Below are 57,671 nucleotides of genomic sequence, written 5' to 3'. Positions count from 1 at the left end.
AGCCGGGCACCGTCTTCTTCCTGACGCCGGAACTTGCCTGGACAGCGCAGACGGAACGGATCGAGGGGCTTCGCGAGGGGCTTGGAAAAGGCTTCCGCATCCGGACCGTTCCCTGCGGCGACGAGAGTTTCGTGGCGACCCAGGAGAGTTTGGCAAAGGCCCTGGAGCGGCACCCGAAGCCCGTCGCCATTGTTGGCGGCAATGACCAGATGGCGCTGGCCGCGGTGTCGCTTCTCCAGGCGCGCGGCATCGCGGTGCCGGAAGCCATGCCTGTCGCCGGCTTCAATGGCTTCGAGATGTTCCGTTATGTCCAGCCGGCGCTGACCACGATCGTCAGCCCGGCCTATGAAATCGGCGTGCGGGCAGGGGAGGAGATCGTCGCGCGGCTGGAGCAGGACAGTTTCCGCGAGGCGGAGATCGCGCTGCCTGTGCAGTTGCGGGAGGGAGGATCTTGTTGACAGACAGCGTCCTGTTGGGATGAGACTATAACGTTAAACAAGAACAGGCGGGGTGGTCATGGCTGAACGAATCCTGGAACACATGCAGGAGCGGCTTTTCACCGCGCTGCTGTCCGATGTGCTGGACAGCCTGGGCCATATGAATCAGGCCCTGCCATCCCGCATCCGCCCGCTGGATGAGGGCATCACCATGGCCGGCCGCGCCCGCACCGCGCTTTATCTGGACGTCTACGAGGCCACGCCAGGCGAGAATCCCTACGACCTGGAAATTGACCTGGTGGATTCCCTCGCGCCGGGGGAGATACCTGTGTTCGCCTGCGGCCAGAGCGGCCGTATCGCACCCTGGGGCGAGCTCTTGAGCACCGCCGCGCAGGTCCGGCGCAGCGCCGGCGCCCTGATGGATGGCATGGTGCGCGACGTGCGCGCCATCCGCGCCATGGGTTACCCGGTCTTCCACGGCGGCATCGGGCCGCTGGACAGCAAGGGGCGCGGCAAGATCGTCGCGGTGGACGTGCCGGTGGAATGCGGTGGCGTGCGCGTCCATCCTGGCGACTTCGTCTTCGGGGATGCCGATGGCGTGGTGGTGGTGCCGCAGGCCGTCGAGGCCGCCGTGGCGGAAGGGGCCGAGATCAAGCTGCGCGGGGAAAAGGAAACGCTGCGGGAACTACGCGCCGGAGTGCCGCTGCGGACCGTCTTCGAGAAATACGGGATCCTGTAGGCCATGATCGTCGACTGTCATGTGAATGTCTACGAAGACCGCCACCTGACACCGGTTCATGGCGAGCAGGTTGCCACGCGCAGCGGTGGCTTCGACCCGAAGGCGGACCCGGACACGGTCTTCCAGGCGATGTCGGGTGTAGACAAGGCCATCATCTTCACGCTGCGCTATGGGGACAGTGCCGGCGTCAGCGGCGATGACGAGGTCACGGCCCGCGCCGTGGCGAAGTATCCGCAGAAGTTCGTCGGCTTCGCCGCCGTCGACCCGCGCCGCCCGGATGCCATGGAACTGCTGCGCCATGCGGTGGAGGATCTCGGCCTGCGTGGCGTGAAGTTCGGGCCGATCTACAACGGCGTGCATCTGGCCGACCCACGCATGGTTCCCATCTACGAATACTGCGTGAAGCACGACCTGCCACTGACCATGCACATGGGCACGACCTATGCCCGCAATGCGCCCCTGGAAATGGGACGGCCGATCCATGTGGACGAGGTCGCGCGGCGCTACCCCGACCTCAAGATGATCATGGCGCATATGGGCCACCCCTGGGGGGAGGAATGCATCGTCGTCGCCCGCAAGCACCCCAATGTTTTCTGCGAGGTTTCGGCGCTCTTCTACCGGCCCTGGCAGTTCTACAACACGCTGGTGGCGGCGCAGGAATACAACATCGCGGGCCGCGACAAGATCTTCTGGGGCACCGACTTTCCCTATGCGGGCGTCGAGGAATCGCTGGAAGGCCTGCGGAACATCAACCATCTGGTGGAAGGCAGCCGGCTGCCGCGCGTGGCGCAGGCCACCATCGACGGCATCATCCATTCCAATCCCTTCGCGCATTGGTGGCACGGGAAAGCGCCGGCATGAGCCAGCCACCGCGCCGACTGCGCAGCCGGGACTGGTTCGGCCGGCACGACAGCCACGGCTTCGTGCATCGCGGCTGGATGAAGGGGCAGGGGCATCCGGCCCATATGTTCGATGGCCGCCCCGTCATCGGCATCTGCAACACCTGGTCCGAGCTGACGCCCTGCAATGGCCACCTCCGCCAACTGGCCGAATTCGTGAAGCGCGGCGTTTACGAAGCCGGCGGCTTTCCGCTGGAATTCCCGGTCTTCTCCCCGGGCGAGAGCATGATGCGGCCCACCGCCATGCTGTTCCGCAACCTCGCCAGCATGGATGTGGAATGCGCCTTGCGCGGCAATCCACTCGATGCCGTGGTGCTGATGGCCGGCTGCGACAAGACCACGCCCGCGCTGCTGATGGGCGCGGCCAGCGTGGACCTGCCGGCCATCGTGCTCTCCGGCGGGCCGATGCTGAATGCCTGGAGAGGGCGGGAGCGGATGGGCTCCGGCACCCATGTCTTCAAGGCCGTGGAGGCCGTGAAGGCCGGCACCATGACGCCCGCGCAGTTCGAGGCCGCCGAGGCGGAGCTGAACCGCAGCGCCGGCCATTGCATGACCATGGGCACCGCTTCCACCATGGCCAGCCTGGTGGAAGGCACGGGCCTGGCGCTGCCGGGCAATGCCGCCCTGCCGGCCGTGGACGCGCGCCGGCAGGTGCTGGCGCATCTGACCGGCATGCGCGCCGTGGCGCTGGCGCGGGAGGACCTTCGCCTTTCCCGCCTGCTGACCAAACAGCATTTCGAGAATGCCATCCTGCTGAATGGCGCGCTGGGCGGCTCCACCAATGCGGTGGTGCATCTGCTGGCGCTGGCTGGCCGTGCCGGCGTCGAACTGACGCTGGAGGATTGGGACCGCCTGGGCCGGGACATGCCCTGCCTGGTGGATCTCATGCCCTCCGGCCAGTACCTCATGGAGGATTTCTGCTACGCGGGCGGCATCCCCACCGTGCTGCGCGCGCTGGGCAGCCGGCTGCACCGGGATGCTCCCACCATCGGCGGCCAGACGCTGGGCGAGATCGCCGATGCGGCCGAGCCGCCGGATGGCGAGGTCATCCGCACGCTGGAGGCTCCCTTCAAGCCGCTCGGCGGCATCACCGTGCTGCGCGGCAATCTGGCGCCGCTGGGCGCGGTGCTGAAGCCTTCCGCCGCTTCGCCGCATCTGATGCGCCACACCGGCCCGGCGGTGGTCTTCGACAGCATCGAGGACTTCCAGGCCCGCATCGACGACCCCGCGTTGCCGGTGGAGGCCGACAGCGTGCTGGTGCTGCGCAACTGCGGGCCGCGCGGTTATCCCGGCATGGCGGAGGTCGGCAATATGCGGCTGCCGGCCAGGCTGATTCGTCAGGGCATCACCGACATGGTGCGCATCTCCGATGCCCGCATGAGCGGCACCGCCTATGGCACCGTGGTGCTGCATGTGGCGCCGGAGGCCAGTGGCGGCGGCCCGCTGGCGCTGGTGCGCGACGGAGATCGCATCGCACTGGATGTCGCCGCCCGCAGCCTGGAGCTGCTGGTGGAGGAAGCGGAGCTGGAAGGGCGGCGGCAGGCCCTGCGGCCTTTCGTCTCGCCCTACCAGCGTGGCTACGAACGCCTGTACGTGGAACACGTGATGGGGGCGGAGACAGGCGCGGATTTCGATTTCCTGGTCGGCGGCAGCGGCGCCCCACCGCTGCGCGACTCCCACTAGGAGGATGAGTGCATGCAGCGTCGCAGCTTCATCGCCGGGGCCGCGCTGGCCACGGCGGCTCTCTCCGCGCCGCGTCTGGCATCGGCCCAGAAGGCTTCCGTGCTGCGCTTCATGCCGCAGGCGGACCTGGCGCTGCTGGACCCGGTGCAGACCACCGGCCTTGTCACCCGCAACCACGGGATGATGGTCTTCGACACGCTCTATGGCGTGGACGAGCATGCGGCGCCGCATCCGCAGATGGCGGAAGGCCATGTGGTGGAGCAGGACGGACGCCTCTGGACCATCCGGCTGCGGGAAGGGCTGCGCTTTCACGACGGCACACCGGTGCTGGCGCGGGATTGCGTCGCCAGCATTCGCCGCTGGGGCTCGCGCGATGCCTTCGGCATGGCGCTGCTGGCCGCCACCGACGAACTCTGGGCGCCCGATGACCGTATCATCCGCTTCCGCCTGAAGCGGCCGTTTCCGCTGCTGCCGGATGCGCTGGGCAAGGCGGGCTCCAATATCTGCCCCATCATGCCGGAGCGCCTGGCCGCCACCCCCGGCACGCAGCCGGTGACCGAGATGGTGGGCAGCGGCCCCTATCGCTTCATGGCGGGGGAGCGTGTGCCGGGCGCCCTGGCTGTCTACCAACGCTTCGACGGCTATGTGCCGCGGCCGGACGGCACGGCGAGCATGTTGGCCGGCCCGCGCGTTGCGCATTTCGAGCGGGTGGAATGGCATACCATGCCGGATGCCGCCACCGCCGCTGCCGCGCTGCAATCCGGCCAGATGGACTGGTGGGAACAGCCGGTGATGGACCTGGTGCCGCTGCTCCGCCGCCACCGGGAGTTGCGAACCGAGGTGCTGGACACGGCTGGCGCCTATACCATGATCCGCCCCAACCATCTCCAGCCGCCCTTCGACAATCCCGCCATCCGCCGCGCGCTGATGCGCGCCATGCGGCAGCAGGACTATATGCAGGTCGTGGCCGGGGATGACCGGGGCCTCTGGAAGGACCGCACCGGCTTCTTCCTGCCCGGCGCGCCCATGGCCAGCGGGGCCGGGCTGGAGGCGCTGCCCACCGCCTACGACCCCGCGAAGGTCCGCGCCGATCTGGCCGCGGCTGGCTATGCCAATGAACGCGTGGTGCTGCTGGTGCCGTCCGACTTCCCGGTGCTGAATGCCATGAGCGAAGTGGCCGGCGACATGCTGCGCAAGGTCGGCATCAACCTGGACTACCAGTCGCTGGACTGGGGCACCGTGCTGCAGCGCCTCGCCTCGCAGGAGCCGCTGGAGAAGGGCGGCTGGAGCATGTTCTGCAACTTCAGCCTCGGTGTCGGCGTGATGAACCCGGCGGCGCATAACTACCTGCGCGGCAATGGCCGCAGGGCGACCTTCGGCTGGTATGACAGCCCGCGCATGGAAGCGCTGCGCGATGCCTGGTTCGCCGCCGCCGATGCCGCGAGCCAGCAGCGCATATGCCGCGACATGCAGCTTCTGGCCTTCGAGGAAGTGCCCTTCTACCCCACCGGCGTCTTCTACCAGCCAACCGCCTATCGCGCCGACCTGACGGGCATGCTGAAGGGCGCGCCGCTCTTCACCAATCTCCGCCGCGCCAGCTAGGGCAGGGCGCATCCGCCTCTATCGCGTAGGACGATCACGGTTTTAAGCTGACCTCCCGTCGTCCGCCGTTCCGGACAACGGCGGCTGGCCCGCGTGCCGGGCCAAGAACAGGAGCCTCCGGCGCCCATGTACCCGACCCTGCCGCGCGCGACCCTCCGGCGCTTCGCCGCGCTCCTGATCGCCACCGCGCTGGGCGCGCCGCCCGCCCTGGCGCAGTCTGCGGTCGAGATCCCGGGGCTGGAAAGCGATGCCTCCGGCTATGCCGGCGAATTGGCGCGGCGCTTCCCGGCGGGCGCCACCGCGCAGCTGCGCCAGCAGGCCGAGGCGCGGGCGGTGGAGGCCATCCAGCGCAGCGACTGGTCCGCCGCCGCCGAGGCGCTGGAGCAGCGCATCGGCATGCAGGGCGCCACGCCTGAGCATTGGCTGGCCCTGGCGCAGGCGCAGCTCTCGCGCACGCCGCCCAATCCGCAGCGCGCCCTGCAGGCCGCCTGGCAGAACTTCGGCGCCGTGCCGGCCGGGGAGGCCGAGATCCCCTCGCTGCGCCTGATGGCACGGGCCCTGCAGATGATGGACCGCTGGCCGCCCGCCATCGCGGCGCTGGAAGCCGTGGCGGAACGCGCGCCCAATGACCCGGCGGCACGGGAAGCCCTGGCAACCGCCCGCCGCGCCGCCGGCCTGCTGGTGAGCCGTACCCGCACCGCGCCGGAAGCCGACCCGCCGCGCGCCTGCATCGCCTTCACCGGAACGCTGAGCCGCGCGTCCGATCTCCAGCCCGGGGATTGGGTGCGGGCCGAGCCGCCCATCCCGGACATGGCCGTGAGCCGCGAGGACGGCCAGCTTTGCGTCGCCGGCCTGCCCTGGGGCCGCACCACGCGGCTGGTGCTGCGCGCCGGCCTGCCGGGGGAGGACGGCGCGCGGCTGCGGGCCGAGACGCCGGTGGCCATCACCATGCCGGACCGTGAGGCCCGCATCGCCTTCGATGCCACCCGCTTCCTGCTGCCGCGCGGGCAGGCGGCCAGGGTCGGCATCGCCACCGTCAATATCCCCCGCCTGAAGCTACGGCTGGTGCGGGTGACGGAACGCAACCTGCTGCCCTTCGGCCGGCAGAACCCGCTGGGCGAGGCCATCGCCGCCTATTCCACCGGTGAGGTGACGGAAAGCTGGGGCCGCACCGTCTGGCAGGGCAGCGCCGATGTGCCGGGCTTCCAGGCGAACCAGCTGGCGCGCGTCGTTCTGCCGCTGCCGGCGGAAATCGGTTCCGCCGGCCCTGGGCTGTACGTGCTGCTGGCCGAGGCCGATGAAGGGGCGACCAGCGCCGACCATGTCTCCAACACCGCCGTAGGCCTGCAGATCCTTTCCACCGACCTGGGCCTGACCGCTTGGCGCGGCACGGATGGCGTGGCGGCGCAATTGCGCAGCCTGGGGGATGCCGCGCCGCGCGCCGGGGTGAAGGTGGCGCTGATCGTCCGCAACAACGACGTGCTGGCGGAGGCCATGACCGGCGCCGACGGGTTGGTGCGCTTCGGCGCCGCGCTGCTGCGCGGGCAGGGGCCGCTGGCGCCCGTGGCGCTGCACGCCTCGGCCGGCGACGACCTGGTGGCCCTGAACCTGGAAGCCGCGTCGTTCGACCTTTCCGACCGTGGCGCCGAGGGGCTGCCGCATCCGGGACCGCTGGATGCCTTCCTCTGGCTGGACCGCGGCATCTACCGCCCCGGCGAGACGGTGAACCTGACGGCGCTGCTGCGCGACGCCGCCGGCCAGCCGCGCGACGTGCCGCTGCGCCTGCGTCTGGTGCGCCCCAATGGCCAGGTGGCCGCCGAAGCCGTGCCACCGCGCGGGCCGGATGGCGCCATCGCCTGGCCGGTGCCGCTTTCCAACGGCGCCGCCGCCGGCCAGTGGCGGCTGGAAGCACGGGTGGAGCCCGACCAGCCGCCCATCGCCACCGCCACCTTCCAGGTGGAGGCCTTCGTGCCGGAGCGTCTGGCGGTGACGCTGGGCCCGGCCCCTGGGCCGCTGGTGCCCGGCCAGCCGCTGCCGGTTCCGGTGAGCGCCCGCTTCCTCTACGGCGCCCCCGCCGCCAATCTGGAGGGCGAGGTGGAAGGGCAGCTTTCGCTCGACCCTGACCCCTTCGCCACCGATGCCGCCGATGGCACCCGGCGCCGCAGCCCCTGGGACGGCTGGCGCTTCGGCCTGGCGGAGGAGCCGCTGAACGGCGGCGCCATCCCCGGCGGCCATGTCGCCACCGATGCGCAGGGCCAGGGCACCTTCACCGCCTCGCTGGCCGAGGTGCCCGATGTCAGCCGGCCGCTGCGCGCCAGCTACACACTGTCCCTGGCCGACCCGAATGGCCGCGCCAGCCGCGGCACGCTGGAACTGCCGGTACGCGGCACCAACCCGTACCTGGCCGTCCGCCCCGCCTTTTCCGGCGGCAGCGTGGACGTGAATACCGAGGCGGCCTTCGACGTCGCCCTGGTTTCGCCGATGGGCGAGGCCCTCTCCGGCAGCCTGAATGCCCGGCTGGTGCGGGAGGTGCCGGACTGGCGCATGGTCAGCCGCGGCGGTGTCGCCCGCTACCAGACCGTGTGGCGGGAGGAGCCGGTGGATACCGCCACCCTGACCACGGCCCCCGGCCAGCCCGCCCGCTTCGCCCGCGCGCTGCCCTTCGGTCGCTACCGGCTGGAGGTGACGCAGCCCGGCTCCCTGGCCATCGCCGCCACCCGCTTCCGTTCCGGCTGGGTGGGCTCGGATAGCGCGGAAGTGCCGGACAAGGTCGATGTCTCGGCGGACCGGCAGGCCTATGCCCCCGGCGCCACCGCCCGCATCCGCATCAACCCGCCCTTCGCCGGCCGTGCCAGCCTGGCGGTGCTGACCAACCGCCTCGTCTCGCTGCGCGAGGTCGAGGTGCCGGCGGGCGGCACCGAGGTGGAGGTGCCGGTGGAGGCCGCCTGGGGCCCCGGCGCCTATGTCACCGTGACGGTCTTCCGCCCCGGGCGGGCGGCGGAAGGGCAGCCCCGGCGTGCCCTAGGCCTCGCCTGGGTGGCGCTGGACCCGGCGCCGCGCCGGCTGGCCGTGACGCTGGAGGCCCCGGACCTGCTGCGCCCGCGCCAGCGCGTGGAACTGCCGGTACGCGTGGCCAATGCCGCCGGGCCGGTGCGGCTGACCCTGGCGGCGGTGGACGAGGGCATCCTGCAGCTCACCCGCTTCAGCAGCCCGGACCCGGTGCGCCATTTCCTGGGCCGCCGCCGGCTCGGCGCCGATATCCGCGACGATTACGGCCGCCTGATCCCGCCGCCGGAAGGCGAGTTGGCCGCGCTGCGACAGGGCGGCGATGCCGATGCCGAAAGCGCGGTGCAGCCGCCGCAGCGCGTCGTCTCGCTCTTCTCCGGCATCGTGGAGGCCGGGCCGGACGGCGTGGCGCGCGTGCCGCTGGACCTGCCGGACTTCGCCGGGGAACTGCGGCTGATGGCCGTGGCCTGGTCCGGCGACCGGGTCGGCAGCGCCTCCCGCGCCGTGACGGTGCGGGAGCCGGTGGTGGCGGAAGCGCTACTGCCGCGCTTCCTGGCCCCTGGCGACACCGCGCTGCTGCCCCTGCTGCTGCACAACCTGGAACTGCCGCAGGGCGAGGTGGCGGCCGAGATCCGCCTGGAAGGACCGCTGGCGCTGGAAGGCCCGGCGCGGCTGGCCGCGATCCTGGCCACCGGTGCCCGTGCCCAGCCCACCACCGGCCTGCGCGCCACCGGGGCCGGGGAGGGCGTGCTGCGCCTCGCCGTCACCGGCCCCGGCGGCTACCGCACGGAGCGGGAGAGCCGCATCACCATCCGCTCCTCCCGGCCGCTGCTGACGGAGGTGGCCATCTCCGAACTGGCGCCGGGGGCAGAGGCACGGATCGCGCCAGACCTGGCCCGTTTCGTCCCCGGCACCGCCACGGTCCGCGCCAGCTGGGGCCAGCCGGTGCGCTATGACCCCGATGCGCTGATGCGCGCCGCCCTGGCCTTTCCGCTCTATTGCGCCGAGCAATCGGCCACCAAGGTGCTGGCGCTGTCCGTCGCCTCGGGGCTGGAGGGGCGGGACGCGCAACTGGCGGCCGCCATCGGCTCGCTGCTGGACAAGCAGCGCTGGGACGGCGCCTTCTCGCTCTGGAGCAGCCGGGGTGAGGCCGGCCCCTGGGTTTCCGCCTATGCGGTGGAGGCCCTGGCCCGCGCGGGACAGGCGGGCGCCACCATCCCGGAAGCCGCGCTGGACGCGGCGCTGCAAAATCTGGCCCGCGATGCGGAGGATGTTTCCCCCTCCTCGCCGGAGGAGCGGGCGGACCAGGCCTACCGGCTGCATGCGCTGGCCCTGGCCGGGCGCCCCCTGCCGGGAGCGACGCGCCGGCTGGCCGAGCAGCTCGACCAGTTGCCGACGCCGCTCAGCAAGGCGCAGCTCGGCGCCGCCCTGGCCCGCATCGGCGATGCACCACGCGCCGAAGCCGCCTTCACCGCCGCCCTGGCCAATGGCCCGCGCCGGGACTGGTTCCATGACTACGGCAGCCAGACACGCGACGCGCTGGCCGTGACGCTGCTGCTGCGGGAAAGCGGATTGCTGCCCCAGGCGCTGACGGCCCGGCTGGCCCGCCTTCCTGGCGGGCGGGAGGTCTCGCCCGACACCACCTCGACCCAGGAACAGGCCTGGGCGGTGACCCTGGCCGCCGCGCTGGGCCGTGACGGGCGCCCGGCCTCGGTCCGCCTCGATGGCAGGGCCCTGCCGCCGGCACCGGCCGTGGCGGCCCTGCTGCCAGCCGGTGGCGCCACGGCGCGCAACACCGGGGACCGGGCGGTGATCCAGTCGGCCACCGTCACCGGCCTGCCGGCCCAGCCGCTGCCCGCGGCCCGTGCCGGCATGCGGGTGGTGCGGCGCTTCCTGGCCATGGATGGCAACGACCTGAACCTCGACATGCTGCGGCAGAACACCTCCTTCATCCTGTTGCTGGAAGCGCGGGCGGAGGATGGGGAGGAGCATCGCGCCCTGGTGCAGCAGGGTCTGCCGGCGGGGTGGGAGGTGTCCACCCGCCTGCCGGCCGGCGCTGTCCCGGGCATGCCCTTCCTGGGCGAATTGACGGAGCCTGCCACGGTGGCCGCGCTGGACGACCGCTTCGCCGTGGCTGCCGATCTTTCGGCGCAGCAGCAGGCGGCGCGCTTCGCCGTGGTGCTGCGCGCGGTGACGCCGGGCAGCTTCGAGCTGCCGGGGGCGCAGGCGCAGGACATGTACCGCCCGGCCATCTTCGCGCGGCAGAACAGCGGCCGGATCGCGGTGCTGCCGCCGTCGTGAGGAACTGGCGGCTCCCCGTGGCCGGGTTGGGGCTGCTGGCCGGGCTGGTGGGGGCGGGGCTGGCGCTGGACCGGGCCTTCCCGCCCGATCTTTCCCGGCTGGAGCACACCGCCCGGTTGGTGACCGACCGCGCCGGGCGCCCGCTCTCGGCCCTGCCGGCGCCGGGCGGCATCTGGCGGCTGCCCACCACCAGCGCTGATGTGCCGCCGCATCTGGTGGCGCTGCTGGTGGCGGCGGAGGATGCCCGCTTCGCCTGGCACCCGGGTGTCGATCCCCTGGCAGTGGGGCGGGCGGCCTTTCAGTGGCTCCGGGCCGGGCATGTGATTTCAGGGGGCTCGACCCTGGCGATGCAGGTGGCGCGGTTGCTGGAGCCACGCCCGCGCAACCTGCGCTCCAAGGCCATCGAGGCCTTCCGCGCCCTGCAACTGCAGGCACGGCTGGGCCGGCAGGGCGTGCTGGATGCCTGGCTGACCCTGGCGCCGATGGGCGGCAATCTGGAAGGCATCCGTGCCGGTGCCCTGGCCTGGTTCGGGCGTGACGCGCGCAACCTGGACCCGGCGGAATCCGCCCTGCTGGTCGCCATTCCCCGGCGCCCGGAGGCGCTGCGGCCGGACCGGCACCCCGCCGCCGCCCGCGCGGCCCGCGATGCCCTGCTGCTGGTGCGCGCGGCGAGGGCGCCGGACATCACCGCCGCCGACCGGACCCTGCTGGCCGGCGACGTGCCCCGGGCCCGCCAGCCGATGCCGGCACTGGCGCCGCATCTCTCGCGTGAGGCCGACCGCGCCGGGGAAGGCCGCACCACGCTCGACGCGCCGCTGCAACGAGCGCTGGAAGCACTGCTGTCCGAGGCGCGGGCAGGGCTGCCACCCCGCGTTTCCACCGCCGCCGTGGTGGCGGACCTGCGCAGGCGGGAGATCCGCGCGCTGGTCGGCGGCGCCTGGGGAGACGAAACCCGTGCCGGCGCCATGGACCTGACGCGCGCCGTGCGCTCCCCGGGCTCCACGCTGAAGCCGCTGCTGTATGCACTGAGCTTCGAGGCCGGGCTGGCCCGCCCCGATACGCTGCTGGAAGATGCGCCCGCCCGCTTTGGCGCCTATGCGCCGGAGAATTTCGATCACGGCTTCGCCGGCCGCGTGACGGTCGCGCAGGCGCTGCGCCGCTCGCTGAACCTGCCGGCCGTGGCGATGCTGGACCGGTTGGGGCCGCTGCGCTTCGCCTCCGCGCTGAAGCGCCTGGGCGCCGTTCCGCGCCTGCCGGCTGGCGCGGAACCGACCTTGCCGCTGGCCCTGGGTGGCGTCGGGCTGACACTGCGCGAGCTGCTGACGCTGATGGCGCCGCTGGGCGACGCAGGCCGGGCAGGGGCATTGCACTGGCAGGCCAACGCACCAGCCCCGCCGCCGGCACCCGCCCTGGATGCACGTGCGGCGGCCGAGGTGGCGGCGATCCTGACGCGTCCGTTTCCCGATGGCGGCCCGGCGGGGGTGGCGTGGAAGACCGGCACCTCCTGGGGCGGGCGGGACAGTTGGGCGCTTGGCTTCGATGCGGCACATCTGGTGGGCATCTGGGTCGGGCGGCCGGACGGCACGCCGATGGTGGTGCATACCGGCGGCGCCACCGGCACAGGGCTGGCTCTGCCGCTGCTGGCGCGCGCCTTCACGCTGCTGCCCGCCGCGCCCCGTCCGTCGCGGGAAAGGGACCGCACCCCGGCCCAGGTGGCCCGTGCGCCGCAGGACCGGCTGCGGCTGCTGTTCCCCGTGCCGGATACCGAAATCGCGGGCGGCGAGGTGCTGCTGCGCGCCGCCGGCGGTCGCCGCCCGCTCAGCTTCCTGGTGGATGGCGCGCCCTTGCCAGGCATCCCGGCTCGGCGCGACGCGCTCTGGGGGCCGCGCGAGCCCGGCTTCTACCGTGTCACGGTACTGGACGCGGATGGGGAGGCAGCCTCGGTTTCGGTCCGGGTCCGATAGCTGAAGGAAGGGCTTTCCGTTAGCCGGGCAGCCCGGTATGGCCCGGCGATCTGCCGCAACCGCTCTGAATTGCGGCGAATTTGCGGCTGGATGGGTTACGATATCGGGCGCGCCAGCCTAGATTACATTCGAGACAGGAGTAGCGTATGCCGATCGTTAAGCTTTTTTCGACCCCAGAGGGTATTCTCACCCTGGCGCCCGGCAACAAGGCGGAACTCCTGGACCTGCTCGCCGCCGAAGCCGCCAACCGCCTGGGCCGGAAGAAGGAAGAGATCCTCCAGCCCCTGCTGGGACGCGAGAAGCTGGGCTCCACCGCCCTGGGGCGGGGCGTGGCCCTGCCGCACACGCGGCTGGAGTGGCTGGAATCTCCCCTGGCGATCCTGGCGCGGCTGACGCATCCGATCGATTTCGACGCACGCGACGACGAGCCGGTGGATCTCGTCTTTCTCGTGCTCTGGCCGGAAGCCGCTTCCGAGGGCTTCCTGCCCGCGCTTTCCGACATCTGCCGCGCGCTGCGGGACCAGCAACTGCCGCGCCAGCTGCGGCAGGCCCGCTCCGCCGAGGAAGCGCTCGCCCGTCTGCAGGCGGCGGACCAGCCGGATATCGACGCCGGGCCCTGAGGGCATGACGCGAGACCCGGACGGCCCCGGCGGGCGCCGTCCTTTCTGTTCCATCCAGTACAGGGCGCCCGATGCCTGACGCCTTCTTTCTCCTGGCCGCGGTCGGCCTGCCTTACCTTGGCGCCCTGGTGGTCGCCCTGCTGCCGAACAACAACAACCGCAACATCGAAGCCTGGCTGGCTGGCGGCGTGGCGCTGCTGACACTGGTGATGGTCTGGCTGCTCTATTACCCAGATGCCTCCACAGGCGGCGTGCTCAGGCTGGAACTGCCCTGGGTACCGGAACTGGGCCTGAACTTCGTGCTGCGGATGGACGGCTTGGCCTCGGTCTTCGCCGTAATGGTGGCGGGCATCGGCTTCCTGGTGGTGCTCTACGCCCGCTACTACATGTCGCCGGAAGACCCGATCCCGCGCTTCTTCGCCTTTCTGCTGGCCTTTATGGGCTCGATGATGGGGCTGGTGCTCTCCGGCAACCTCGTCCAGCTCGTTTTCTTCTGGGAACTGACCAGCCTCTTCTCCTTCCTGCTGATCGGCTATTGGCAGCACGCCGCCCCGGCGCGGGACGGCGCCCGCATGGCGCTGACCGTGACCTCCGCCGGCGGCCTCGCGCTGTTCGCCGGGGTGCTGGTGCTAGGCCATATCGTCGGCAGCTACGACCTCGACCGCGTGCTGGCCTCGGGCGACGTCATCCGGACGCATCCGCTCTACCTGCCGGCCCTGGTGCTGATCCTGCTGGGCGCGCTGACCAAGAGCGCGCAGTTCCCGTTCCATTTCTGGCTGCCGCACGCCATGGCGGCGCCCACGCCCGTTTCCGCCTATCTGCATTCGGCCACACTGGTGAAGGCCGGCATCTTCCTGATGATACGGCTGTGGCCTGTCCTGTCCGGCACCGAAGCCTGGTTCTGGATCGTCAGCAGCGCGGGCGTGATTACTTTACTTCTAGGCGCTTACGTCGCGATCTTCCAGCATGACCTGAAAGGCTTGCTGGCCTATTCCACCATCAGCCACCTGGGCCTGATCACGCTGCTCCTGGGCCTCAACAGCCAGTTGGCCCTGGTAGCGGCCATCTTCCACACCATGAACCACGCGACCTTCAAGGCCTCGCTCTTCATGGCCGCCGGCATCATCGACCATGAGACCGGCACGCGCGACATCCGGCGCCTGTCCGGCCTCAACCGCTCCATGCCCTTCACCGCCCGGTTGGCATTGGTGGCCGCCGCCGCCATGGCGGGCGTGCCGCTGCTGAACGGCTTCATCTCCAAGGAGATGTTCTTCACCGAGGCACTGACCGCATCCACCGCGCCCACGCTGCTGCACAGCCTGCTGCCCGTGGCGGCGACGGTGGCCGGTATCTTCGCCGTCGCCTATTCCCTCCGCTTCATCCATGGCGCCTTCTTCGGCCCCGATACCGACGACCTGCCGCGTACGCCGCATGAGCCGCCGCAATGGATGCGGCTGCCGGTGGAAGTGCTGGTCTTCGGCTGCATGATCGTCGGCATCTTGCCGGCGGCGACCATCGGGCCCTTTCTGGATGTCGCGGTGCGGTCGGTACTGGGCAATGCCACGCCGGAATACAGCCTGGCCGTCTGGCACGGCATCAACCTGCCGCTGGCCATGAGCATCTTCGCCCTGGTCATGGGCGTGCTGCTCTACCGGATGCTGCAACGCCATTTCGGCACGGGCGTGGAGGGCACCCCGCTGATCCGGGGGCTGGATGGCCGCCGCATCTTCGACCGCGCCATGGTCTTCCTTTCCTGGCGCTTCGCCCGCACGCTGGAGCGGCTGCTGGGCACCTCGCGGCTGCAGATGCAGTTGCGGCTGCTGGTCTGCGTCTCCATCCTCGCCGCCACCCTGGCGCTGCTGCCCGATGGCCTGAAACTGGGCGGGGTGACGCTGACCCAGGCGGACCCGGTGGTGGGGCTGATCTGGCTGGTGGGCGCCGGCTGCGCCATTGGCGCGGCCTATCAGGCCAAGTACCACCGCCTGGCGGCGCTGGTGCTGATGGGCGGCACCGGCCTGGCCATCTGCCTGACCTTTGTCTGGTTCTCGGCACCCGACCTGGCGCTGACGCAGTTGCTGGTGGAGGTGGTGACCACGGTGTTGCTGCTGCTGGGGCTGCGCTGGCTGCCGAAGCGGGTGGAATTCGCCGCCTCCGACATGGTGCTGCCGCGCCTGCGCCGCTACCGGGACTTCGTGATCGCCGTAGCCGCTGGCGCGGGGCTGACGGCGGTTTCCTACGCCACCATGACGCGCCCCTCGCCTGAAGGCATCTCCCGCCACTTCCTGGAGCGCGCCTATACCGAGGGCGGCGGCACCAACGTGGTGAACGTCATCCTGGTGGACTTCCGCGGCTTCGACACGCTGGGCGAGATCACGGTGCTGGGCATCGTGGCGCTGACGGTCTTCGCGCTGCTGCGCCGCTTCCGCCCGGCGCCGGAAAGCGTCGGGGTGCCGGAGCAGCAGCAGGGCGGCACCGGGGATTGGCTGCTGGTGCCCGGCGTCATCATGCGCCTGATGTTCCCGGTCATCTGCGTCGTCGCGCTGTTCCTGCTGCTGCGCGGACATGATCTGCCGGGCGGCGGCTTCGCGGCCGGGCTGATGATGTCGGTGGCCATCCTGCTGCAATACATGGCCGGCGGCACCCGCTGGGTGGAGGACCGCCTGCGTGTCCATCCTCTGCGCTGGATGGGTGTCGGGCTGCTGCTGGCGGCTGGCACCGGCAGCGCGGCCCTGCTGTTCGGGCGGCCCTTCCTGACCTCCTACTTCGCCTATGCCGACCTCGGCTGGCTGGGCAAGCTGCCGCTGGCGAGCGCGGTGCTCTTCGACCTCGGCGTCTTCAGCCTGGTCTTTGGCGCCACGGTGCTGATGCTCATCGCCATCGCGCACCAGTCGGTGCGCAGCCCCAAGCCGGCGCCGTCCGTCCCGCCCAGTCCAGCCCCTGTCGGAGGAGACGACTGATGGAACTCATCCTCGCGATCAGCATCGGCGTGCTGGGCGGCTCCGGGGTCTGGCTGCTGATGCGGCCACGCACCTTCCAGCTCATCATCGGGCTGTCGCTGCTGTCCTATGCCGTGAACCTCTTCATCTTCAGCATGGGCCGCTTCCCCGTGGGCCGGCCGCCGATCCTGGCGCCCGGCACATCGGGGGATCCGGCGGTCTTCGCTGACCCATTGCCGCAGTCGCTGGTGCTGACGGCCATCGTCATCGGCTTCGCCACCACCGCGCTGTTCCTGGTGGTGATGCTGGCCTCCCGCGGCCTGACCGGCAGCGACCACGTGGACGGCCGGGGACCCCGCGAATGACCGGCTGGATGCAGCACCTCCTCATTCTGCCGATCGCGCTGCCGCTGGCGGTGGGCGCCATCATGATCCCGATGGAGGACCAGCGCGGCCGGGTGCGCGCGACCCTCGGCATCCTCTCCACCCTGGTCATGCTGGCTGCCGCCATCGCCCTGGCGGCGCAGGCCCATTCGGGCGGCGGGGTCATCTCCGTCTATCATCTGGGCAACTGGCCGGCGACCTTCGGCATCGTGCTGGTGGCGGACCGGCTCTCGGCGCTGATGCTGGTGCTGACGGCGGTGCTGGGGCTTTGCGCGCTGGTCTACTCGCTGGCGCGCTGGCAGCGCATGGGGCCGCATTTCCACGCGCTGTTCCAGTTCCAGCTCATGGGCCTCAACGGCGCCTTCCTGACCGGCGACCTCTTCAACCTCTTCGTCTTTTTCGAGGTGCTGCTGGCCGCTTCCTATGGGCTTGCCCTGCATGGCTCGGGCGTGGCGCGGGTGAAGGCGGGGCTGCATTATATCGCCATCAACCTCGCGGCCTCGCTGCTCTTCCTGGTCGGCGTCAGCATGATCTATGGCGTGGCCGGCACGCTGAACATGGCCGATCTGGCAGTGCGCATTCCAGCCATTCCGGCGGAGGACCGGCCGCTGCTGGAAGCCGGCGCGGCGATCCTGGGCATGGCCTTCCTGGCCAAGGCGGCGATGTGGCCGATGGGCTTCTGGCTGGGCCCGACCTATGCCGCCGCCAGCCCGCCTGCCGCCGCCATCTTCTCCATGATGAGCAAGGTGGGCGTCTATGCGGTGCTGCGGCTGTCGCTGCTGCTCTTCGGCGCCGATGCCGGGGCATCCGCCGGCTTCGGCGGCACCTGGCTGCTGGCCGGTGGCATCATCACCATCGGCTTCGGCGCCGTCAGCGTGCTGGCGACGCAGGACCTGTCGCGGCTGGCCGGCGCCAGCGTGCTGATCTCCTCCGGCACGCTGCTGGCGGCAGTGGGCGCGGGGCAGGTGGCCGTCACCGGCGGCGCGTTGTTCTATCTCGCCAGCTCCGCGCTGGCGATCGGCGCGCTCTTCCTGCTGATCGAGCTGCTGGAGCGGGGCCGCGATGTCGGCGCCGACGTGCTGGCCGTGACCCTGGAAGCCTTCGGCGATGGCGAGGAGGATGACGAGGAGGATGACGAGGTCGGCGTCGCCATTCCCGCCACCATGGCGATCCTGGGCGCCTGCTTCCTGTGCTGCGCTCTGCTGCTGGCGGGGCTGCCGCCGCTGTCCGGCTTCATCGCCAAGTTCGCCATGCTGAGCGGCATCCTGAACCCCGAAGGGCTGGGGAAGGGGCCGACCGACATTTCCCCGGGCGGCTGGGCGCTGCTGGCGGCGCTGGTCCTTTCCGGGCTGGCGACCGTGCTGGCGATGATGCGCGCCGGCATCCGCAGCCTCTGGGCCACCTCTGGCCGCACGGTGCCGCGTGTGGGTGTCATCGAGATCGCGCCGGTGGTGTTGCTGCTCAGTCTCTGCATCGGACTGACAGCCGCGGCGGGGCCGGCGCTGCGCTACACCCAGGCGGCGGCGGTGTCGCTGCATTCGCCGCAGGGCTATGTGCAGAGCGTCGTGGAGCCGGCCCGATGAGGATGCTGCTGCCTCATCCGCTGCTCTCCCTGTCGCTGTTCGTGCTGTGGCTGCTGCTCAACCAGACGGTGGCGCCAGGCCCGGCGTTGCTGGGGCTGGCGGTGGCCCTGATCGGCGGCTGGATGCTGAAGCGCATCCGCTCCGCCCGGCTGCGGGTGCGGCGGCCGCTGGTGGCGCTGCGGCTCGCCGGGGTCGTGGCGGTGGATATCCTCCGCTCCAATATCGGCGTCGCGCAGGTCATCATGGGCCGCCGGAAGAAGCGTCACTCCGGCTTCATCCATATTCCGCTGTCGCTGCGGGACCCGCGCGGCCTGGCGGCCCTGGCCGTCATCCTGACCGCGACGCCCGGCACCGCCTGGGTGGAATATGACCCCGAGGAAGGCTGGCTGCTGCTGCACATCCTCGACCTGGTCGACGAGGAAGAATGGGTGCGCACCGTGAAGCACCGTTACGAACAGCCGCTGATGGAGATCTTCCCATGAGCCAGACGCTGCTGCACTGGTCCCTGCTGGCCGCGCAGCTGATGCTGGGCCTGGCCTTCCTGTGCGCTTCCTGGCGCGTGGCGCGCGGCCCCCGGGCGCAGGACCGCGTGGTGGGGCTGGATACGCTCTACGTCAACGGCATGCTGCTGCTGCTGACCTTCGGCATCCGCTCCGGCACCGACATCTATTTCGAGATCGCGCTGGTCATCGCGCTGCTGGGCTTCGTCAGTACCGCGGCTCTGGCGAAGTTCCTGATGCGCGGGGAGGTGATCGAATGAACCATGCCGCCGAACTGCCGCTGCTGGTCGCTGTTCCGGTAGCCGTGCTGCTGCTGGTTGGCGCCGCACTGGCGCTGACCGGCTCGATCGGCCTGCTGAAGCTGCGGAGCTTCTACGAGCGGCTGCATGCGCCGACCATCGGCACGTCCTGCGGCATGAGCTGCATCCTGCTGGCCTCGATGCTATTCTTCTCGGTGCTGCAAAGCCGGCTGGTGGTGCACGAGATCCTGATCGGCTTCTTGCTGATCGTCACCACGCCGGTGACGCTGATGCTGGTTGGCCGCGCCGCCCTGCACCGGGACCGGCTGGAGGGCAGCCACAAGGTGCCGCCCTCCGCGCGCCCCGAGGATCATGCGGCCGCCGCGCAGTCGGACGGATGAGGCGGCGGAGTCCAGCAACAGGAACTGGAAGAGGTATTCCAGCGCGCAGCCGCGCATGAACTGCTCCTCGCTGGTCACAGCCGCCATGTTGAACTAGCGGTCCATGATCGGCGTGCCGCCTAGCGAGTCTTTTCCGCGCCGGAAGCGTCAGGCCTTTGCCCCGATGCCGATGCCCCGCATCGGGGTGGCAGGACCTTCCTGCCCGGCATGAAGAATCCCTCGCCAGCCTTCCGCCGCCCCATTCTCAAACGGGCTCTCAGGACGACGAGATGCCACGAGGTCGTGAGAGCAAATCCTCAGGCCGCTAATCAATTAAAAGTTGTGACAGGGCAGTGACATGTGCCTAAGGCGGGGCAAGGCTCTTGCCGCTGCCGCACCTGGATCGGCTGCTCCGCTCCGCCGCAATTGTTAGCAAAGACCAAGCTTCCAGTAAAATAAACGCGATTTTTGTTCTTGACCCAATATCACGAAGGCGTGAGAACCCGCGCGCCGCGGCGCCTGGCCCCGGAGAAACTGGAGCCGCGTCGTGCCCGCCTTTACTCAGTTCCGCCTGCTGACCTTGCATTCCGCCTTGTTCGGACTCTCCTCAGCCATGGCGGGTGGCTTCGTCGGCGCATATCTGCTGAAGCTCGGCCTTGGCATGCCGCTGGCACTGACCGCCTATGCGGCGCTGCTTCTGGTACGCTTCGGCATGCGGTTCCTGGCGCTGGCAGTCGTCCGCAGGATAGGGCTCGCAAAGGCCATGAAGTTGGGGGCCGGCGTCGCCTCGCTCCAGTTCCTTCCGCTGCTGCTGGCTGAAGATCCACGCTGGCTCGCCGCTTGGATTCTGACTGTTTCGATTGCCGAATCTCTTTACTGGCCCGTCTACCACGCTTCGACGGCCGCGACCGTGGCCGAAGGCGAGGGGCTCGGCCAGCAGGTGGGCGAGCGGATGACGGTGGGCGCCCTGGTCGCCGTGGTAGGGCCGTTGCTGGGCGGTCTGCTGCTCAGCAGCTTTGGCGAGGCTTTTGACTTCGCCATTGCCGCCTGCATCTGCCTGCTGTCGGTCTGGCCGCTGGGGCGCATGGCGCCGATCATGGCTGGTGAGGTGCCGCGGGCGCGGGAGACGATGCGGGGGTTCGATCAGCGAGCCATGGCGACTTTTATGGTCGATGGCTGGATCGCCTCTGGCTTGGCGCTGGCTTGGCCCATGGTGCTGTTCAGCTCGGTCGGCGGCAGCTACGGCGCCTTCGGGCTTGCGAATGCGGCGGCGGGGCTGGTGGGTGCGGCGGTCAGCTTTGTCTGTGGCCGCGCCATCGATGGCGGCCGCCGGCAGCACTATCTGGTGGCGGTCTGCGTCATGCTGGCCTTCGGCTTCGCGCTGCGCATCGCCTCGGCCTGGTCGCCGGTGGCGGCAGCCATCGCCAATCTCACAGGAGCCATTGCCGCGGGCTTCTATGGCCCGGTGGTCATGAGCACGATCTATGAGCGGGCGAAGCAGTCCGGCGCTGCTTACAGGTTCCATTTCGCGCTGGAAGGTGGCTGGGATTTTGGCGCTGTCACGGGCTGTCTGGCGGCCGCAATCCTGGCCTGGGCGACTATGGAACCGGCGCTGGCGCTGTTGCCAGCCTCCATGGGTGTGATAGCGATCTATCTTTGCGTCAGGGTGCGGAACCAGAACAAGGAGCGCGCCCCGGAGGCTGCCGCCGTTCCGGCAGATATGCCGCAGGGACCTTTGGCGGCTGCAGCCTGAGGCTGTCACGAGGCAGCACTACGGCCAAGCTTCACACCACCGGCAGAGAAAATTTTACATAACGTTTGTTATGCAATACACGGGGCACTCGCCCCATGCTGCTGCTCAGGATGAGCCAGAAGCTCAATTGCTATTACAGAAAACGCATCCAAATAATTGATGTTGAATGATTATAGAGGGCCATGGCATGCACGGGCTTGCTCCCCTACCGGATAGGCCGGTCCACACCCTGATCCTGATTTGGCATCCACATGGCTCCAATCCGGAACGCGCCACGCGCTCCATGAACCACCATGCCGAGGCCGCGCGCTTCCGCTAAGCTAGCGTTCTGCTATCCCATGGAGCCTGAGCCTTGGACGTCGTCATCTACCACAATCCGGCCTGCGGCACCTCCCGGAACACCCTCGCCCTGATCCGCAACAACGGGATCGAGCCCGTTGTTATTGAATATTTAAAGACGCCTCCTGGCCGCGCTGACCTAGTCAGCCTGCTGGCCCGGGCCGGAATGGTCCCGCGTGAGCTGCTGCGGCAGAAAGGTACGCCTTACGCCGAACTGGGCCTCGACGATCCGAGCCTGACGGACGACCGGCTGCTTGATGCGATGATGGCGCATCCGATCCTGATCAACCGGCCCCTGGTCGCGACGCCACTGGGCGTCAAGCTTTGCCGCCCGGCTGAGCTTGTCCTCGAGATCCTGCCTGGGGTAGCTGGTGCGGCAGCAGGCGATACGCCAGGCCAGCGCACCACCTGAGCAGGCTCCCGGCCTCCCCTCGCGTGCCCTGCCCTGCTGAACCCGCCCGTCTGTCACGGGCTTAGGATGCCCGATGCTTGCTCTTGTTCTTTTCCTCGTCACCCTGGCGCTGGTCATCTGGCAGCCGCGCGGCCTCGGCATTGGCTGGAGCGCCATGGGCGGAGCTGCCCTGGCACTGCTGACAGGAGTGATCGGCTGGGCCGACGTGCCTGTGGTCTGGCATATCGTCTGGGACGCCACCTTCACCTTCGTGGCGCTGATCGTCATCTCGCTGTTGCTGGATGAGGCCGGCTTCTTCCAATGGGCCGCCCTGCATGTCGCCCGCTGGGGTGGCGGCCAGGGGCACAGGCTGTTCCCGCTGGTGGTGGTGCTGGGCGCCCTGATCGCCGCCGTCTTTGCCAATGACGGCGCGGCGCTGCTGCTGACGCCCATCGTGGTGGCAATCCTGCTGCGGCTGAACTTCACCCCGGCGGCCACCCTCGCCTTCGTCATCGCAACTGGCTTTGTGGCCGACACCACCAGCCTGCCGTTGGTGATCTCCAACCTCGTCAACATCGTCAGCGCTAACTACTTCGGCATCACCTTCAACCGTTACGCGGCGGTGATGGTGCCGGTGAACATCGTGGCCCTGCTGGCAACCCTGGGCGTGCTCTGGCTGGCTTATCGGCGACAGGTGCCGCAGCACTATCCGCTGGCGCAGCTGGAAGCCCCGGCCACTGCCCTGCGGGACCGGCTGGTCTTCCGTGCCGCCTTCCCCATGCTGGTGCTGCTGCTGCTCGGCTATTTCATCCTGGCACCTCTGGGCGTGCCGGTCGCGGCGGTGACCGGCACGGCGGCAGTGGTCCTGCTGGCGCTGGCGGGCCGCTGGCACCGGGGCGGCCGGGGCACCGAACTCTCCCCCATGAAGGTGCTGCGCGAGGCACCGTGGCAGATTGTGATCTTCAGCCTTGGCATGTACCTCGTTGTCTACGGCCTTAGAAATGCAGGATTAACAGAAGAACTCGCCCAGGTGCTGGTCTGGTTGTCGGGGCATGGACCCTGGGCTGCCACCATCGGTACCGGCTTCGGGGCCGCCCTGCTCTCCTCGGTCATGAACAACCTGCCGGGCGTGCTGGTCGGCGCTCTGTCAATCGAGCAGGCACAGGGAATTCCGCCACTGACGCGGGAGCTGATGATCTATGCCAATGTCATCGGCTGCGACCTGGGGCCGAAGTTCACCCCGATCGGCAGCCTTGCCACGCTGCTGTGGCTGCATGTGCTGGCGCGGAAAGGCATCACCATCGGCTGGGGGCAGTATATGCGGATCGGCCTCGCCATCACGCCGCCGGTGCTGCTCGTGGTGCTGGTCGCCCTGGTCGCCTGGCTCCAGTTGCTGGGGCCGGCCTGAGCACAGGAAGGACCGTCCTGCCGATGCCCAGCGACCCACCGCGCGCCGCCAGCCTCATGCAGGCCGAGATCGCCGAGATCCCCGACGCCATTGAGCGGCTGCTCATCGGCTCCGCTGGCGCCATCGCCGATGCCGGGGCCTTGCTGCGTCGCCTCTCGCCGCCGGTGGTGGCCACGGTGGCACGCGGCTCATCCGACCACGCAGCCAGCCTCTTCAAGATCGCCTGCGAGATCCTGTCCGGCGTGCCGGTGACTTCCCTCGGCCCTTCCACGGCCTCCATCTATGGCACGGTGCCGCGGCTGGCCGGCGCGGCAGCCCTCGCCGTCTCCCAATCCGGTCGCAGCCCCGATCTTGTCACGGCCTTGCAGGCGGCGCGGCAGGGCGGCGCCGCCACCATCGCCATCGTCAATGCTGAAGGCTCGCCGCTGGCTGAAGCGGCCGATATCACCATCCCACTGCGGGCGGGACCGGAGCGCAGCGTCGCCGCCACCAAAACCTTCGTTGGCTCGGCGGTTGCTGCCCTGGGCGTGCTGGCAGCGTGGCGGGAGGATGCTGCGCTCCAAGAGGCCCTTCACCGCCTGCCGGCCATTCTGCGCGCTGCGCCGCCAGCCGGTTGGTCCGGCGCCCTGGTCGAATTCGCATCCGCTTCTTCCCTTTACGTGCTGGGGCGCGGCCCCGGCCTCGCAATGGCTATGGAAGCAGCGTTGAAATTCAAGGAAACCAGCATCCTGCACGCGGAAGCTTTCTCTTCCGCTGAAGTGCAGCACGGGCCGATGTCGCTGGTACAGGCCGGCTTTCCCGTGCTGGCCTTCCTGCAGGGTGACGCAGCCCGCCCTGGCATGCTGGCGACCATGACCCAGCTGGCGGCGCAGGGTGGCCGGGTCTTCCTGGCGGGCGGAGAGGCACCTGGCGCCGTGACGCTTCCGGTGCCTGTGACGGGGCATCCGCTGACGGACTGCATCGCTGCCATCGCCGCCTTCTACCGCTTCGTGGAAGCCCTGTCCCGCGCACGCGGTCTGGATCCCGACAACCCGCCGCATCTGCGGAAGGTGACGGAAACGCTCTGAGGCGGCATTTCAGGCACCACCCCAGTTCATGGTCAACCCGCCATCCATGGTCCAGGTCTGGCCGGTCACGTAATCGCCGTCGTCCGAGGCCAGGAACAGGGCGAGGCGCGCGATCTCCTCCGGCTGGCCGGCGCGGTGCCAGGGAATCTCCTTGAAGGAGGCTTCCCGCTTCTCCGGGTCGTCCAGCCGCTCCTGGGTCATCGGCGTCTGGATCAGGCCGGGGGCGATGTTGTTCACGTTGATCTTGTCCTCCGCCACCTCCACCGCGAGGCTGCGGGTCAGCGAGCCGATGCCGGCCTTCGCCATGCCATAGGGTGCGCTGCCCGGTGTCGGCAGATGCTGGGCGACGGAGCTGATGGTGACGATCCGCCCCTTCCCGCCATGCTGCTTCCGCAGCCGGATGAAGGCGCGGCAGCAGAACAGCGGCCCCAGGAGGTCGGTGCGCAGCACGCGCTCCAGCATCTCATCCTGCATCTCGGCGACAGGCATGCCGCCCATCCCCTTGCCGGCGCAGTTCACCAGGATATCGGCCGTGCCGAGGGCAGCAGCCTCGCGGAACAAGACCTCGACATCCGTCGGCTGGCCGACATCCCCCTGCACCACCACGGCGCGCCGGCCGGCCTGCTCAACGCTGCGTTTGGTGTCCTTGGCGCCCTCGCGGTCGGTGTGATAGCCGATGCAGATATCGGCCCCCTCCCGGGCGAAAAGTTCCGCCGTGGCTTGGCCGATGCCCGAATCGGCGCCGGTGATGATCGCGATCCTGCCTTGCAGCTTCATGGGAAGCATCTCCTCTATGACGTTGCACGAACGCAGGAGACGGCTTCGGGGCGGCAGCGCCAGCACAGCTTCTACAGGATGTGAGAAGGAGCGCAGCCGAAAGGCCAAGGCAATGTTGCGTTCCTGCAAAACGCGGTAAGGCTTAGGCATGTACGACGTGATCGTGGTGGGTGCCGGTTCCGCCGGCGCCCCGCTTGCCGCCCGCCTGTCCGAAGACCCCGCGCGCCGCGTGCTGTTGCTGGAAGCCGGACGTGACTGGCGCGCCGCAGACGCACCGCATGCGCTGCGTAGCGCCAATATCATTCCCTTCATGCGCTCTGCCGCGCATCAGGCGGAATGGCAATGGCCGGGGCTGCAAACCCGCCGCACCCGCGCGCAGCCTCCGCGTTTTTACTGGAGAGGCAAAGCCCTAGGCGGTTCTTCTACAGTGAATGCTCAGATCGCCATCCGTGGCGTCCCGGCCGCTTTCGATGCCTGGGCGGAACTGGGCTGCGAAGGTTGGGCGGCGGAAGACGTGCTGCCCCTCTTCGACCTGATCGAGGATGACCCGGAGACCGGCACCGCCCCCGGCATCCGCCGCGGCGGCCCGCTGCCCATCTACCGCGCGCCGGAGAAGGACTGGGGCGCGGTGGACCGGGCACTGAAGTCAGCCGCGCTGGACCTGGGCTATCCCTGGAAAGCCGATCTGAACGCCCCGCAGGGCGAGGGCGTCTCCTGCTATCCTATCAACAGCCGCGACGGGCAGCGCGTCACCACTAATGACGGCTATCTGGAGCCGGCGCGTGGCCGCCCCAACCTGGAGATCCGCGGCGGCGCCCTGGTGGACCGCGTGCTCTTCGAAGGGCGCCGCGCCCGTGGCGTGCGGGCGCGCTTCGAGGGCGAGGCCAAATGGCAGGACATCCCGGCGCGCGAAGTGGTGCTCTGCGCCGGCGCCATCCATAGCCCCACCATCCTGATGCGCTCCGGCATCGGCCCGGCAGCGCGGCTGGCGAGCCTGGGCATCGAGGTGCTGCAGGACCTGCCCGCCGTCGGCCAGGGGCTGATGGACCATCCCATCGTGCGGGCCAGCCTCGCCCTGGCGCCGGGGCATCGGGCCACCCACCCGGATTCCCGCCACACCAACTGCTGCCTGACCTATAGCTCCGGCCTCGGCGGTGGTGGGGAGCGCGACATGATCATGATCGCCTTCAACCATACCGGCTATGCGGAGGGCGCTTCCGGCCCCGCCGCCACGGGCTCCATCGGCGTTTCGGTCTATGATGCCTTCTCGCGTGGCGAGGTGCGGCTGACTTCGGCCGATCCCTTCGCCAATCCGGAGGTGGACGAGAATATGCTGGACGACCCGCGCGACCTGCTGCGCCTGCGGGACGGTGTTCGGCGGCTGGCGCGCATCGCGGCGCATCCGGCGGTGGCCGGCATTGCTTCCGGCATCACCTTCTCCGACACCGCGTTGGCCTATGCGGATGTGGCGGCCATGCCGGATGCGGAACTGGACGCGCTGCTGCTGTCGGAAGCCAGCGACATCCAGCACGCCGCCGGCACCTGCCGCATGACGGCCTATGAAGACCAGCGCGGCGTAGTGGACCCGGACCTGAAGGTGCGTGGGGTGGAAGGGCTGCGGGTGGCGGATGCCGCCATCATGCCCACCGATTGCCGCGCCAACCTGCACTTCACCTGCGTGATGATCGGCGAGGCCCTGGCCCGGCGCATGCGCGCCGGCGCCTGAAGGCGGACGCCCCCTGCCTTCGCAGGGGGCGGACGTTCACTCGGCGGGGACCGGCACCGCCGCCTGCCGCTGCCGCCGTGCCACGGCGCGGGCGACGACATAGAAGACCGGGGTGAAGACCAGCCCGAAGACCGTCACCCCCAGCATGCCGGCGAAGACCGCCGTGCCGAGGCTCTGCCGCATCTCCGCCCCCGCCCCCGTGGCGATCGCCAGCGGCAGCACGCCCAGGATGAAGGCCAGCGAGGTCATCAGGATGGGCCGCAGACGCGTGCGGGCAGCGGCTTCGGCGGCTTGCCAGCGGGTCATGCCCTCACTTTCCGCCTGGCGGGCGAATTCCACGATCAGGATGGCGTTCTTCGCCGCCAGGCCGATCAGCACCACCAGCCCGATCTGCACCAGCACGTTGTTGTCCATGCCGCGCCAGGCCACGCCGGTCAGCGCCGCCAGCACCGACATGGGCGCGATCAGCACCACCGCCAGCGGCAGCAGCCAGCTTTCATAGAGCGCCGCCAGCAGCAGGAAGACGAAGACAACCGCCAGCCCGAAGGCGATGGGCGCGGTATTGCCCTGCGTGGTTTCCTGAAGCGCGATCTCGGTCCATTCGAAGCTGTAGCCCTGGGGCAGTTCCTTGGCCAACATCTTCTCCATGGCCGCGATGGCCTGGCCAGTGGAGACGCCCGGCGCCGCGGCGCCCTGCACTTCCGCCGCCGGGAAGAGGTTGTAGCGCGGCACGCGGTAGGGACCGGTATCCGGCTCCAATGAGGCCAGGGAACCGATGGGCACCATGTCGCCGGCATCGTTGCGGGTACGCAGCAGGCCCACGTCGCGTGGCGTGCGGCGCTGGTCCTCCTCCGCCTGGGCAGTGACGCGGAAGGTGCGGCCCAGGATGTTGAAGTCGTTCACGAAGGCCGAGCCGAGATAGACCGACAGCGTTTCCGACACGCGGGAGAGCGGCACGCCCAGCATCTCGGCCTTGCTGCGGTCCACCTCCGCCCGCAGGCTGGGCGTCGAGGTGTTGAACAGCGTGAAGGCCATGGCGACCTCCGGCAACTGGTTGGCTGCGCCGACGACGCGGTTGGTCACCGCTTCGAGTTCCCGCGCGCCACGGTCGCCGCGGTCCTGCACGTAGAGCTTGAAGCCGCCGCCGGTGCCGATGCCGGAGACCGAAGGCGGCGGGATCACCAGCGCCATGGCGTCGCGCTGCCCGGAGACTGCCTGCTGCACCGCGCCGATTATGGCGGGATAGGACAGGTGCTCGGCCTCGCGCTTCTCGAAGGAATCCAGCGTGACGAAGATCACGCCGCTGTTCGGCGCATTGGTGAAGGTGGCGCCATCGAAGCCGGTGAAGACAACCGTATTGGCCACGCCTGGCACCTTCAGCAGGTCGGCGGACGCCTGGCGCATCACCGCATCCGTGCGGCCCAGCGTGGCGCCGGGCGGAAGCTGGAAGGCGGCGATCAGGTAGCCACGGTCCAGCGGCGGAATCAGGCCGGTGGGTGTGGTGCGCACCGTCTGCCCGGTCAGGAAGAGCAGCCCGGCGAAGAGCAGCATCATCACCGCCGCGAAGCGCACCAGCCGGCGCGTCATGGCGCCATAGCCGATGGAGAGCGCGTCGAAGAGCTTGTTGAAGCCACGGAAGAACAGGCCGAAGGGCGCCCCGGCCACGGCGCGCCAGCCGGTCGGCTTGTGATGCGAATGCGGCCGCAGCAGCAGCGCCGCCAGCGCGGGCGAGAGCGTCAGCGACACCAGCGCCGAAAGCAGCGTCGCGACGGCGATGGTAACGGCGAACTGCTGATAGAAGGCGCCGGCCAGGCCTTCAATGAAGGCCGTCGGAACAAACACGGCGCAGAGCACCAGCGCGATGGCGATCAGCGCGAAGCCGACCTCGTCCATGGTGCGGCGCGTGGCCGTGACGGGGTCCATGCCATTGGCCAGGTGCCGCTCCACATTCTCCACCACCACGATGGCGTCATCGACCACGATGCCGATGGCCAGGATCAGGCCGAACATCGACAGGCTGTTCACCGAGATGCCCAGCATGCCCATGAAGGCCAGCGTGCCGATGATGGAGACCGGAATGGCCGCCAGCGGGATGATGGAGGCGCGCCAGGACTGGAGGAACAAAATCACCACCAGTACCACCAGCACGATGGCCTCGATGAAGGTATGCACCACCGCTTCCATCGACTGCTCGATGAACTGCGTGGTGTCGTAGACCACGCGGTAATCGACGCCGGGCGGGAAGCTGCGCTTCGCATCCTCCAGCGTCGTGCGCAGCGCGGCGGCGGTGGCCAGGGCATTGGAGCCGGGCCGCTGGAAGACCGGCATAGCCACCGCTTCGTCGCGGCCAAGATAGGCGTTGACGGTGTAGTCCTGGCTGCCGAGTTCCACGCGCGCGATGTCACGCAGGCGCAGCGGCGCGCCGCCCTCGCCCGTGGCCACCACGATGTCAGAGAATTCCTCGACGCTGCGGAGGCGGCCCAGGGCCTGGATGTTGAACTGGAAGGCCTCGCCCCCGGTGGCGCCGGTCGGCGGCTGGTTCAGGCCGCCGGCGGCCACCTGCACATTGGCGCGGCGCAGCGCTTCCACCACCTCGCCCGCCGTCAGCCCGCGCGCGGCGATGCGGGCGGGGTCGAGCCAGATGCGCATGGCGTAGTCGCGGCCACCGAAGACCTGGATGTCGCCGACGCCATCAAGCCGCGCCAGCCGGTCCTTGATGTTCAGCGAGGCATAGTTGGACAGGTACTGCGAATCCCGCGACCCGTCCGGCGAGATCAGATGGATCACCATCATGATGTCCGGCGAGGCCTTGCGGACCAGCAGGCCCAGGCGCCGCACTTCCTCCGGCAGCCGGGCCTCGGCCACCGCCATGCGGTTCTGCACCAGCACCTGGGCCTGATCGACGTCGGTGCCCTGGCGGAAGACCACGTTCACCGTCAGCTTGCCGTCGCCGGTGGCCTGGGAGGTGACGTAGAGCATGTTCTCAACGCCATTGATCTCCTGCTCGATCGGCGTCGCGACCGTCTCGGCGATCACGGCGGCGGAAGCGCCGGGATAGGTGGCGTTGATCGTGACCGTGGGGGGCGCGATCTCCGGATATTCGCTGATCGGCAGGCGCGTGGCGGCAATGCCGCCGATCAGCACAATGAAGATGGAGATGACGGCGGCGAAGACCGGCCGCGCGATAAAGAACTGGGCGAAGCGCATGGCACCCGCTCCTTCATTGTGCCTGGGCGAGGCGGCCGGGGGGCTGTGCCTCCGCCGTCACGCGCGTGCCCGGGCGGGCGAGATGCAGCCCGGCGACGATCACCTGGTCCTTGGGCGAAAGGCCGCTGCGCACCACGCGCAGCCCATCCACGATGGGGCCCAGCGTCACCGGCTTGGCCACCACCGTGCCATCGGCGGAGACGGTCATGACCACGCGGGCGGCCTGATCGGCGGCGATGGCGGCATCGGGTATCAGCAGCGTCTCACCCTGCCCCACCGGCAGGCGCAGGCGGGCAAAGACGCCGGGCGTCAGGAACAGATCCTGATTGGGCAGCAGCGCCCGGGCGCGGATGGTGCCGGAGCGGGCACGCAGCTCGGTGTCCAGGAAGTTCAGCTTGCCCTGGCGGTCCCAGCCAGCCTCATCGGCCAGCTTCAGGCGGATATCGGGCGCCTCGGCCCCCGCACGGGCGCCGCCGTCACGGGCGAGGCGCAGGTAATCGGCCTCGCTCATGTCGAAGGTGGCGTAGATCGGGTCCAGCGTCAGGATGGTGGTCAGCAGCGTCGTGCTGGCCTGCACCAGGTTGCCGGCATCGACGCGGCGGTCGGAGGCCCGGCCGGGCTGCGGCGCGCGCACCTCGGTCCAGGTCAGTTCCAGCTGCGCTTGCTGCAGCTTGGCGCGGGCATCGGCCAGTTGGGCCTCGGCCTCACGCTCGGCGGCGCGGCGGGTGTCGAGCTGCGCCTGCGGCGCGATGCGGTCCTGCACCAGCGGCGTGGTGCGGCGGATGTCCTGGCGCGCGAGGTCCAGGCGCGCCTGGGCACGGGCCAGTTCCGCCTCGGCACTGAGCACCGCGATCTCGAAGGGCCGCTTGTCGATGGTGAAGAGCAGGTCGCCCGCGCGGACCACCTGCCCGTCACGGAAATGCACCTGCTCCACCAAGCCGGAGACACGCGGGCGCAGTTCCACGCGGGCCGAGGGTTCCAGCCGGGCGATATGCTCCTCCCATTCCGTGATGTCGCGGCGCAGCGGCTCGGCGACGGTGACGGTGGGCGGCGCGGGTTGGGCCAGCACGGGGGCGGCTGGCAGGGCGAGGACGAAGGCCATCGAGGCCAGGGTCTTGCGGAAGGAGATGGGCATGGTCTATTTCCGGAGGCCGGATGATACCGACCGGTTCGTATCAAGGGATACATACCGATCGGTATAATTGCAAGGGGCCGCATTCCTGGCCCTGGGAACACGAGCGGGAGAGCGCCTGTGACGGATGCCATGACCACCAAGCCACGCAGCCCGGCTGCACAGAGGCTGAGAACGGTGGCGAAGGACCTGTTCTACCGACAGGGCATCCGGGCGACGGGGGTGGAGGAGCTATGCCGCATGGCCGGCACCACCAAGATCAGCCTCTACCGCGCCTATCCTTCCAAGGATGAACTAATCGCGGCCATCCTGCGTGAGGAATGCGAGGATCAGACCTGCCTGATCAGCCGCGCCTCCGACCCCGCGGTGCCGCCGCGCGAACGGCCGGCGGCCTGCATCGCTGCGGCGGTGGAAGCGCTGCGCACCCCTGGCTTCCGTGGCTGCTCAGTAGGTCTTGCCATTGCGGAATTCCCGGACCCAGAACACCCCGCCCGCAAGGTGGCCGATGCGCACAAGCTGAAGACGCGTGAAGACCTGCGGCAGATTTGCGCCGAGGCCGGTGCCGCCGACCCGGCCATGCTGGGTGACACCCTGTTGCTGCTGGTGGAGGGTGCCTTCTCCGCCGCGCCCTATCTGGGCAATGAAGAGGCTGCCAGGGTGCTGGAACGCAGCAGCGACGCATTGCTGGCCATGGCCCTTCCCGCCGCCGAGGCGTGAAGGGCGTCAGGCCTCTGCCGACGCCAGTGCCTCGGCCGGGCGGCGCCGGGTACCGCCGGGCCAACCGGCCATGGTGAGTTCCACCACCTCGCCCAGCATCTCCCGCGTCGCGCCCGCCTTGGCCTGCACGGCCAGGCCCATGGCCACCGCCATCAGGTAGCGCGCCAGGGCATCAGGGCTGGCATCGGCGGGAAGGTCGCCTTCCTCCCGCGCCCGCTCCAGCCGCCGTGCCACCACGGCCTCGGCCTCCAGGCGGCGGTGGATCAGTTCCTGCCGCACCGACTCGCTGTCCGGAGAGCAGGCGATGGCGCCGTTCAGGCCCAGGCAGCCATGCGGCATGCCCTGGCGGGTCAGCAGGTCGGCATAACCCTGCAACAGCCGCTCCACCGCCCTGCGTGTATCGGGCTCGGCCAGGGCGGCATCGGATATGGCGCGGTAGCGCGCCTCGTAGCTGTCCAGCGCCTTGCGGAAGAGTTCTTCCTTGTTGCCAAAGCAGGCGTAAAGGCTGGGCTTGGTGATGCCCATCGCCGCCGTCAGATCGGCGATGCTGGTGCCCTCATAGCCCTTCTGCCAGAACTGCATCAGTGCAGCCTGCAGGGCTTCCTCTGGGTCGAACTCGCGCGGCCGTGCCATTTCCGCTCTCGTTATTCAGTCTTATTGCCGTCACATATAGCAAGGAACGCGCGGGATTCGAGAGTGTGACAGTTGTGCGTCACAACCGGTCACGCAGCCATTCCAGCATCTGCCCGCCGAGGCCCGCCGGCTTTTCGCTCTCCGGCCCCACGGCCACGGAAGCGGTCATGCCCACCACCAGCGTCACCTCCGGCGGCACTTCCCGGATGGCCACCCGCACCGGGATGCGCTGCGCCAGACGGACCCATGTGAAGACGGGGTTCACCGCTGGCAGGCCACGGTTGTTGCTGACATCATTGGCGTCGCTGATGCCCCTCGCGATGCCTTCCACCTCGCCTTGCAGCGGCACGTCATAGCCCATCAGCCGGACGCGCGCGGGGTCGCCGGGCTTCACCTGGGCCAGCTTGGTTTCCTCGAAATATCCTTCGATCCAGAAGGAATCGGAATCCACGATGGCGATCTGCGGCGCCCCGGCGGCGACATAGCTGCCAGCCTGCAGGCGCAGATGGGTGACATAGCCGTTCACCGGCGCCACGACACGGGACCGCGCGAGGTTGAGCTTGGCGAGGTCCAGCGCCGCCTGCGCCTGGTCCAGGCTGGCGGCTGCCACCTGCACGGCATTCTCCGCCCTCTCCCGCGCTTCCTCGGAGGCATAGACGCGCAACTGCTGCTGCCGGTGGGATTCGGAGCGCGCGAAGTTCAGCTGGTTGCGCGCGCCCTCCACCTGCGCCTCAGCCTGCTCCACCGCCAGGCGGAACCGGACGGGGTCGATCTCGAAGAGCACCTCGCCGCGCTGGATGAACTGGTTGTCCCGCACCGGGACCCGCACCACCGTCCCAGCCACCTCGGGTGCGACATTGACGACCTGCGCCTGCACACGCCCGTCCCGCGTCCAGGGCGCCAGCATGTAGGAGCGCCAGAGTGCCACCACCAGCACGGCGGCGATGGCCACGGCCGCCAGGGTGACAAGGACGCGGAGGGAGGATTGAAGGAAGCGCATCGTGGGGGTTCTACCGGAGCAGGACGAGCAGGGAGACGATCGAGAGGAACAGGGCGACCTCAAAGAGCGCGGGGTGCCAGAGCCGGTGCAGCAGCCCCAACCGGCCCAGCAGGAAGCGGCAGATCAGGAAGATCGCCAGCCCCACCAGCCCCTCGACCACGATGGGCGCCAGGTAGACACCGGCGATGTTGATCTCGGAGAGCATCAGGCGGGCGCTCCCGCGCTGGCGGCGGCTGGCGGCGCGGGGCGTTCGGCCAGCCAGTCATGGCCGCGCAGGAAGAAATGCGGGCGTTCCGCCAGGATGGAGGCCGCCTCATGCAGCATGGCGGCGGCGTGTAAGGTGCTGGGGTTGGCCTCCTCCAGCGCCGCAAGATCGGCGGCGGCGCGGCGGGCCTCGGCGGCGACAGCCTCCGGCGCCTCGCGCAGTTGGCGGAAGGCACCGACGCCGCGGGCGACCAGGGCAGCGCCCGCGGGCGGCATGTCCGGCCGCATGGCGATGAGCCGCGCGCGGATCAGCGCGCGGCCGATCAGCACCGCCGCACCGCCGTCGCTGATGGCGTCGCCGCGCCGCGACGGGGCGATAGCGGCCAGGCGGCGGGACAGGCGCACCAGCTTCTGGTGCTGCAGATGTTCCCAGACCAGCCAGGGCATCAGCGGCTTCAGGGCCACGCGGCGCACCGCCTTGACCAGGGACCGCTGCAGCACCCGCGCTTCGGCCACCGGGTCCGGCGGCAGCAGCACGCGGAAGGCCAGCACGCCGCAGGCGCCGCCGATCAGGTTGGCGAAGGCGCCATCCAGGGCGGTGGCGAGATGGTAGCTCATGGGATTGCCGGGCGAGATGGTGGCCATGAAGAAGATCTGGAAGGCGGTGGCGATGCCCATGAACCTCGGCTGCTGCGCCAGGCGGATGGCCACCAGCAGGAAGGGCAGCGTACAGACCAGCAGCAGCGGGAAGCTGTTCATCATCGGCAGCAGCGCGTAGCCGACGAAGAGGCCGGTGGGCACGGCGAGGCAAAGCCCCTTGAAGAAGCCGATGCTGGCGGCGGCGGCGCTGTCCGTGGTGGCCAGCAGCGCGCACATTGGCCCCAGCATGGTCAGGATATTGGCGCCGGCGGACCAGCCGCTGACCAGCCAGAAGGCACCGCCGAGAAAGACCGCCAGCGCGGCGCGGGTGCCGTTGCGGGCGGCGGTGACGGGGTTGGAATAGACCCGCAGGCGTAGGGCCGGGCTGCTTGGTCGGTCCTCCCGCAGGTCCGCCAGGGCATCCAGGATGCGCACCATCTGGCGCAGCATGGCATCGGCGCGCTCTAAAGCCGCCAGCACGGCGAGGTCGCGGCACGCCCCGGTGGCCTGCGCGGCCTCGGCCTGAGCGGCGCGGGCATCGCGGTGGAGGTCGTCGAAGCCGGTGCCGGGGGCCAGGGCCTCCATGCGGGTGGCCAGGTCCATCAGGCGCAGCCGCATCGCCGGGATGCGTGGGTCATGCGCCAGGGCCGGGCTGGCCAGCAGCCGCCCGGTGCGCTGCCCCGCCGTCAGCATGGCGAAAAGTTCGGCGACGGCCAGGCGGATGGCATCGGCATGACGGCCGAAGCCGGTATCCTCGACCGAGACGAATTCCACCGTCTGGTCCAGCGCCGTCAGCTCGCCCGCCACCCTGCTGCGCGTCGCCCGCAGGGCGGCGACATCGCCCTGCTCCAGCGCCTGCCGGGTCAGCCCGCCAACCGCCGCCACCAGCCGGGTGATGCCGGCCGCCACCTGCCCGGCACCAGGGCCACGGTCCGTCGCCAGGAAGACCAGCGCGGTGACAAAGACGCCCAGGCTGACCACCGCGATGCGCGCCATGGCCAGGTGGAAGACATTCTCCGGGTCCTGCACCGCCGCCAGGGCGACAAGGGCGATGGTATAGCCCGCCAGCACCGCGCCATAGCTGCGGAAGTAGCGCAGCAGCGAGGCCAGGAAGGTGCAGAGCCCCAGCCAGATGGCGAAGCCGATGATGAAGAGCCAGGGCGCCTGGGCGAACCAGGCCACCAGCGCCACCGAGACGCCAGCACCCACCACCGTACCAAGCGCACGGTAAAGGCTCTTGGACAGCACCGCGCCGCGAGAGGCGCCGGCCACGATCAGAACCGTCATGCCCGCCGAGGAAGGGCTGTCCAACTCCAGCGCATAAGCGGCGTAGAGGGCGATCGTGAAGGCCAGCAGCGTCCGAAAGACCTGCCCCCACCCCACCGGCAGCACCGGCAGGCGCGGGCGGAGCCGGCGGCCAACCTCGGCGAGCGTGACCCCGGCGGTATTGCTGGTGGCAGGCCTTGCCGCCGGAGCGCTCTGCTGCGTGGCGCTCATGAACCTGGGCTCCCGGCATGGCGGGGGCATGGTGCCCGCCCGATCTGCGGCAGAACGCGCGGCTCAGGCATGAGTTCGCAACCAGGGCGTCGTAGGCGCGCCTGACCCTGCCGTGACACGGCAATGGCGGATGGGGGCGCGCCTGGAAACGGGTCAGGTAGGATAAGGCCCCGCCGGAGCGTGGCGGCCGGGACGCATGAGCCGGGATGCATGCGGCGTCAGTTAGGATCGGATTGATTGATTAGCAAACTAACTATTCGCGGCGCAGCCCTGCCATGGATGCAGGGATCATCCGCCGCGGAGGCAGCGACGCACATGGCAACAGGCCGCGGCAGGTGATGCCGCGGCACTGGTCAGCACGTCAGAAAAAAGGCCGTGCCCGGATCAGGGCGTGCGGCGGCGGATCACCATCCGATAGATCGCCAGGAGGATGACGGCGCCGACAACAGCACCGATGAAGCCGGCCCCCTGGTCCGCCCGATACCAGCCGAGAGCCTGGCCCAGATAGGTGGCGACCACGGCACCGACGATGCCCAGAAGGGTGGTGATAATGAAGCCGCCAGGATCACGGCCCGGCATGAGAAACTTCGCAATAAGCCCGGCCACGAAGCCGATGATGATGGTGATGATGATTCCCATGGTACAGGTCCCGGTAAGGTGGTGGCTGCTTAACGCAGCTTCCGCCGAAAAGTGACGCGGGGATCGGAGCTTTCTGCATGATCCCGCCGCCAGCCTCACGGCCGCCGCATCCCGCCGCTTTCCGCCCGCCTTCGGGGCCTGCCGTCAGAGGGCGCTGGCGGCCCTGCCGAAAGCGTCCCGCGCCGCCGTCATGGCTCCGACCATGCGCTGGACGTTGCGTGTCGAGACCTTGTCGTCGCTATCGATCTCGCTGGCCTGCTCTTCCGCCGCTTCCACGCCGGCTTCCAGCTGTTCCCGCACCTCGTCCAGCACGTCGCGAAGTTCGTTGCTGTCCATGGTGCCGCTGAGGCTGGCGATCACCGCCTCGGCTTCCCGCCGCAGACGGCTGGCGTCGTAGCCGCGCGCAATCAGTTCGGCGATCCGGCTCAGGGCCGCCTTGCGCGGGTCAATGGCCGCGCCACGGCTGGCTGGCGCGGAAGGCTGGCGCCGCGAGGATCGGCTCATCGGAATGCTCCTGGGAGGAGAGCCGATCCTAGCACGTCGAACACAATGAGAACAAGCGTGGCGCTAGCCCTGGCTGGCGTAGCGCCCCACCGGCCGGTGCAGGCCGAGATTCTCCCGCAGGGTGCTGCCTTCGTATTCGGTGCGGAACAGGCCGCGGCGCTGCAGCTCGGGGATCACCGTCTCGGCGAATTCGTCCAGGCCGGTGGGCAGCACGGCGGGCTGGATCAGGAAGCCATCCACCGCCCCGGCCAGGAACCATTCCTCCATCTGGTCGGCGATCTGTGTGGGCGTGCCGATCACGGTGCGCTGGCCGCGGGCGCCGCCATAGCGCTCGTACATCTGGCGCACCGTCAGCTTTTCTTTCCGTGCCATGTCGGCCACGCGCTGGAAGGTGCTCTTGCTGCTGTCCACGCTGTCGTCGATCAGGTTCTCCGGCAGAACCTCGTCCACCGGCACTTCCGAAAGGTCCACGCCGCCGAGTTCCGGCGACAGCAGCTCCCGCCCCACATCGGGGTGGATCAGGGATTGCAGGAAGGCGTGCTTCTCCCGCGCCTCCTCCTCCGTGCGGCCGATGATGGGGTTCAGGCCCGGCATGATCTTCAACTGGTCCGGGGCGCGGCCGAAGCGCGCCATGCGGCCCTTCATGTCGTCATGGAAGGCCTTGGCCTGGGCCAGCTCCGTCTGCGCGGTGAAGACGATCTCGGCCGCCTCGGCCGCGAAATCCCGCCCGGCATCCGAGGCGCCGGCCTGCACCAGTACCGGATAGCCCTGCGGCGGGCGCGCCACGTTCAGCGGGCCGCGCACGTCGAAATACTGGCCGTGATGGTCCAGCGTGTGCAGCTTGTCGGGGTCGAAATAGAGCGCCTGTTCCCGGTCCCGCAGGAAGGCATCGTCCTCCCAGCTATCCCAGAGGCCCTTCACCACCTCGACGAATTCACGGGCGCGGCCGTAGCGGTCGCCATGCGCCGGCAGCTTGTCCTGCCCGTAGTTGTAGGGCTCCGCCTTGTTGGAGGAGGTGACGACATTCCAGCCCGCGCGGCCGCCGCTGATATGGTCCAGCGAGGCATAGCGGCGGGCGAGATTATAGGGCTCATTGAAGCTGGTCGTCGCCGTGGCGACGAGGCCGATCTTCTCCGTCAGCGCGGCGAGGCCGGAAAGCAGCGTCGTCGGCTCGAAATAGGCCATGTACTGCGGCCAGCGGCGCAGCGCCTTCATGTTGCCGCCGCGCGTCGCGGCAGAATCGGCCAGGAAGACCAGGTCGAACTTCGCCCGCTCCGCCACCTGCGTCATCCGCGCGTAGTGGCGGAAGTTGGTGCCGGCGTCGATCTGCGCATCCGGGTGCAGCCAGGCGGCGACATGGTGGCCGGTGGGGTGGAAGAAGGCGCCGAGCTTCATCTGCCCCTGGCGTCGCGTCGTGTTCATGGCAGGCAAGTTCCGGTCAGAGGGGGAAGAAGGCGCAGTCGGCGGCGGACCAGCCGATCCAGCCTTCATCGCCGGGCACGAATTGTTCAAACAGCGGATGATTGGGCAGCAGCGCAGTCAGCGACAGGCCCGCGGCCTCGCAGCGATAGGCGATGCTGCCACCGAGATAGATGCGCTCCGCCACCCGGCAGGGGAAGCGGTTCGGCATCGCCGCCGGCTCGGCGCGGGAGAGCGAAAGGCGTTCCTGCTTCACCATGGCGCGGGCGGCGGCGCCGGGCAGCAGCCCTGCCCCCTGCCCGGCCAGCCGCGTGCCATTCGGCAGCACCAGCAGGCCATCGCTTTCCACGCGCCCTTCCAGCGCATTCACCTGGCCGATGAAGCCGCCGACGAAGGCGGTCGCCGGGGCCTCGTAGATCTCGGCCGGGGCCGCCATCTGCTGCAACCGCCCCTTGGCCATTACCGCCACGCGGTCGGCCATGGCCAGGGCCTCGGACTGGTCGTGCGTCACCAGCACGGCGGTGATGCCGAGGCTCTGCTGGATGCGGCGGATCTCCACCCGCATCTCTTCCCGCAACTGGGCATCGAGGTTGGACAGGGGCTCGTCCATCAGCAGCAGGCGCGGGCGGATGGCCAGGGCGCGGGCCAGCGCCACGCGCTGCTGCTGTCCGCCGGAGAGCGCGCGCGGGTAGCGCCCGCCCAGCCCGTCCAGCCGCACCAGCGCGAGCGCTTCCTCCACCGCCTTCGCGATCTCGCCCTTGGGGCGGCCGCGCATCTTCAGGCCGAAGCCGATATTCTCGGCCACCGTCTTGTGCGGAAACAGCGCGTAGCTCTGGAAGACCACGCCGATCTCGCGTTTTTCCGGCGGAAGCCGGGTGATATCGGCGCCATCCAGCGTCAGCCGGCCGGCATCGGCATGCTCGAAGCCGGCGATGATGCGCAGCGTGGTGGTCTTGCCGCAGCCGGAAGGGCCGAGCAGGCAGACGAATTCGCCGTCGCGCACCGTGAGGGAGAGGTCATCCACGGCGGTATGCCCGCTGAAGCGGCGCGTGACGTGGGAGAGGACGAGTTCGGGCATGGTTCAGTCCACAAGCCGCACGTGCAGGAAGCGGTCCAGCAGGATGGTGGCGGTACCGGCGGCCAGCACGATCAGCGAGGCGACGGCGGCGATCATCGGGTCGATCCGGGATTCGATATAGGCGAACATCACGATCGGCAGCGTCGCCGTGTCCGGCCCGGTGAGAAAGAGTGAGAGCGGCAGGTTCACGAAGGACAGGATGAAGCAGAAGGTGAAGCCGGCAACGAGGCTGGGCCGCAGCAACGGCAGCGTCACCTCCCGCCAGGTGGCCAGCCAGCCGCCGCCCAGGCTGCGGCTGGCTTCCTCCACCGCGAAGTCGAAGCGCGCGAGGCCTGTCAGGATCAGCCGCAGCGCGAAGGGCATGACATAGACGGCATGCGCCGCCACCAGGCCCCAGAAGCCGGTGCCGACGCCCCAGGCGCTGGCCAGCTGCAGGATGGCGAGGCTGATCACCACCTGCGGCACCAGCAGCGGGCTGGCCAGCAGCGTCGCCATGGCGCCGCGCCCGCCAGCGCCGCCACTACGGCGGCTGAGCGCATAGGCCGCCAGGAAGGCCACCAGCACCGCGACGGTGGAGGCCAGCGCCGCCACCAGGGCGCTGGTGCCGGCGGCGGAGAGGAATTCCGGCCGTTGCAGGATGGCGGCGTACCAGGAGAGCGTCAGCCCCTCGAAGCGCGCGGGGAAGCTGGTGGCCGGGTTGAAGGAGGTGGCGATAACAAAGAGCAGCGGCCCCGCCACGAAGAGGTAGAGCAGGACGAGGTAGAGCCCGCCCGCCAGTTTTCCGAACATCTTCATGGCCGCACGAAGCGCCCGATGACGGCGGTGATGACCACCACGCTGGCCAGCATCAGCAGCAGCAGCAATCCGGCGGCGGCGGCGGCGAGTTCCGCGTTGAACGTGGCCATGATGAATTGCGAGACCAATGTGGTCAGCGTCAGCTGCCCCGCCCCGCCGAGGTAATGCGGCGAGATGAAGCTGCTGGCGGCCAGGGAAAAGGTGATGATGGTGGCGGAAAGCACCGAAGGCAGGCTGAGCGGCAGCGTCACGTGCAGGAAGCGCGCGGTGCCGCTGGCGCCGAGGCTTTGCGCCGCCTCATGCATCTGCGGCTGGATCTGCCGCAGCCCGGTGTAGAGCGTCAGTACCGTGAAGGGCAGCACGAACTGCACCAGGCTGATGACCACGCCAGCCTCGGAACCCAGCAGGCGCGGAGGCGAGATGAGCCCCGCCTCCACCAGCGGGCCGAGGAAGGGCCCGCCATCGGCCAGCAGGGCCATCCAGCCCAGCACCACCGTCAGCGGCCCGGCCAGAATCGGGAAGGTCAGGCCCATGATGGCGAGGTTGCCGGCGCGGCCTGACAGGTTCCGCAGCAGCATGGCGGCGAGATAGCCGAGCGGGATGGCGAAGAGCGTCGTCTCGCCCGCCATGCGCAGCGTGCGCCAGATCACCTGCAGGTAATAGCCGCGGGAGAGAAGATAGCTGTAGTTGTCGAGCGCCGGGCCAGTGAAGCTCAACAGCACATTGGGCTGCAGGCTGGTGGCCAGCATGGCGGCCAGCGGCAGGCCCATCAGCAAAGCCAGCAGCAGGAGGCTGGGCAGCAACAGCAGCCAGTCCAGGGTCCGCGCGGCACTCATCGGCCACCACCCCAGCGAGACATTTGAAAGAACACTGTGATCTATCCATGGCCGGGGAAGCAGCGCAGTGCCTCCCCGGCGGTTCCGATGCTCAGCGGGCCTGCCAGTTCGGCACGACTTCCAGGTTCATCCGCTCGGTCCAGAGGGCGCGGCGCGCGGCGAAGACCTCGGGGTCGAAGAAGCGCAGCTGGTCCACGCGGGCGCCACAGGCGCAGCGGTTGCGCACGGCCTCCGGCAGCTCCGCCTTGCGGTTGGTGGTGCCGGAATAGGTGCTGGCGGCGAAGGCGGCCTGCACCTTCGGGTCCAGCATCAGGTTCAGGAAAACCTCAGCCAGTTCCTGATTCTTTGTGCCCTTGACCACGCTGACATATTCCGGGACGCCGATCCCCTTCTCCTTCGGGATGACGTATTCGAGCGGATACTTCTGGTCCTTCATCGTCTCCAGGTAATAGTCGAACTCGGTACCCATGGTGACGTCGCCGCTCTTGCTCAACGGCGCCCAGTCCGTCCAGAAGACCGTCAGCTTGTTGGGCTTCAGCTCCGCCAGCTTCTTGAAGCCGGGGTCGACGTTGTCGATGGAACCGCCTGCCATCTCCGCCGCCATGATCACGAAGGCGGGCATCTGGCTATGCACCGGGGAAGCGAAGGCCAGCTTGCCGCGGAATTCCGGCCGCCACATGTCGGCCCAGCTCGTCACCGGCTCCTTCACCTTCTCCGGGTTGTAGCCCAGCAGGTAGGAGATGAGGGTATAGGGCGCACCGGGGATAGTCTCGGCCGTGTTGCCGGCCTTCACGCTCATCGCCCAATCCTCGACATCGGCGACATTGGGCACGTTCTTGCGGCTGGCGGTGGTCAGCACGCCCGCCTTGTGGCCGGCCACCACGGCTTCGTCGGCGGAGAAGAAGACATCCGCCGGCGGGTTCGCCCGCTGTGCCAGCAGCTTGTTGTAGCGCGCGCCCTGGCCGCCGATGTCATAGGCCAGCTTCGCGCCGGTCAGCCGCTCGAATTCCGGCTGCACATAGGCCTTCAGGCCTTCCTCCGTCACGCCGCCCCAGGTCGAGACAGTCAGCGTCCGGGCCTGCGCCAGGGCGGGGCGCGCCAGGAGGCCAGCCGCGCCGATGGCCGAGAAGGCTTGCAGCGCATGACGACGGGAGAGTGACATGAGGGAACCCTTGCTGGACCGGCGGCATCCCTACTGGGCATGGCCGAGGTAGGCTGGTGTGAACGGGCTGGGCCTAAACCTAAAAGGCCCTAAGGCTCAAGCCCGCGTGAGCAGAAAAACCCGGGCTTTTGGCCATATGGCAGAACAATATGCCTATAGATGAGGCTTTTGGCGCCAATCCCGGCAGCAAGGCAGGAGAAGCCCTTCGCCTCGCACCTCGAGGCGAAGAGGCACCCTGCCCCTCTACCGGCTGGGCCAGGATTGTTCGCCCAGATCCCAGAATACGCCGGCGGCGATCTCCAGGCCTTCCCGCACCAGCGGCACCAGCGCGTGCTCGTTCGGCGCATGCTGGGAACAGCCGCTGTAGGAATGCGGAATATAGATGGTGGGCAGCCCCAGCGTGACGGCGAAGCTGTCATTGGGCAGGGAGCCGCCGGCATTGGGCACGATCATGGGCGCCTTGCCGGTGGTGCGGCGGATGCTCTCCGCCACCAGGCTGGGCCATGGGCCGTCGGGGTCCATGCGTGTCGCCTTCCATTCAGCACCGTTCTTCACCGGCTCCACGGCGACATCCTCGAAGCCCAGTGCCGTGAGATGCCGGCGGATGGCGGGCAGGAAGCTGTCCACGTCCCGGTCCACGGTGTAGCGGATCTGGCAGCGGGCGGAGGCGCGGGGCGGCACGGCATTGACCGGCGCGGCTGGGTTGCCGGTGGAGAAAGCCAGCACTTCGAAAGTATTCCAGCCAAACACTTTCTCGGCTGCTGTCAGTCCGGGCTCGCCCCACCAGGCGTTGATGTCCGGACCGGTCTCACCGCCATCGACACGGCAATCGGCCAAGGCGCGACGGACATTGTCCGGAATGCGCTCGGGCACCAGCTCCCGCAGCAGCACCTGCCCTTCCGGGCCCACAAGCGAGGCAATGGCATGGGCCAGCCGGATGCCGGGGTTGGCGAGCAACCCGCCCCAGTTGCCGGAATGGTGGCCGCCTTCCCGATAGTTCACCACGAGGTCGAAGCTCAGCGCGCCCCGGGTGCCCAGGGTCAGGGTCGGCACTTCCGGCACCAGCCGGGGGCCATCGGAGGCGATCAGCACATCGGCCTTCAGCAACTCCCGCTGCTGCTGGCAGATTTCCTCGATGCCGGGGGAGCCGACCTCCTCGCTGGTCTCCAGCAGCACCGTGACATTGTAGCCCAGCCTCCCGCCGCGAAGCTGCCGCACCGCCTCCATCGCCATCAGGTTGGCGGTGTGCTGGCCCTTGTTGTCCACGATGCCACGGCCATAGAGCCGCTCCCCCCGCTGCTCCAGCACCCAGGGGGAAAGGCCGGGCAGCCAGCCGTCATCCAGGCCCAGCACGGTGTCGCCATGGCCATAGGTCAGCAGCGTCGGCAACGCCGGGTCCTCGATCCGCCGGGCGATCAGGAAGGGGCCGCCCTTGCCGGTCGGGTTGTCGAAGATCTCGCCGGTGAAGCCCTGGGACCGCAGCTCCGGCAGCATTTCCTGCTCCAGATAGGCGCGAAGCTGCGGCCCGCTCTCCGGGTCCTGGCTGGCGGTGGGGATGGCCACGCGGCGGCGCATGACTTCCAGATAGGAACCATCCTCCAGCAAGTCGCGGGCGGCGGCGATGGCGGCGTCTCGGCTCATGACATCTCCTCAGGGTGCGGCAGCGGGGCGCCGGAGGTCTTCACACGCGCCTCCTCCGCCCGCCGCAACGACGACCTAGCATCGGGTTGCAGGCGGATGGCAAGGGCCTGCGAAGCTGCCGCTTACCACCTGGGGCGCGGCAGGGCACCGGCTAAAGGGTCTTGGAAGCCAGCCCTACCCCACCGCGGCGCGCAGGCTTGCGCGGACGGCCTCGGCCTCGCGGATGGCGGGTTCCACCCAGGCGGCGGCGGCTGCCGTCGCGGGGCGGAGGTCGAAGGCAGGGGAAAGGTCCAGCCCCGCTTCCATCACCTGCGGCATGCGCGCCAAGACCGCCTGGAGCGAGTCGCCCGTGTCCCGCACCTGACCGGCGGCCTGTTCCACCAGTGCATGCGCGGCCTCGCGTCCCAGCTTAGCCCCCAGCCGGGCGGCGGCGGCATCAGCGAAGAGCAGGCCATGCGTGATGTCGAGATTGGCGCGCATCCGTGCCGCATCGACCTCCAGCCCTTCCGCCAGCGAACGAGCCTCGCGCAGCGCGCCGGAAGCAAGGCCAAAGAGGCTGGGCAGCGCATGCCATTCCGCGTGCCAGAGGCCGGCCGGGCGCTCATGCGCCACCACCATCGCCTGCAACAGCGTGGCCGCCTGCCCTGGCGCCGCCGCCTGGGCCGCCAGGATCACCGTGCACGAAACCGGGTTGCGCTTGTGCGGCATGGCCGAGGAGCCGCCGCGCCCGGGCACATAGGCCTCCGCCACCTCCCCCACCTCGGTGGAGGCCAGATGCGCGATGTCCCCGGCCATCTTGCCCAGCGCACCGAGCAGTTGCGCCAGCCAGCTTCCAGCCTCGGCGATGCGGCCGCGCCGGGCATGCCATGCGATGGGCGCGGCAGCCAGCCCCAGTTCCTTCGCGAAGCCTTCCAGCACCGCCGGCCCCTGTGTCCCCAACCCTGCCAGCGTCCCCACCGGCCCGCTGAGCGAGGCGACCAGCAGACGGGAGCGGATCTCCGGCAGCCGCGCCGCCGCCTCCGCCACCCCGGCCAGCCAGACCGCCACCTTGTAGCCGAAGCTCAGCGGCGCACCGTGCTGGCCATAAGTGCGGCCGACGCAGGGCGTCTCCCGATGCGCCTCCGCCAGCTTGGCGAGGCCGGCCAGGATGGCATCCAGTTCGGCGGCGATGAGCGCCAGCGCCTCCCGCAGCTGCAGCACCAGCGCGGTGTCCAGGATGTCCTGTGTGGTGGCGCCCTTGTGGAAGCCGCGCTCCAGGTCCGGCGGCAGGCTGGCCTGCACCGCCTTCACGAAGGGAATGGTCGGCACGGCGGAGAGCACGGTCTTCTGCCCCAGCGCCGCCAGATCGAGCCGCTCGGGCGGCACGGCCTCGATGGCCGCCGCCAGCGCCTCCGGCACCATGCCGAGGCGCGCCTGTGCCCGCGCCAGGGCGGCTTCCACCGCCAGCATAGCGCGCAGCCTGGCCTCGTCGGAAAAGCATTCCCGCATCTCGGGCGTGACGAACAGCGGCCCCAGCAGGGCTGAATCCAAGGCCGAGAAGGTCATGCCGCTTCCCCGGCACCGAGGCCGAGCATGGATCGCGCCTCGGCGGGTGTGGCGGGGCGGCGGTCGTGGCGGGCGGCGGCCTCCAGGGCCCGTTGCACCAGTTCGGCATTGCTGGCGGCCAGGCGGTCTCGGCTGATGCGGATATTGTCCTCCAGCCCGGTGCGCAGCCCATCGCCGCCGCGCGCCAGCACCCAGTCGATCACCCGCGCCTGATTGGCGCCGATGCCGGCCGCGGTCCAGGTGGCCTGCGGCAGCACGCGCCGGGTCTCGGACAGCAGGATATCCAGCAGATGCTCCTCGGCGGGCATGGCATTGCGCACGCCCATCACGAACTGCACATGCGGGCGGGCATCCATCAACCCATCATCGACCAGCCGGCGGGCAGCGTGGATGTGGGACAGGTCGAAGACCTCGATCTCCGGCCGCACGCCGTGGCGCTGCATCTTGCCCGCCAGTTCCGTCACCAGCGAGGCCGGGTTCTCGTAGACAATGGTGGGGAAGTTGACCGAGCCGGTGGAGAGCGAGGCCATGTCCGGCCGCAGGTCCAGCGCATTGCCCCGCGCGGAAGGATCACGCCCGCGCCCGCCGGTGGAGAACTGCACGATCATGCCGGGGCAGTGCCGCCGCACCCCTTCCTGCACCTGCGCGAAGAGCGCGGGGTCCGATGAGGGACTCTCATCCGGATTCCGCACATGGATATGCACCAGGGAGGCACCGGCCTCGAAGGCGGCATGGGTGGATTCCACCTGCTCCGCCGGGCTGGTGGGCACGGCCGGGTTGTCCCGCTTGCGCGGGACGGAACCGGTGATGGCAACGGCGATGACGATGGGGGTCATGAAGCCTCACTTCCTGGCGGCAGGTTGGCGGTGCGGCGCGCCCCGCCCGATTGCGTTAACCGAGGCGCGCCACAGCCTCAATGGCCCAGCACGGCGCCGGGCTGCGCGCGCGCTGCCTGCGGATGGGCAATCTGCTTGATGATCAGCGCCGCGGCGGCGATCAGGCCCGGAATGGCCACCACCAAGAAAATACCGGATAGAGAAAGGTGCCGGCGCGACAGTTCCGCGACCAGGAAGGAGCCGGCGATACCGCCGAAGCGCCCCAGCCCCAGCATCCAGCCCACGCCCGTCGCGCGGCCTTCCGTGGGATAGAAGGTGGCGGCCAGCGCCGGCAGGGAGGACTGCGCGGTGTTCATGATGACACCGGCGAGAAAGACGGTGGCCACCAGCAGCGCGAGATGCCCCGCCACCATGCCGACCAGCGCGACAGAGACCGAGGTCAACACGAAGCCGGTGGCGATGATCTTGTTGCCGTTGTAGCGGTCCATCAGCCAGCCGAAGAACACGGCGCCGATGCCACCGAGCGGGAAGAGCGCCGAGATCAGCGCGGCACTATGCGGCGAAAGCCCGGCATCGCCGAAGAGCAGCGGCATCCAGTTGATCAGCGCGTAGAAGATCACCAGACCCATGAAATAGGCGATCCAGAGCATCATCGAACCCACCGCATAGCTGCGGGACAGCACGACGCGCGCGCCGCTGGCCTGCCCGGTGGGCGGTGCCTTTTCCAGCAGCACAAAGGATGTCGCGTTCTCCGCGCTGGCGGAAATCCGGCGCAGCACGGCGCGAATGCGCTCGGCCGGGTACTTCTTCATGACCATGTAGCGTACGGATTCCGGCAGCAGCACGAGCAGCAGCACCGCCAGCACCAGCGGCGCGATGCCGCCGAGCAGCAGCACGCTGCGCCAGCCCCAGAGCGGAATCATCCAGGCCGCCAGGAAGCCGCCGAAGGCCGCGCCCAGCGGAAAGCCGCAGAACATGGCATTGACCAGCACGGCCCGCCGCTTCTCGGCGCAGAACTCGCTCATCAGCGTCACGGCATTCGGCATGGCGGCGCCGAGGCCGAGCCCGGTGACGAAACGCCAGACCACCAGATGATCGAGCGTATCGGCCCAGGCCGAGAGCAGGCTGGCCAGGCCGAAGACCGCCACCGAGGCCGTCAGCACCAGCTTACGGCCAAAGCGGTCGGCGACAGGGCCGGAGCAGATGGCGCCTGCTGCCAGGCCGAACAGCGCGGCGCTGAGCACCGGCGCCAGCGCCGGGCGCGGCACGCCCCATTCGGTGATCAGGGAAGGCGCGATATAGCCGATGGCGGCCGTATCAAAGCCATCCAGCAGCACAATGACGAAGCACAGCGCGAAGATGATGCGCTGCATGGCGGAAAAAGGCTGCTCGTCCAGAAAGCACTGAACATCGAGGGCCCGGCTTTCCATGGATCGGTTCACTCCTCGCGCGCGGCCGGTTGTCCAGCCGCGCCTGTCCCTATGTCGTGCTCAGACCGCCATCCAGACCGTCTCGCCCTCGCCTTGCAGCCGCAGGTCCAGGTTCCAGGTGCCGGGCTCGCTCTGCCGCGCGATCAGGGTGCCGCGCCGTGCCGGCTCCACTGCCTGGAGAACGGGGTCGGTTTCGTTCAACGCCTCGCCCTCGAAATACAGGCGGGTGCAAAGGTGGCTCAGCAGCCCGCGCGCGAAGACCGCGAGCGCCACATGCGGCGCCTGCAAGGCATTGACACGCGAATGTCCGGAGGCCGGCACCGGCCCTGGCTTCAGGGTGACAAAGCGGAAGTTGCCATTGCTGTCGGTCGCGCAGCGCCCGTAGCCCTGGAACTCGTTGGCCGGGCCTTCGGGGTCCGGATACTCGCCCTTCGGGTCAGCGTGCCAGATCTCGACCATGGCATCCGTCACCGGGCTGCCGCTGCCGTCGGTGACACGGCCGGTCAGCACGATGCGCTCGCCCGGCGGCAGGGCGTCCTTGAAATGGCGCGTGGTATCGGCCCATTCCGGAAAATCCACCAGATGCCAGTAGGGCCCGGCGGTCTGGCTGGCGGAAGCGATCGCGGGGCCGGCCTCCGGGGTCGCGGCATCAGTCATGGTGGTCATCCTCCATCGGCGTGGCATCCCGCCCGCGCAGCACAACATCGAAGCGGTAGCCCAGCGCCCATTCCGGCTGCGTCAGCTCCAGGTCGAATTTGGAGATCAGCCTGTTGCGGGCGGCCTCGTCCGGCACGGTGTTGAAGATCGGGTCCAGCGCCAGCAGCGGGTCGCCGGGGAAATACATCTGCGTGATCAGCCGCTGCGCGAAGCCGGCGCCGAAGAGGCTGTAGTGGATGTGGTTCGGCCGCCAGGCGTTGTGGTGATTGCGCCAGGGATAGGCACCGGGCTTGATGGTGACGTAGCGGTACCAGCCGTTCTCGTCGGTGAAGACCCTGCCGCTGCCATGGAAGTTCGGGTCCAGCGGCGCGTCGTGCTGGTCGCCCTCATGGTTGTAGCGGCCGGCGGCATTGGCCTGCCAGACTTCCACCATGGCGTTGCGGATGGGGCGGCCGTCCTCATCCAGGATACGGCCGCCGACGATGATGCGCTCACCCATCGCATGGCCCTTGGCCCCCTCCAGCACCGTCAGATCCGCGGTTTGCGGATAACGCTCCGGCGAGAAGCGGGGGGAGCTGGTTTCCGTCAGCGTATGCGGCACCTGCAGCAGCGGCTGCTTCGGATGGCGCAGGCGGGTGCTGCCATAGTCCGGCGCGTTGTAGGGCGGCTGGTGCTCCGGCGCGGGCCGGCGGTAGCCGGTGATGATCTCGCTCACGGCTGTTCCTCCATGTCTTTCAGTGTTTGCTTCGCCAGCTTCAACGCATGGTTGGCGGCAGGCACGCCGGCATAGGCGCCGACCTGCAGCAGCACTTCCGCGATCTCTTCCGGCGTCACGCCGGTGTTGCGGGTGGCGCGGACATGCAGCACGAACTCGCCCTCACGCCCCAGCGCCGCCATGATGGCCAGCGTCAGCAGCGAGCGGGTGTGGCGCGGCAATCCGGGACGCGTCCAGACGCCGCCCCAGACATTGCGGGTGATGTATTCCTGGAAGGGCGCATCCAGCGCCGAGACGGCGGCGCTGGCGCGGGCCACATGCGCCTCCCCCAGCACCGCCTTGCGCACCGCCATGCCGGCTTCCAGCGCATCGGTGGGCGCCAGGCTGGCCAGGAAGCGGCGCATCGCGGCCATCACCTCGGCCGGGCGCTCCATGGTCGGGATATGCGCGGCGTCGGCGATGACTTCCAGCCGCGCGCCAGGGATGGCGTCGCGCAGCGCCTCGGCGCTGGCCAGGGGCGTCGCGGCATCGCCGTCGCCCACCAGCACCAGCGCCGGCTGGCGCAGCCCGCGGGTGGCTTCTGTCAGGTCCGCCGCCGCGATGGCTTCCGCCGCGCCGGCATAGCCTTCCGGGTCGGTACGGCGCAGCATGGCGCGCAGGCCCTGGGCCGCTGGGCTTTGCAACGAAGCCGCTGTCACCCAGCGGGCGACCACCGGCTCCACCAGCGGCGCCATGCCCTGCGCCCGCACCAGGGCGGCGCGGTCCCGCCAAGTCTCGGCGGGCGGGATGGCCAGGGCGGTGTCCACCAGCATCAGGCTGCGCACGCGGTCGGGCGCCAGGGCTGCCATGGCCTGCGCCACCATGCCGCCGATCGAGATGCCGGCAACATGCGCCTGCTGCACGCCCAGGGCATCCAGCAACGCGAGCATGTCCCGCGCCAGACCCTCAATGCTGTAGGGGCCCGGTGTCACCGCGCTCAGCCCATGGCCGCGCAGGTCGGGGCGGATGACACGGTAGCCGCCGCGGAAGGCTTCGGCCCCCGCATCCCAGATACGGTTGTCGGTGCCCAGGGAATGCAGCAGCAACAGGGCCTCGGCGCCCGGCGGGCCTTCGAGCTGGACGTGGAACGTGGCGTCGCCTAGCGACAGGAACATCAGCCTGCTTCTCCCATATTCGCGAATTCCGGCATGCCCTGCCGTGCCTCGGACCCCCGCGCCGAATAGGCCAGCGGCAGGCCGACATAGTTTTCCGCCAGCACCGCCTGGGCCTGCCGAGAGGCGCGGATATAGCCGAGCTCCGCAACCTGCATGTGCCGCGCGAAGTCATCCATGTCAGGGAAGCGGTGCGTCAGGCTGGTGAACCACCAGGAAAACCTCTCCGCCATCCAGACCCGGGCCAGCGCGCGGGCGGAATAGCCTTCCAGCGCCGCATCCGAATTCTCGCGGTAGTGGCTGATCAGCGCATCCGCCAGCAGCCCGACATCGGATGCCGCGAGGTTCAGGCCCTTGGCGCCGGTGGGCGGCACGATATGCGCGGCATCCCCGGCCAGGAACAGCCGGCCGTGCCGCATCGGCTCCGCCACGAAGGAACGCAGCGGGGCGATGCTTTTCTCGATGCTCGGCCCGTGCGTCATGCGCGCCGCCGCTTCCGGGCCTAGCCGTAGGGACAGCTCGTCCCAGATGCGGGTGTCGGGCCAGTCCTCCAGCTTCTCCGTCAGCGGCACCTGGATGTAGTAGCGGCTGCGCGTCAGGGAGCGCATGCTGGCCAGGGCGAAGCCGTTGCGGTGGTTGGAATAGATCAGCTCATCGTCGCAAGGCGGCACATCGGCCAGGATGCCCAGCCAGCCGAAGGGATAAACCTTTTCAAAGCTGCGCAGGATGCCCGCCGGAATGCTGGGGCGGCTGACGCCATGGTAGCCGTCGCAGCCGGCGACGTAATCGCAGTCCACATGGTGGCTTTCGCCATCGGCCTGATAGGTGACGAAGGGCGCCTTGCCTTCCAGGTCGTGCAGCGCGACATCGCTGGCCTCGAAGACCAGGGCGGCGCCGCGAGCCTGATGGACCTGGATCAGGTCATGCGTCACCTCGGTCTGGCCATAGACGGTGACGGCCCTGCCCCCGGTCAGCCCATGCAGGTCGATACGGAACAGCTCGCCGTCCAGCGCCAGTCGGATGCCATGGTGCTGTAGGCCGTCGCGATGCAGCCTGTCCGCCACGCCCGCGCGTTCCAGCAACTCGACGGTGCCCTGTTCCAGCACGCCGGCGCGGATGCGCCCTTCCACATAGGACTGGGATCTGCGTTCCAGCACGATGCTGTCGATACCGGCGACATGCAGCAGCTGCGACAGCAGCAGACCGGCCGGACCTGCCCCGATGATGGCCACCTGGGTGCGTCGCCGCATGGCCAGCCTCCCTGGAACATTCTTGTATAAGATATCTGACTGCCTCCGCGCCGGGTTTCCATGGACATTCGGCGCAGAGTCTTGGACTTTTGAAGCAATCCTTTATCAGCGACGGAGAGGCCGCTGGCGCCGCATCAGCTGCCCCGCCGCCTTTGCGATGTTTCATCCAAGGCGTAGGGCGCCATTGCCAGGCTCTGGCCAGAAGATGCCACCATGCCAAATCCGGTCACGGGCTGCGGGAGCCGCTCTCGCACCGCAGGCCCGGCGGCATGATTGATGCCGCCCCGGCTGGCTCTATGCTCCAGCAGAGAAGAAACGGGGCCTCCTCCCCGCCCCATGGAACGAATGCCTTGCCGAGCCGAACCATGCCCCGCTGGCTGATCCTGGCCGATGACCTGACCGGTGCGGCGGATTGCGCGGTGGCCTTCGCCCGCCGGGGCCATGCCGCCGCCGTCACCTGGGCCGAAAATGGGGGAGAGGCGGACGAGGCTGTGCTGGCGATCGATGCCGACAGCCGGCGCCTGATCGCGCGAGACGCCGCGGATCGCCACGCGGCATTGCTGCGGCCACGGCTGCGGCCCGGCCTCGCTCTCTACAAGAAGATCGATTCCACTTTGCGCGGCCAGCCGGCGGCGGAACTGGCCGCGACCCTCACTACGTTGGAAGAATGCAGGCCTCCGGCACTGGCGGTGGTCGCCCCCGCCTTTCCGGATACGGGCCGCACCACGGAAGGCGGCCGCATCCGCCTCAATGGTGCTCCCCTGGAGGATTCACCGCTCTGGGCCCGCGAGCACAGTTACGCCAATGCCGACCTCTACGCCGTGCTGGAGGGTGTGGGCCTGCCCACGGCCCTGTTGCCCCTGGCGGCGTTGCGTGGCGGGCCGGAGGCGGTGGCGGCCGCCATGCGACATGCGCTTTCCGCCCGCTGCAGGGCCTTGGTCTGCGATTCCGCCACCACGTCCGACCTCGAAACCATCGCCCGCGCCAGGGGCTTGCTGGAGTTCGAGCCGGTCTGGGTCGGCTCCGGCGGCCTCGCGGCGGCCTTGGCGAGTGCGGAGCAACCGGGCCAGGACCCGCCCCTGCCCCGCTTGCCGGCAGCGCGGGGCGGGCTCCTGCTGGTGGTGGGCAGCCTAGCCGAGGCTTCCCGCGCCGCCGCCGATCATGCACTGGCGCAGGGCGGATTGCGCCACTTCGGCATCCCGCCCGCGCTGCTGCACGCCGGCCCGGTCGGCTGGAATGTCATGGCGCGGGAGATCGCCGCGGCCATCGCGGCCAGGGAGGATGTGCTGGCCATGATCGAGGCCGAGCCGGGCGCCGACCTGCGCCAAGGCGCACCGCTGGCGCTGGCGCTGGCGGAACTGTTGCAGCCGGCCGCGTCACAGGCGGGCGGGCTCTTCGCCACGGGTGGTGAAACCGCCCGCGCCCTGCTGTCGCGGCTTGGCGTCCAGAGCATCCGGCTGCTGGAGGAAGTGGCGCCCGGCGTGCCATTCGGCCTGACACGCGGCGCCCGGCGGCTGCCGGTGGTGACCAAGGCGGGCGGCTTTGGCGATACAGAGATCATCAGGCATGTGCGGCACCGCCTGCATGCCTGGCTTCAGGAGGAGACAGCGGCATGAGCTCAGAGGACACCCGCCCGATCATCGCCATCACCATGGGTGATGCTTCCGGCGTCGGCCCGGAGATCATCATGAAGGCGCTGGCGCGGCCGGAGGTGCATGCGCTCTGCCGGCCGCTGGTGGTGGGTGACGCGGCGCGGCTGCGGGAGGCCGGCGCCATCCTCCGCACCGCGCTCGATGTGGCGGCGCTGGCCAGCCCTGCCGAAGCCCGCTTCGCCCCCGGCAGGGTGGATTGCATCGACCTGGGGCTGATCCCGCCAGGGCATCCCTTCGGCCAGCTTTCGCCGCTCTCGGGCGAGGCCGCCTACCGCTACATCGAGCGCGCGACGCGGCTGGTGGAGGCCGGCGAGGCCGATGCCATCTGCACGGCGCCGCTGAGCAAGGAAGCGCTGCACGCTGCCGGCCATAAGTATCCGGGCCACACCGAGTTGCTGGCGCATCTGACCGGCACGCCGGAAGTCTCGATGATGCTGGTGGCGCCGAAGCTGCGCGTCATCCATGTCACCACGCATATCGGCCTGATGGACGCCATCCGCCGGATCGAGCCAGGGCTGGTGGAGCGCGTCATCGCGCGCGGCCATGCGACACTGGTGAAAGCCGGCATCGCCGCCCCGCGCATCGGCGTCTGCGGCATCAATCCCCATGCGGGCGAGAACGGCCTCTTCGGCCAGGGCGAGGAAGAGGAAAAGATCATCCCCGCCGTGCAGGCTTGCCAGGCCCGCGGCTGGAAGGTCGATGGCCCCCTGCCCGCCGATACGCTGTTCTTCCGTGCCGCGCGGGGCGATTTCGACCTAGTAGTGGCCATGTACCACGACCAGGGCCATGCCCCCGTGAAGGTGATGGGGCTGGAGGCCGGGGTGAACATCACCGTGGGCCTGCCAGTGATCCGCACCTCCGTGGACCACGGCACCGCCTTCGACATCGCGGGCCAGGGCATCGCCGACGACGGCAGCCTGGTCGAGGCGCTGCGGCAGGCGGCGGAACTGGCGCCGAAGCGCGGCCGCGCCGCCGCCTAGGGCTCCGCCACCTTCAGCCGCAGGCGGGCCACGGTGCCGCTGCCACGCTCGCTGTCCAGCACCAGGGTGGCCTCCATGGCCTGGGCCAGCGCGCGGGCGAGGTAAAGCCCCAGGCCCGACCCGCCATAGCGGCGGGCATGGCTTGTCTCCAGCTGCACAAAGGGCTCGAAGGCACGCTCCAACTGATCGGCGGCAATGCCGATGCCGGTGTCGCTGACGGTGATCTCCAGCACACCCGGCTGCGGCAGGCTGGCGCCGAGGGTGACGCTGCCACCCGCCGGGGTGAACTTCAGCGCATTGGCGATCAGGTTCAGCAGGATCTGGCGGAGCCGCCGCTCATCGGCCCGGGCGCGCGGCAGGTTGGGCAGCGGCTCCAGGCTCAAGGAAACCTCTGCAGCCTCCGCCGCCGGGCGCATGAGCCGCAGGGCGCTTTCCAGGATGGTGGGCATGTAGAGCGGGCGCAACTCCATCTGCAGCGCGCCGGCACCGGCCTGGGCCACCGCCAGAACCTCATCGATCAGCGAGAGCAGGTGGCGGCCGGCCTCCATGATGGTTCTTGCGAATTCCTCGACATTCTGCGGGTCCACCTCATCCACCAGGGCTTCGGAGAAGCCGATCACCGCATTCAACGGCGTCCGCAGCTCGTGGCTCATGGTGGCCAGGAAGCGTGTCTTGGCGCAGCTCGCTTCCTCGGCGGCGATGCGCGCGCGCTCGATCTCCGCCAGCGCCTGCCGCTCCGCCGTCACGTCGGAATAGATGCGCACGAAGCCGCCATCCGGCGTCGGGTCGGTGCTGACTTCGATGCAGCGGCCATCGGCGGTCACGCGCGTGTAGCTTTCGAGGTTCGGTGCCACCCGCTGCGCCCGCCACCTGAAGACCTCCACCCCCGCCTGGCCGGCGCCGAACTGCCCACGCTCCAACTGAAGGCGTCGGAGATCCTCCAGCGATGCTCCAGGGGCCATTTCCTGCTCGGACAATCCGGTCAGCGCGCAAGCCAGCGGATTGACGGCCACGACCCGGCAATCCCGGTCGAACAGGCAGATGCCGTGGCGCATGTTGTCCATCATCACCTGCAGCAGACCAGCGCGGCGCTGGGCCTCGAATTCCGCTCGATGCAGGGCGGTGATGTCGGAGATGACAGAGATATGGCCGCCATCGGGCAGAGGCGCGGTGATGCCCGTCAGCACGGTGCCATCGGCGCACATGCGGATGACGGGCGGACGGCCGTAGTTGAACCGGCGGCGGAAGGTCTCCTCCGGATCGCGGCGATCCATGAAGATGCCGGCATCCTCCCGCCGGCGCAGCGTATCCAGCAGATGGTCGCCGATGGCGACATCGTCATCCTTGAAGATGCGGCGACACGCGGCATTGACCATCCGCAGCCGTGAGTCCGGCCCATAGACGCAGACGCTGTGAGGCAGCGCCGCCAGCACGGCATCCAGCAGATCCGCCCGGCGCTTGGCTTCTTCCTCGGCGGCATGGAGGGGCGTGACATCCTCCAGCACCACCAGGAAGCCGCCGTTGCTCAGCGGCTGGCTGATGGCACGCACCGCGAGTCCGTTGGGCCGCAAGTGCAGGAACTGCAGGCGCTGGCCGCGGTCCAGGTGGCGGCGTGTCTCGAAACCCGCCCGTCCCTCAGGGTCCTCGGCCATGTCGGAGACAACGCTATCCGTGACCTCATCGAAGGACATGCCGATGCGCAGGCTGCCGGGCGGCAGGTTCAGCAGGATTTCATAGGCATCGTTGTGCAGCACCAGGCGCCGCTCATGGTCATAGATGCCAATGCCGGAAGGGTTCTGGCGCAGCGCCGCGTCCGCCAGGCGCAGCCGCTCCCAGGCCGCGATCTCGGCCTGGCGGTACTGGGTGATATCGGTAGTGACCGTGGCGCGGCGACCATCAGGCAGAGGCAGATGGGCGAGTTCGAACCAGCGGCCATCGGTGGCACAGAGCAGCCGGCGGTGCGAGGAGGCAGGGTCGATCTCCAGCATCCGGCGGACCTGCGCCTCCTGCTCCCCAGGCCCGAAGAAGCCACGCGCCGCCAGCCCGCGTGTGACATCGGCGGCGGACATGCCGCTCAACGATGCCTCAGGCGGCAAGTTGAGCATGGCCACAGCGGCGGCATTGGCCAGAAGCACCTGTCCGCGCGCGTCATAGACCACCACTGCGCCCGGCATGGCCAGCACAAGTTGCAGAGCGGCCTGGGCCTGTTCCATCGCGCCGGGCATGCAGGCGGCAGCGCCGTGGCAGCAGGTGTCAGTTGCTTGGTTGAATGTCACAGAAGAGATGATCGTGCCGGTTCATGAATGAAGAACGAAAATGGTGCGGAGTCACGCAAAACCAAGCATGCCGTCTTCGCATGGCGGGCCTGCCGGCTTGCCACTCCCCCTCCAGGCCTTATCTCTGGTTACCAGGATGGAAAGGAAAGCGGAATGAAGGCCATCAGGCTGCGCGCCCCAGGCGGTCTCGACCGGCTGGAACAGGTGGAGATGCCGGACCCCGGCGCCCCCGGCCCTGGCGAAATCCGCGTGCGAGTCCATGCCAGTTCCTTGAATTATCATGATTTCTCTGTCGCCAACGGCGCCATCCCCACCGAGGATGGCCGCATCCTGATGTCCGACGGCGCTGGCGTAGTGGAGGCGGTTGGTGAAGGCGTGCGCGGTTTCGCGCCTGGGGACCATGTCGTGTCCGGCTTCTTTCCGCTCTGGCAGGACGGCCCGGCCGAGGTGGGCGACTTCCGCACTGTGCCCGGCGATGGCGTCGATGGCTATGCGCGGGAGACGGTGGTCCGCCCTGCCAGCTGGTTCACCCCGGCCCCGAAAGGCTACAGCCATGCCGAGGCGGCGACGCTCACTACCGCCGGCCTGACCGCCTGGCGCGCCCTAGTTGTGGATGGCGGGCTGAAGGCCGGAGATGTGGTGCTGGTACTGGGCACCGGCGGCGTCTCGGTCTTCGCCCTGCAGATCGCGCGGATGATGGGAGCGACGGTAGTCGCTACCTCCTCCTCCGATGCCAAGCTGGAGCGGATGCGGGCGCTCGGCGCCGCGCACACCATCAACTACCGCACCACGCCGGACTGGGGCCGCGCCGTGAAGGACTGGACCGGCGGGCGGGGGGCCGACCAGATCGTCGAGGTGGGTGGCCCCGGCACGCTGGAGCAATCCATCCGCGCCGTGCGCATCGGCGGCCATATCGCCTTGATCGGTGTCCTTACCGGCCGCTCCGGCGAAGTGCCGACGGCACTGCTGATGGCGAAGCAGGCGCGACTACAAGGGCTGATCGTCGGCAGCAACCGACACCAGCGGGAGATGATCCGGGCAATCGAGGCCAATGACATGCGGCCGGTGATCGACCGCTCCTTCGCCCTGGGCGACCTTGCCGAGGCCTTCCGCCACCAGGAGGCCGGCCGGCACTTCGGCAAGATCGTGCTGGAGTTCTGAGAGCCCATTCACCAATCGGGGTTTTCAGGTCAAGCACCGATGTGGAGGCTGTCCGCTGCCGGAGGCATGGTTCTTTCCGGGGGTCGGTGTTATCCGCCTCATGATGGGGGTCAGGGATGGGGCGCCGCGATGTTTGAGGCGGCCTGATCTGGCGGTATGCGCCTGACCGGCCAACGGGCTCT

At 69.3% G+C, this 57,671-nt stretch carries 46 protein-coding genes (1 of these 46 running past the window's edge); 23 read left to right on the top strand and 23 right to left on the bottom strand.

What is annotated here, in order from left to right:
* The 18 genes from EBE87_RS15245 to EBE87_RS15160 form a co-directional block, all read left to right on the top strand.
* Positions 1 to 458, top strand: partial view of a LacI family DNA-binding transcriptional regulator gene (locus EBE87_RS15245; RefSeq protein ID WP_120638997.1) — the 3' portion only. Its footprint begins 580 nt before the window's first position; 458 of the gene's 1,038 nt are visible here — the last part of the coding sequence; its start codon lies off the left edge, out of view; the stop codon is at positions 456 to 458.
* Between the two features lie 58 nt (positions 459 to 516).
* A complete protein-coding gene (locus EBE87_RS15240; protein WP_233553277.1) occupies positions 517 to 1,176 on the top strand; it encodes an RraA family protein in 660 nt (219 codons plus the stop codon).
* A 3-nt stretch (positions 1,177 to 1,179) separates the two neighbouring features.
* On the top strand, positions 1,180 to 2,037 hold the full coding sequence (locus EBE87_RS15235; protein ID WP_120638999.1) for an amidohydrolase family protein: 858 nt from the start codon (positions 1,180 to 1,182) through the stop codon (positions 2,035 to 2,037).
* Positions 2,034 to 3,758, top strand: a complete 1,725-nt coding sequence (locus EBE87_RS15230; protein ID WP_120639000.1) for an IlvD/Edd family dehydratase — start codon at positions 2,034 to 2,036, stop codon at positions 3,756 to 3,758. Before EBE87_RS15235 ends, EBE87_RS15230 begins: the two co-directional genes overlap by 4 nt.
* Positions 3,759 to 3,770: 12 nt before the next feature.
* Complete coding sequence (locus EBE87_RS15225) at positions 3,771 to 5,360, top strand: ABC transporter substrate-binding protein (RefSeq protein ID WP_120639001.1); 1,590 nt, start codon at positions 3,771 to 3,773, stop codon at positions 5,358 to 5,360.
* A gap of 126 nt (positions 5,361 to 5,486) precedes the next feature.
* Positions 5,487 to 10,667, top strand: a complete 5,181-nt coding sequence (locus EBE87_RS15220; protein ID WP_122140060.1) for an MG2 domain-containing protein — start codon at positions 5,487 to 5,489, stop codon at positions 10,665 to 10,667.
* Positions 10,664 to 12,631: a penicillin-binding protein 1C gene (gene pbpC / locus EBE87_RS15215; protein ID WP_233560113.1), complete on the top strand. Its 1,968-nt coding sequence runs from the start codon at positions 10,664 to 10,666 to the stop codon at positions 12,629 to 12,631. The genes EBE87_RS15220 and pbpC overlap by 4 nt, the downstream gene beginning before the upstream one ends.
* A 146-nt stretch (positions 12,632 to 12,777) precedes the next feature.
* Positions 12,778 to 13,251 (top strand): PTS sugar transporter subunit IIA, encoded by a 474-nt coding sequence (locus tag EBE87_RS15210; protein ID WP_120638744.1) that lies wholly within the window; start codon positions 12,778 to 12,780, stop codon positions 13,249 to 13,251.
* Between the two features lie 71 nt (positions 13,252 to 13,322).
* Positions 13,323 to 16,208: a monovalent cation/H+ antiporter subunit A gene (locus EBE87_RS15205; RefSeq protein ID WP_120638745.1), complete on the top strand. Its 2,886-nt coding sequence runs from the start codon at positions 13,323 to 13,325 to the stop codon at positions 16,206 to 16,208.
* Positions 16,208 to 16,552, top strand: a complete 345-nt coding sequence (locus EBE87_RS15200; RefSeq protein ID WP_120638746.1) for a Na+/H+ antiporter subunit C — start codon at positions 16,208 to 16,210, stop codon at positions 16,550 to 16,552. Before EBE87_RS15205 ends, EBE87_RS15200 begins: the two co-directional genes overlap by 1 nt.
* Before the next feature lie 8 nt (positions 16,553 to 16,560).
* Complete coding sequence (locus tag EBE87_RS15195) at positions 16,561 to 18,153, top strand: monovalent cation/H+ antiporter subunit D (protein ID WP_199707435.1); 1,593 nt, start codon at positions 16,561 to 16,563, stop codon at positions 18,151 to 18,153.
* Positions 18,150 to 18,635 (top strand): Na+/H+ antiporter subunit E, encoded by a 486-nt coding sequence (locus tag EBE87_RS15190; RefSeq protein ID WP_120638748.1) that lies wholly within the window; start codon positions 18,150 to 18,152, stop codon positions 18,633 to 18,635. Before EBE87_RS15195 ends, EBE87_RS15190 begins: the two co-directional genes overlap by 4 nt.
* The gene (locus tag EBE87_RS15185) at positions 18,632 to 18,913 is read left to right on the top strand and encodes a K+/H+ antiporter subunit F (protein ID WP_120638749.1); all 282 of its coding nucleotides are present in this window, start codon (positions 18,632 to 18,634) and stop codon (positions 18,911 to 18,913) included. The genes EBE87_RS15190 and EBE87_RS15185 overlap by 4 nt, the downstream gene beginning before the upstream one ends.
* Positions 18,910 to 19,293: a monovalent cation/H(+) antiporter subunit G gene (gene mnhG / locus EBE87_RS15180; protein ID WP_120638750.1), complete on the top strand. Its 384-nt coding sequence runs from the start codon at positions 18,910 to 18,912 to the stop codon at positions 19,291 to 19,293. The genes EBE87_RS15185 and mnhG overlap by 4 nt, the downstream gene beginning before the upstream one ends.
* Before the next feature lie 691 nt (positions 19,294 to 19,984).
* Complete coding sequence (locus tag EBE87_RS15175; protein ID WP_158600900.1) at positions 19,985 to 21,025, top strand: MFS transporter; 1,041 nt, start codon at positions 19,985 to 19,987, stop codon at positions 21,023 to 21,025.
* Positions 21,026 to 21,377: 352 nt separating this feature from the next.
* Positions 21,378 to 21,776: an arsenate reductase (glutaredoxin) gene (arsC, locus tag EBE87_RS15170; protein WP_120638752.1), complete on the top strand. Its 399-nt coding sequence runs from the start codon at positions 21,378 to 21,380 to the stop codon at positions 21,774 to 21,776.
* 73 nt (positions 21,777 to 21,849) lie between these two features.
* Entirely contained in the window at positions 21,850 to 23,163 is a 1,314-nt protein-coding gene (locus EBE87_RS15165) for an arsenic transporter (RefSeq protein ID WP_120638753.1), read from the top strand.
* A gap of 23 nt (positions 23,164 to 23,186) precedes the next feature.
* On the top strand, positions 23,187 to 24,230 hold the full coding sequence (locus tag EBE87_RS15160; RefSeq protein ID WP_199707437.1) for an SIS domain-containing protein: 1,044 nt from the start codon (positions 23,187 to 23,189) through the stop codon (positions 24,228 to 24,230).
* Between the two features lie 9 nt (positions 24,231 to 24,239).
* Here the strand turns inward: EBE87_RS15160 and EBE87_RS15155 are convergent, their stop codons facing one another.
* Positions 24,240 to 25,007 (bottom strand): SDR family NAD(P)-dependent oxidoreductase, encoded by a 768-nt coding sequence (locus EBE87_RS15155; RefSeq protein WP_120638754.1) that lies wholly within the window; start codon positions 25,005 to 25,007, stop codon positions 24,240 to 24,242.
* 148 nt (positions 25,008 to 25,155) lie between these two features.
* On the opposite strand from EBE87_RS15155, the gene EBE87_RS15150 reads away from it, so the two are divergent.
* Complete coding sequence (locus tag EBE87_RS15150; protein ID WP_120638755.1) at positions 25,156 to 26,733, top strand: GMC family oxidoreductase; 1,578 nt, start codon at positions 25,156 to 25,158, stop codon at positions 26,731 to 26,733.
* A gap of 36 nt (positions 26,734 to 26,769) precedes the next feature.
* On the opposite strand, the gene EBE87_RS15145 is transcribed toward EBE87_RS15150, so the two are convergent.
* Together EBE87_RS15145 and EBE87_RS15140 are read right to left on the bottom strand one after the other, a co-directional pair.
* The gene (locus tag EBE87_RS15145; RefSeq protein WP_120638756.1) at positions 26,770 to 29,940 is read right to left on the bottom strand and encodes an efflux RND transporter permease subunit; all 3,171 of its coding nucleotides are present in this window, start codon (positions 29,938 to 29,940) and stop codon (positions 26,770 to 26,772) included.
* Between the two features lie 13 nt (positions 29,941 to 29,953).
* Positions 29,954 to 31,075 (bottom strand): efflux RND transporter periplasmic adaptor subunit, encoded by a 1,122-nt coding sequence (locus tag EBE87_RS15140; RefSeq protein WP_120638757.1) that lies wholly within the window; start codon positions 31,073 to 31,075, stop codon positions 29,954 to 29,956.
* Positions 31,076 to 31,249: 174 nt separating this feature from the next.
* Here EBE87_RS15140 and EBE87_RS15135 point away from each other — a divergent pair, with 174 nt between their 5' ends.
* Complete coding sequence (locus EBE87_RS15135; protein ID WP_233553253.1) at positions 31,250 to 31,789, top strand: TetR/AcrR family transcriptional regulator; 540 nt, start codon at positions 31,250 to 31,252, stop codon at positions 31,787 to 31,789.
* Between the two features lie 6 nt (positions 31,790 to 31,795).
* Here the strand turns inward: EBE87_RS15135 and EBE87_RS15130 are convergent, their stop codons facing one another.
* The 19 genes from EBE87_RS15130 to pobA all read right to left on the bottom strand — a co-directional run bounded on the left by EBE87_RS15130 (position 31,796) and on the right by pobA (position 51,420).
* The gene (locus EBE87_RS15130) at positions 31,796 to 32,422 is read right to left on the bottom strand and encodes a TetR/AcrR family transcriptional regulator (protein WP_120638759.1); all 627 of its coding nucleotides are present in this window, start codon (positions 32,420 to 32,422) and stop codon (positions 31,796 to 31,798) included.
* Positions 32,423 to 32,501: 79 nt separating this feature from the next.
* Positions 32,502 to 33,422 (bottom strand): efflux RND transporter periplasmic adaptor subunit, encoded by a 921-nt coding sequence (locus EBE87_RS15125; RefSeq protein ID WP_120638760.1) that lies wholly within the window; start codon positions 33,420 to 33,422, stop codon positions 32,502 to 32,504.
* A 10-nt stretch (positions 33,423 to 33,432) separates the two neighbouring features.
* The gene (locus tag EBE87_RS15120) at positions 33,433 to 33,627 is read right to left on the bottom strand and encodes a DUF1656 domain-containing protein (protein ID WP_120638761.1); all 195 of its coding nucleotides are present in this window, start codon (positions 33,625 to 33,627) and stop codon (positions 33,433 to 33,435) included.
* Positions 33,627 to 35,762, bottom strand: coding sequence for an FUSC family protein (locus EBE87_RS15115; RefSeq protein ID WP_158611652.1), 2,136 nt, complete (start codon positions 35,760 to 35,762; stop codon positions 33,627 to 33,629). The genes EBE87_RS15120 and EBE87_RS15115 overlap by 1 nt, the downstream gene beginning before the upstream one ends.
* Before the next feature lie 384 nt (positions 35,763 to 36,146).
* Positions 36,147 to 36,401 carry a GlsB/YeaQ/YmgE family stress response membrane protein gene (locus EBE87_RS15110; protein WP_120638700.1) on the bottom strand — a complete coding sequence of 85 codons (255 nt, stop codon included), beginning with the start codon at positions 36,399 to 36,401 and terminating at the stop codon, positions 36,147 to 36,149.
* 144 nt (positions 36,402 to 36,545) lie between these two features.
* Positions 36,546 to 36,905 (bottom strand): hypothetical protein, encoded by a 360-nt coding sequence (locus tag EBE87_RS15105; protein ID WP_120638699.1) that lies wholly within the window; start codon positions 36,903 to 36,905, stop codon positions 36,546 to 36,548.
* 63 nt (positions 36,906 to 36,968) lie between these two features.
* The gene (locus tag EBE87_RS15100; RefSeq protein ID WP_120638698.1) at positions 36,969 to 38,327 is read right to left on the bottom strand and encodes an LLM class flavin-dependent oxidoreductase; all 1,359 of its coding nucleotides are present in this window, start codon (positions 38,325 to 38,327) and stop codon (positions 36,969 to 36,971) included.
* Positions 38,328 to 38,343: 16 nt separating this feature from the next.
* Complete coding sequence (locus EBE87_RS15095) at positions 38,344 to 39,402, bottom strand: ABC transporter ATP-binding protein (RefSeq protein WP_120638697.1); 1,059 nt, start codon at positions 39,400 to 39,402, stop codon at positions 38,344 to 38,346.
* Between the two features lie 3 nt (positions 39,403 to 39,405).
* A complete protein-coding gene (locus EBE87_RS15090) occupies positions 39,406 to 40,197 on the bottom strand; it encodes an ABC transporter permease (protein WP_120638696.1) in 792 nt (263 codons plus the stop codon).
* Positions 40,194 to 41,033 (bottom strand): ABC transporter permease, encoded by an 840-nt coding sequence (locus tag EBE87_RS15085; protein ID WP_120638695.1) that lies wholly within the window; start codon positions 41,031 to 41,033, stop codon positions 40,194 to 40,196. The genes EBE87_RS15090 and EBE87_RS15085 overlap by 4 nt, the downstream gene beginning before the upstream one ends.
* Before the next feature lie 91 nt (positions 41,034 to 41,124).
* A complete protein-coding gene (locus EBE87_RS15080; RefSeq protein WP_120638694.1) occupies positions 41,125 to 42,195 on the bottom strand; it encodes an ABC transporter substrate-binding protein in 1,071 nt (356 codons plus the stop codon).
* A 243-nt stretch (positions 42,196 to 42,438) separates the two neighbouring features.
* Entirely contained in the window at positions 42,439 to 43,836 is a 1,398-nt protein-coding gene (locus EBE87_RS15075) for a M20 family metallopeptidase (protein ID WP_120638693.1), read from the bottom strand.
* 174 nt (positions 43,837 to 44,010) lie between these two features.
* Positions 44,011 to 45,381 (bottom strand): 3-carboxy-cis,cis-muconate cycloisomerase, encoded by a 1,371-nt coding sequence (gene pcaB, locus EBE87_RS15070; protein WP_120638692.1) that lies wholly within the window; start codon positions 45,379 to 45,381, stop codon positions 44,011 to 44,013.
* Complete coding sequence (locus tag EBE87_RS15065; RefSeq protein ID WP_120638691.1) at positions 45,378 to 46,217, bottom strand: BKACE family enzyme; 840 nt, start codon at positions 46,215 to 46,217, stop codon at positions 45,378 to 45,380. The genes pcaB and EBE87_RS15065 overlap by 4 nt, the downstream gene beginning before the upstream one ends.
* Positions 46,218 to 46,294: 77 nt before the next feature.
* A complete protein-coding gene (locus EBE87_RS15060; protein WP_120638690.1) occupies positions 46,295 to 47,647 on the bottom strand; it encodes an MFS transporter in 1,353 nt (450 codons plus the stop codon).
* 60 nt (positions 47,648 to 47,707) lie between these two features.
* Complete coding sequence (pcaG, locus tag EBE87_RS15055; protein ID WP_120638689.1) at positions 47,708 to 48,304, bottom strand: protocatechuate 3,4-dioxygenase subunit alpha; 597 nt, start codon at positions 48,302 to 48,304, stop codon at positions 47,708 to 47,710.
* Positions 48,297 to 49,019 (bottom strand): protocatechuate 3,4-dioxygenase subunit beta, encoded by a 723-nt coding sequence (pcaH, locus tag EBE87_RS15050; protein WP_367604867.1) that lies wholly within the window; start codon positions 49,017 to 49,019, stop codon positions 48,297 to 48,299. Before pcaH ends, pcaG begins: the two co-directional genes overlap by 8 nt.
* On the bottom strand, positions 49,016 to 50,173 hold the full coding sequence (gene pcaDC, locus EBE87_RS15045) for a bifunctional 3-oxoadipate enol-lactonase/4-carboxymuconolactone decarboxylase PcaDC (protein ID WP_120638688.1): 1,158 nt from the start codon (positions 50,171 to 50,173) through the stop codon (positions 49,016 to 49,018). Before pcaDC ends, pcaH begins: the two co-directional genes overlap by 4 nt.
* Positions 50,173 to 51,420: a 4-hydroxybenzoate 3-monooxygenase gene (pobA, locus tag EBE87_RS15040; protein ID WP_120638687.1), complete on the bottom strand. Its 1,248-nt coding sequence runs from the start codon at positions 51,418 to 51,420 to the stop codon at positions 50,173 to 50,175. Before pobA ends, pcaDC begins: the two co-directional genes overlap by 1 nt.
* 350 nt (positions 51,421 to 51,770) lie before the next feature.
* Here pobA and EBE87_RS15035 point away from each other — a divergent pair, with 350 nt between their 5' ends.
* On the top strand, positions 51,771 to 53,036 hold the full coding sequence (locus tag EBE87_RS15035) for a four-carbon acid sugar kinase family protein (RefSeq protein ID WP_233553248.1): 1,266 nt from the start codon (positions 51,771 to 51,773) through the stop codon (positions 53,034 to 53,036).
* Complete coding sequence (pdxA, locus tag EBE87_RS15030) at positions 53,033 to 54,052, top strand: 4-hydroxythreonine-4-phosphate dehydrogenase PdxA (RefSeq protein ID WP_120638685.1); 1,020 nt, start codon at positions 53,033 to 53,035, stop codon at positions 54,050 to 54,052. The genes EBE87_RS15035 and pdxA overlap by 4 nt, the downstream gene beginning before the upstream one ends.
* Here pdxA and EBE87_RS15025 read toward each other — a convergent pair.
* Positions 54,049 to 56,277, bottom strand: a complete 2,229-nt coding sequence (locus EBE87_RS15025) for a sensor histidine kinase (RefSeq protein WP_120638684.1) — start codon at positions 56,275 to 56,277, stop codon at positions 54,049 to 54,051. The two genes, pdxA and EBE87_RS15025, sit on opposite strands and share 4 nt — an antisense overlap.
* Positions 56,278 to 56,481: 204 nt before the next feature.
* Here EBE87_RS15025 and EBE87_RS15020 point away from each other — a divergent pair, with 204 nt between their 5' ends.
* A complete protein-coding gene (locus EBE87_RS15020; RefSeq protein ID WP_120638683.1) occupies positions 56,482 to 57,489 on the top strand; it encodes a zinc-dependent alcohol dehydrogenase family protein in 1,008 nt (335 codons plus the stop codon).
* The last annotated feature ends 182 nt before the right edge of the window (positions 57,490 to 57,671 follow it).

The sequence above is a fragment of the Teichococcus wenyumeiae genome, assembly GCF_003696345.1.
Lineage (GTDB): Bacteria > Pseudomonadota > Alphaproteobacteria > Acetobacterales > Acetobacteraceae > Pseudoroseomonas > Pseudoroseomonas wenyumeiae.
The sequence above is the reverse complement of the archived record's forward strand: the minus strand, read 5'-3'. Positions and strand labels throughout refer to the sequence as shown.

Coding starts and splice junctions, on each gene's coding strand:
- EBE87_RS15155 (WP_120638754.1), bottom strand. CDS start 25,007: ATGAAGCTGCAAGGCAGGATCGCGATCATCACCGGCGCCGATTCGGGC.
- pcaB (WP_120638692.1), bottom strand. CDS start 45,381: ATGACCTTCTCGGCCTTGGATTCAGCCCTGCTGGGGCCGCTGTTCGTC.
- EBE87_RS15235 (WP_120638999.1), top strand. CDS start 1,180: ATGATCGTCGACTGTCATGTGAATGTCTACGAAGACCGCCACCTGACA.
- EBE87_RS15160 (WP_199707437.1), top strand. CDS start 23,187: ATGCCCAGCGACCCACCGCGCGCCGCCAGCCTCATGCAGGCCGAGATC.
- EBE87_RS15195 (WP_199707435.1), top strand. CDS start 16,561: ATGCAGCACCTCCTCATTCTGCCGATCGCGCTGCCGCTGGCGGTGGGC.
- EBE87_RS15085 (WP_120638695.1), bottom strand. CDS start 41,033: ATGAGTGCCGCGCGGACCCTGGACTGGCTGCTGTTGCTGCCCAGCCTC.
- EBE87_RS15225 (WP_120639001.1), top strand. CDS start 3,771: ATGCAGCGTCGCAGCTTCATCGCCGGGGCCGCGCTGGCCACGGCGGCT.
- EBE87_RS15240 (WP_233553277.1), top strand. CDS start 517: ATGGCTGAACGAATCCTGGAACACATGCAGGAGCGGCTTTTCACCGCG.
- EBE87_RS15200 (WP_120638746.1), top strand. CDS start 16,208: ATGGAACTCATCCTCGCGATCAGCATCGGCGTGCTGGGCGGCTCCGGG.
- EBE87_RS15210 (WP_120638744.1), top strand. CDS start 12,778: ATGCCGATCGTTAAGCTTTTTTCGACCCCAGAGGGTATTCTCACCCTG.
- mnhG (WP_120638750.1), top strand. CDS start 18,910: ATGAACCATGCCGCCGAACTGCCGCTGCTGGTCGCTGTTCCGGTAGCC.
- EBE87_RS15115 (WP_158611652.1), bottom strand. CDS start 35,762: ATGAGCGCCACGCAGCAGAGCGCTCCGGCGGCAAGGCCTGCCACCAGC.
- EBE87_RS15125 (WP_120638760.1), bottom strand. CDS start 33,422: ATGCGCTTCCTTCAATCCTCCCTCCGCGTCCTTGTCACCCTGGCGGCC.
- EBE87_RS15080 (WP_120638694.1), bottom strand. CDS start 42,195: ATGTCACTCTCCCGTCGTCATGCGCTGCAAGCCTTCTCGGCCATCGGC.
- EBE87_RS15105 (WP_120638699.1), bottom strand. CDS start 36,905: ATGAGCCGATCCTCGCGGCGCCAGCCTTCCGCGCCAGCCAGCCGTGGC.
- EBE87_RS15090 (WP_120638696.1), bottom strand. CDS start 40,197: ATGAAGATGTTCGGAAAACTGGCGGGCGGGCTCTACCTCGTCCTGCTC.
- EBE87_RS15220 (WP_122140060.1), top strand. CDS start 5,487: ATGTACCCGACCCTGCCGCGCGCGACCCTCCGGCGCTTCGCCGCGCTC.
- pdxA (WP_120638685.1), top strand. CDS start 53,033: ATGAGCTCAGAGGACACCCGCCCGATCATCGCCATCACCATGGGTGAT.
- EBE87_RS15165 (WP_120638753.1), top strand. CDS start 21,850: ATGCTTGCTCTTGTTCTTTTCCTCGTCACCCTGGCGCTGGTCATCTGG.
- EBE87_RS15190 (WP_120638748.1), top strand. CDS start 18,150: ATGAGGATGCTGCTGCCTCATCCGCTGCTCTCCCTGTCGCTGTTCGTG.
- EBE87_RS15230 (WP_120639000.1), top strand. CDS start 2,034: ATGAGCCAGCCACCGCGCCGACTGCGCAGCCGGGACTGGTTCGGCCGG.
- EBE87_RS15185 (WP_120638749.1), top strand. CDS start 18,632: ATGAGCCAGACGCTGCTGCACTGGTCCCTGCTGGCCGCGCAGCTGATG.
- pcaG (WP_120638689.1), bottom strand. CDS start 48,304: ATGACTGATGCCGCGACCCCGGAGGCCGGCCCCGCGATCGCTTCCGCC.
- pcaDC (WP_120638688.1), bottom strand. CDS start 50,173: ATGTTCCTGTCGCTAGGCGACGCCACGTTCCACGTCCAGCTCGAAGGC.
- EBE87_RS15130 (WP_120638759.1), bottom strand. CDS start 32,422: ATGGCACGGCCGCGCGAGTTCGACCCAGAGGAAGCCCTGCAGGCTGCA.
- EBE87_RS15060 (WP_120638690.1), bottom strand. CDS start 47,647: ATGGAAAGCCGGGCCCTCGATGTTCAGTGCTTTCTGGACGAGCAGCCT.
- EBE87_RS15020 (WP_120638683.1), top strand. CDS start 56,482: ATGAAGGCCATCAGGCTGCGCGCCCCAGGCGGTCTCGACCGGCTGGAA.
- EBE87_RS15205 (WP_120638745.1), top strand. CDS start 13,323: ATGCCTGACGCCTTCTTTCTCCTGGCCGCGGTCGGCCTGCCTTACCTT.
- EBE87_RS15065 (WP_120638691.1), bottom strand. CDS start 46,217: ATGACCCCCATCGTCATCGCCGTTGCCATCACCGGTTCCGTCCCGCGC.
- EBE87_RS15100 (WP_120638698.1), bottom strand. CDS start 38,327: ATGAACACGACGCGACGCCAGGGGCAGATGAAGCTCGGCGCCTTCTTC.
- pobA (WP_120638687.1), bottom strand. CDS start 51,420: ATGCGGCGACGCACCCAGGTGGCCATCATCGGGGCAGGTCCGGCCGGT.
- EBE87_RS15120 (WP_120638761.1), bottom strand. CDS start 33,627: ATGCTCTCCGAGATCAACATCGCCGGTGTCTACCTGGCGCCCATCGTG.
- EBE87_RS15145 (WP_120638756.1), bottom strand. CDS start 29,940: ATGCGCTTCGCCCAGTTCTTTATCGCGCGGCCGGTCTTCGCCGCCGTC.
- EBE87_RS15140 (WP_120638757.1), bottom strand. CDS start 31,075: ATGCCCATCTCCTTCCGCAAGACCCTGGCCTCGATGGCCTTCGTCCTC.
- EBE87_RS15175 (WP_158600900.1), top strand. CDS start 19,985: ATGCGGTTCCTGGCGCTGGCAGTCGTCCGCAGGATAGGGCTCGCAAAG.
- EBE87_RS15110 (WP_120638700.1), bottom strand. CDS start 36,401: ATGGGAATCATCATCACCATCATCATCGGCTTCGTGGCCGGGCTTATT.
- EBE87_RS15150 (WP_120638755.1), top strand. CDS start 25,156: ATGTACGACGTGATCGTGGTGGGTGCCGGTTCCGCCGGCGCCCCGCTT.
- EBE87_RS15075 (WP_120638693.1), bottom strand. CDS start 43,836: ATGAGCCGAGACGCCGCCATCGCCGCCGCCCGCGACTTGCTGGAGGAT.
- EBE87_RS15025 (WP_120638684.1), bottom strand. CDS start 56,277: ATGCCCGGCGCGATGGAACAGGCCCAGGCCGCTCTGCAACTTGTGCTG.
- EBE87_RS15095 (WP_120638697.1), bottom strand. CDS start 39,402: ATGCCCGAACTCGTCCTCTCCCACGTCACGCGCCGCTTCAGCGGGCAT.